We start from the raw sequence: 57,671 nt of genomic DNA, 5'->3' as shown, positions 1-57,671 counted from the left end.
CCCGGTCGACCGAGACGCCGTTGCCCTCGGCGTCACGGATCGTGCAGTCGTCGAGCGAGAACGTGGCCAGGTCGTCGGCTTGGACGCCGGTGCCCTTGACCGCGCTGATCTCGGTCCGCGACAACGACCCGGCGCTGCCCTGACCGCCGACCGAGATGCCCGCCCAGCCGACCCGTTCGATCCGCGAGTCGGCGATGATCGGCGCGGCGCCGCCCGCGACGCAGATCCCGCCGCCGCCCACGTCGTGGATGTGCAGGCCGGTCAGATGCGGCGAGGCCTGGTCGCCGACGAACACCGCGGGTTCCGCGTCCGAGCCGTCCTGGATCTCGCAATCCTGGACGCTGCCGGTGGTGCCGGGTCCGGTGAAGCGCAGTCCGTGCCCGGAGGCGTCACGCACCCGGGCCCGGCGCAGGATCGGTGCGCTGCCCTCGCGCACGTCGAAACCCTCACGCCCGGTGTCGCCGATCTCGCAGTCCTCGAACGTGCCGCGCGAGCGTCCGGTCACCCCGATGCCCACGCCCTTCGGGTTGCCCACCCGGCAGCGCCGCACCATCGGGTCGGCGCCCGCGCGCAGTTCGACCGCGACCACCGAGGCGGCCCGGACCACACACTCCTCCAGTATCGGCGCGCAGCCCTCGATCACGATGGCCGGCGACAACACGCCCGCGCCGCCGTCGACGACCAGGCCGTGTACCGCCGCGTCGGCGGTGATGGTGAGCGCGACGCCGTCGGCGGCGCTCAGGATCACCGTCCCCGGCCCGTCCGCGCCGACCACCGTCACCGGCACGGAGATCGCCACATCCTCGCGGTACGTCCCCGCCGCGACCAGGATCGAGTCGCCCGCCGCCGCCGCGCCCACCGCGGCCCCGATCGAGGCGTATTCGCCCGCGCGGCGTCGCCAACGAGTGCCCTGCACCACCTGAAGAACCCGACCCGTCATGGCGCCCCTGCCACCAGCCCCTCGGTCCGCACCCAGCACCCTCGCGAGTCCACCGTAAGGCGTCGCGGGCGGCCCCATGACCGGGTCTGCCCCCGGGGGCGATCGGCCGCGTCGTCGGCGAACCCCTGCACCGTACAGTTCAACGACCAGGGGTCACGGACCGGCGACGGTTAACGTCCCGCAGTGCCCTGATTCGTGCCCGCACCCGTACCGCCGGTCGACCCGCTTCGGCCGATTCCGGTCGAACCCGCGCCGGAGCGACCGGTTCCGGTCGAACCCGCGCCGCTCGTCCCGGATCCCGCGCCGTTCCCGCCGGAGGCGTCGGCGCCCCCCGTGCCGTCGGTCGGGCGGGCCGTCCCGGTCGGCGTGGGCACCGGCGCCCCGTCGCGCAGCGCGGTGAACAGTTGCGCCGCGTCGGGCTGCCTGAGCGCCACCCGGTTCGGGTCGGGGGTGTAGGCGGTCAGCGGCGTGGTGACGAAGTCGATCTTCTCCAGCGGGATCCCGCGCAGGCCGTTGGCGAAGTCGTACAGGCCGGCCAGGGTGTTGATCCCGGAGTCGGTGGTGATCGCCTTGGTCGCGGCGTCCATCACGCTGTACGCCTTCGCCGGGTTGGTCAGCAGGTTCTCCCCCTGCACCTTCTTGATCAGCGCCTTGAGGAATTCCTGCTGCCGTTCGATGCGCTGTATGTCGCTGCCGTCGCCCAGGCTCTTGCGCACCCGGACGAAGCCGAGCGCCTGCTCGCCGTTCAGGGTGATGTCGCCGGCGGGCAGTTGCAGGTGCGCGGCCCTGTCGTCGATCGGCTGGGCGATGTGCATCGGCACACCGCCGAGCGCGTCCACGACCTTCTTGAAGCCGATGAAGTCGATGGTGATCTGGTGGTCGATCCGGGCGCCGGTCAACCGCTCCACGGTGGCCGCCACACACGGCACGCCGCCGACCTCCATCGCGCTGTTGAACTGGCCGAAGTAGGCCCGCTGGGTGCCGCCGGAGGTGGTCCGGCACGACGGCACATCGACCATCAGGTCACGCGGGAAGCTGACCGCGGTCGCGCTCTTTCGACCCTGGGGTACGTGCAGCAGGATCGTGGTGTCCGAGCGCTGACTGCCGCCGTCGTCGCGGCCGTACTCGGAGTTGTCGCCGGCCCGCGAGTCGGACCCCACCAACAGCACGTTCAGCGCGCCCGTGGGCGCCGGGCGATCGGTCAGCTGGTCGGCGAAGTCCTGGGTGCGGATGTTGCCGTTCAGGCGGTCGTACAGCCACCAGCCGAAACCGCCCGCGGCGAGCAGGACGGCGACGAGGCCGCCGCCGATCCACGCGAGGATGCGCCGCCGGCGGCGCCGGCGGTCGTGGGCGCGCCGTTCTATGCGGCTGGGGCCCTCCGACCCGGGCTCCTCGGCCGACGCCCCCGGAACGGCCGCGGCCCCCGGGGACGTCTCATCCCTGTCCTGCACGTCGTCGTCGCCTTCGTCGGGCCCCCGCGCTCGATGTGCGCCCGGCTCACGGCCCGAAGTGCGCGCACAATTACGCAATCATACGTTGTTCCGATCGTTACACGCCGAATAGCGGTAAATGGTTCCCGTCTCGGTCGAAACCGAATCATGGATCGGGCAGATCGGTACATTCAGCCGGCGTCGAAGCCTCGATCAGGCCGGCCCCGGGCCCGCGCCGGCGCCCGTCGCCTTGGCCGCGCCGCGCTCGCCCAGGACGCCGAGCGCCACGTCGACGATGCGGCCCAGGCGGTCCAGTTCGGTGCGGTGGAACGCGGGGCCCTCGTGCCGAACCACGTACATCGTCAGCCAGGACGCCCCGATCGGCGCCGCCGCGCCGTGGCCGGTGGCCTCGCCCTCGTAGGCGAAGCCCAGCGGCCGCATCGGGGTGAGCGCGGGGAATACCGGCGTCTGCGGGGCCCGCCAGCTCGCGTACACCCGCTGTCGACCACGCCCGCCGCGCGTGGCCACCGCCCAGTCGGCGTGGAAGAGCGTCGGCGCCGCGTCGATCAACGTGGCCACCGCCCGGCCCGGGTCGCGCGCCACCTGGCCCAGCACGTCCAGCTCGGGCGCGGAACCCGGCACCTCACCGGCCGCCCAGCACCCCTCGACCCGGACGCCGGCCGACCGCTCCAGGGCGGCGACCAGGCCGGCCACGTCCCGCTCGCCCTCCCAGGAGACGGTGAACTCGTCCATCGCCCGGCCGCCGAGCTGTTCGAGCACGGTCATCTGCATCACATCGGCCCCCGCCGCGCCGAGCAGCTGCGTGACCCGCGCGAGCGACCCCGGTCGATCGGGCAGCGACACCCTCAGTCGGTACAACACGCGACACCTCCTCCATCGACCTGTCTTGAATCCTGAGCCTTTCCCGTTTCGAGCATGTTGCGTACATATGACGACACCACATGATCAAGCGCCGTCGGCCCCCGAACGCACGAGCGGGGCGCCATCGGATGCCCGACGACGCCCCGCTCGTGGTGTGCCTACTTCTTCGTTTCGGATGTGTCGGATGTATCGGATGTATCGGCGGCATCCGGCGCATCGGCGACATCGACCGGGTCGGAGTCGTCGGCCGGCTCGACATCCTTCGCCTTCGCCTTCGCCTTCGCCTTCCCCTTCGGCTTGCCCGCCGGCGGTACGGCCGGGCGCGGCGGCACGCTCACGTGGGTCGGCTCGTCGTCGGGCGCCACGCTCGTCACCCGGGTCGCCGGGTCCTCCGGCGCCTCGTCCCGGTCGGGAACGGCGGCGACCTCGGGCTCCGCGGCCGGCTCCGGCTCCTTGTCCAGGCCGACCCGCGCCGTCGGCGCGGCCGACACCGCCGCGTTCTGCTCGGTGTCGGGGGTGAGTCCGGCGACCGGGGCGAACGCGGTGACCTCCTCGTCCGGCCCGACCGGCGGCGACACCGGATCCGCGGCGCCGACCGACACCACCTCCGTGGGCGCCGCCGAAGCACCCACCGCAGCACCCGCCGGAGCACCCGCCGCCTCCGCCGACCGGGCCGCCGCCTTCCGCGACTCCCGGGGCGGCTTCGGCGGCTTCGGCTGCTTGACCCGCGCGGGTTTGGCCGGCTTCGGCTCCTTCGCCGGTTTCCCCGCCTCGACCGAGCTGTTCCCCACCGGGGTGGCGAACACCGGCGCCGGGCCGGTGGCCTTGGGCCCGTACGTCCACCACATCAGCCCGCGTCGGGCGTTCTCGGTGTCCGGGTGCTGCTCGCCGAGCACCCGTGAGCAGTCCGCGACCAACTGGGTGAGCAGCGTGCGCGCGCCCAGCGGATCACCGGACTCGCCGGTCCAGTGCGCGTGGTTGTGCCGGATCACCAACGTGTCGTGGTGGTCCGGGCCGAGCACGCGCGTGGCGTCCTCCACCAGCCGCATCATCGCGTCCCGGGCCACCGAGACGTCGCCCGCCTCGCCCGCCCACATCGCGCGGTCGTGCCGGGCGGTCAGCGCCGCCGGGTCGTCCGGCTCGTGCACCTCGCCGCGCTCGTCCGCGATGGCCGCCATCAACCGCGCCGCCTGGATCGTCTCGCCCGAACGGCCCACCCAGTGCGCGTGCTGGTGTCGGATGGTCAGCGTGTCGGGGTGCACCGGCCCCAGCGCGTCGGTCGCCTCCTCGACGATCGGTCGCAACATCCGGGCCGCGCCCGCGGCGTCACCCGCCTCGCCGATCCAACGAGCCCACCCGGCACGCACGTTCAACGTCTCGGGGTCGTCCTGACCGAGCACCAGGACACAGTCGGCGGCGACGTCGCGCGCCAGCGACTCGGCGGTGACCGCGTTGCCGGACAGACCCAGGCAGTAGGCGTGGTTGTGCCGGGCCAGGAGCGTGTCGGGATGTTGCGGGCCGAGCACGCGCGCGTAGTCGCCCGCCAGCTCACCGAACATCCGGGCGGCCTCCGCGGGCCGGCCCTCGTCGCCGACGACCCGGGCCCACGCGGCGCGCGCGTCGAGCGAACCGGGGTGATCGGGCCCGAGTTCCCGCATCCGGGTCTCGGCCTCGGCCCTCAGTTTCTGTATCTCCTGCTCGTTCATCGCCGCTGATTCTCCCTCCTCCACCACAGGTGGCAAACCCGCGGTACCCCCTGATTGTGGGCGACGTGTCCGGAGCGGGCGTGGTTGCGCTCCCCCGGGTACAACCGTACGGGGGAGCGGGTCGGCCCCATGGGAATCCCGGTGATCACAACTCCACGGACGGTTTCAGCTCGGCCATGGTCCACATCCGCTTGTGCCGGACCACGAAAACGGTCGCGATCAGCGCCACCACGAGGTACGCGCCGAGCACCGCGAAGGCGACCCCCAAACGCGCGCCCTGACCACCCGTGAGGGTGATGCGCAACCCGTTCACCAGGTAGGTCATCGGTAACACCGGATGCAGCGCCTGGAACGGCTCGGGGGTGGTGGTGACCGGATACAGGCCGCCGCACGAGGTGAGCTGGAGCATCAGCAGGACCAGGATCAGCACGTCGCCCACCGCGCCGAGCGCGGCCCGCAGGAACTGCGCGATGGCCACGAAGGTCACCGCCGCCAACGCGATCAGCAGCAGACTCAGACCCGGATCGTCGGCGTCCAGGCTCAGCCCCAGCTGGACCACCGCGTACAGGACGAACGCGCCCAGTACGCCGAGCGCGGCGGCGGGCAGCCACCCCGCGATCGCCACCTTGACCGCGCCGGCCCGCCCGGCGAGCGCGCGCGGGTTGTACGGCCGCAGCAGCAGGTAGCCGACCAGGCCGAACACCCACAGCGCGATCCCGAAGAAGAACGGCGCGAGCCCGCGCCCGTACAGCACCGCCGGATGCAGGTTGTGCACCTCGATCACCACCGGCGCGCCGAGCACCCGCGCGTCCGCCCCGGCGGCCTGCGCCGGCGGCGGCGCCGGTACCGCCGCGTCCAGTTTCGCCAGCCCGTCGGCCAGTTGCGCGGCACCCTGGGCGGTCTGCTCAGGGGGCACGCCGCCCGCGTTCGCCGCGAGTTGCCGCGCGCCGTCGGCCGACTGGGCCAATTGCGCCTTGAGCGTGCCGGTCTCCCCGTACAACTGCTGCACCAGCGTGCTCTGCGTGGTCGCCGAGATCTGCTGCTGGAGCTGCGTCTTGGCGACCTCGGCCATCTTGCCGATGATGAAGCCGTTGGCGTCGTCGAGTGTCATCAGCAGCTTGGCCTGACGCGGCTCGGCGGACGCGGTGGTGGCCAACGTGGCGCTGAAGTCGGGCGGCACGGTGACCACGAAGTGGTAGTCGCCGTCGTCCAGGCCGTCGCCGGCGGCCTTGGCGTCGGTGACCGTCCACTTGAAGTTGCGGTCGTGGCGGATCACCTCGGTCAGCCGACCCCCCGCGTCGATGTGTTGCCCGCGCGCGTCCACCGGCCGGTCCTCGTTCACGAACGCGACCGGCACCTGGTGCAGTCGGCCGTACGGATCCCAGTTGGACCACAGGTACAGGGCCCCGTACAGGGTCGGCACCAGCATCAGCATGACCGGGACCAGCCGGGGCAACGGGCCCCGGAAGCGCCGCAGTTCGAACCAGGCCAGGCGCAGCACACCCATCAGGCGGCACCGCCTCTCGGGTACAGGTGGTGTCCGGGCAGATCGACCACCACGTCGGCGCCGCGCGGCGCGGCGGTCGCGGTGGCCACCACGGTGGTGCCGGTGTCCGCCAGGTCGCGCAACGCCCGCCAGGCACGGGAGAGATCGGCGCCCGCGATACCGCTGTCCACGTCGTCGACCAGGACCGCGCCGGGTCGGTCGGCGGCGGCCAGCGCGACCGCGAAAAGCAGGTGTTCGACCGCGGACAGGTGCTCGACCAGGACGTGGCCCGGCGGGTCGATGCGCAGCAGGTCGTACATCCGCGCGAGCGCGGTCCCGCTGGGCCGGCCGCCCTCGACGGCCTGTCGTTCGGCGACCGTCTCGGCGACGAACAGGTGCGGTTCCAGGTCCAGGCCCGGGCGGGCCCGGGCCAGCGCGGTGTGGGCGCGGGCGTCGGCGGCACGACCGCTGCCGGCCACGGTCACGGTGCCGGCCACAGTCCGGAATCGGCCGCCGAGCGCGAGAAGCAACGAGGTCCGGCCGGCGCCGGCGGGTCCGACGAGCACGGTCAGGCCGGCCGCGGGCGCGGTCACGCGCACGTCGCGAAAGATGACGCCGTCCGGGCCCTCCGCCGCCAGGCCGACCGCACTGATCTCCACCCCGGAGGTGGCTGTGGACACGGATTTCCCTCCGTCGGTGGCACGTCCACCGAGGAGTAACCGGTACACGATTCGCCAAACGGGCGAAATGGATGACGCACCCGTCGGGTCGAGCCGACCGGTCCATCCGACGCGGCGTCAGCCGTGCTGCTCCGGCAGCGGCTCGGCCAGCCGGTCCAGGTCGAACTCGCCGTCGCGCACGCCCAGTACGAACGCGGTCCACTCGCCCTCGGTGAACCGCAGGATCGGCCCCTCCGGGTGGATCGAGTTGCGCATCGCCATGCCCCCGCCGGGCAGTTCGGCGGTCTCCACGATCCCCTCGCCGGTGGTGTCCTCGCCGTAGCCGATCCACGTGACACCACTGATGTCCATGGCGTACAGCGCGGCCTTCTCGTCGTCGAGCTGTTGCCGCGAAGGCTGCCCCGACTCGCCGGTGCTCATGATCGAAACCCTCCCGATGACGCGTACGTAACCCTCAGGTGACCGCACGCTACGCCGCGCGCGCCGCCGCACACAACGCGAACGCCGACATCGGGCGCGATCCGGCGGCAATCACCCGAAAACGCACAAGGCCCCGAGACACTCGCGCGTCTCGGGGCCTTCTCGGGGTGAGTGACGGGACTTGAACCCGCGACTTCCTGGACCACAACCAGGTGCTCTACCAGCTGAGCTACACCCACCATCGCCGTGGCGTTTCCGTCCCGGCGAGGAAAAGTGTACAGGCTCGGGGAGGCTGCTCGCCGCAGGGTTTCCGGGTGGTGGTTTCAAGGGGCGCGGGTGGTGGTTTCAAGGGGTGCGCGCGGTGGTTTCACGGGACGCGCGAGCCTGACGCGAAGCGCGCGCGAGCGGGCGCGAGCCCGATCTCAGGCGCGTCCGGCCGGCTTGTGGCCGTACCGGGCGGCGATCGCCTTGGCGGTGTCGCTGTCCGGTCCCGGCTCCGGGACGAAGATCGCCTCGCGGTAGTAGCGCAGTTCCTCGATGCTCTCGTGGATGTCGGCCAGCGCGCGGTGGTTGCCGGCCTTCGGGGGGCTCTGGAAGTAGACCCGCGGATACCAGCGGCGGGCCAACTCCTTGATCGAGGAGACGTCGATCACCCGGTAGTGCAGGTAGGCGTCGAGGTCGAGCATGTCCCGCGCCAAAAAGCCCCGGTCGGTGCCGATCGAGTTCCCGCACAGCGGTGCCTTGCGCCCGTCGGGCACGTGCGCCTTGATGTAGCGCAGCACCTCGGCCTCGGCCTCGGCCAGGCTCACGCCCGCCTCCAGCTCGTCCAGCAGACCTGAAGCGGTGTGCATTTTGCGCACCACATCGGGCATGCCGGCCAGCGCCTCGGCGGGCGGGCGGATCACGACATCGACCCCGTCGCCCAGAATGTTGAGCTCGGAGTCGGTGACGAGAGCCGCCACCTCCACCAACGCGTCCCGGGACAGGTCGAGTCCCGTCATCTCACAGTCGATCCAGACCAAGCGGTCGTTCATGGGGTCACCCTACGGCCCGTGCACATACCTCCTCGTCCCCGGTCTCCTCCGGGCCGCGGGTGCGGAACGTCTCGCGGTACGAGGCCGGCGGCACGCCCAGTTGTTTGCGGAAGTGCCCGCGCAGCGCCACCGGCGAGCGGAATCCACAACGCCGGGCGATCTCCTCGACCTGGAGATCGGTGGTCTCCAGGAGCCGTTGCGCCTGAAGCACCCGCTGGGTCAGCAGCCACTGCAACGGGGCGCTGCCGGTGAGCGTGCGAAAACGCCGGTCGAAGGTGCGCCGACTCATGTACGCGCGGGTCGCCAGCTGCTCGATGTCGAAGCGCTCGGCGAGGTTCTCCAGCGCCCACGAGATCACCGTGGCCAGCGGGTCGCCGCTGATCTCCTCGGGCAGGGTCAGGTCCATGTACTGGGCCTGGCCGCCGATCCGATGCGCGGGCACGACCAGGCGCCGGGCGAGCGCGTTGGCCGCGTCCGGACCGTGGTCGAGCCGGACCAGGTGCAGGCACAGGTCGATCCCGGCCGCGGTGCCGGCGCTGGTGAGGATGTCGCCGTCGTCCACGTACAACTCGCGCGGGTCCACCCGGACCTTCGGATAGCGCTTGGCCAGGGCGGGCGCGTACATCCAGTGCGTGGTCGCCGGGCGGTCGTCGAGCAGACCGGCCGCGGCCAGCACGAAGGCGCCGCCGCACAGGCCGACGATCCGGGCCCCCTCGCGGTGCGCCCGACGCAGCGCCTCCAGGACGGGCGGCGGCGGCATCCGCGACGGCGAGTGCCACGCGGGCACGATCACCGTGCCGGCCCGGGCCAGCGCGTCGAGGCCGTACGGCGCTATCAGTTCGACGCCGCCGGTGGTGCGGAGCGGTCCGGGCTCGGCCGCACATACCAGTAATCGGTAGTTCGGCACGCCGGCGTCGCGTCGATCGACCCCGAACACCGATATCGGGATCGAACTCTCCAGGATCGGCGAGTTGGCGAACAGCAGCACCGCGATGGTGTCCGGCCGCCGCCGGCCGAGCAGCGGGCGCTCCCGCCCCGGGGCCAGGACACCCTCGCCGTCCGGGTCGTACTCGCCGTCGAGGTCGATGTCGTCGGCGTACTCGCCGTCGTCGTCGACCGAGTCGTGTTCGGGCGGAGCCTCGGAGAGCACGGTGGAGGCCGCGACGATCACCGCCGCGTCCTCGTCGCCGCCCGAACCGACGTCGATCGCGCCCGTCGCGCCCGTCGCGTCGATCGCGCCGGACTCGGCCGGGTGATCGGCATCGACCACGCGTGCTCGGCCCCGTCGCCGGTCCTTGCGGCTGTCGATCCTGCTCATGGCCCCGATCGCCCCCTTCACCCCTCTGTGACCTGCACGGCCCCGGTCGTGCCGGCGGTCCGGATCGCGCAGGCTGTCCCGCCCCAGTAGTTCACAGGCGTCACTCGCGTAACCCAAGATCGGAACTTACTCTCTCTTACCTTGTCTATGCATGGTGTTCTCTACGTGACGTTATGTAGATATGCGTGTTTGTGACGGTGGTCACATCGCGGAACTTATCGACAATTGCGCGGGCTGTCAGGCCCCGGGGCGCCGTCGGGCGGCGTGCAGCAGGTGCAGGGCGCCTTCCGGCAGCTCCCGACCGCGCGGCCACACCGCGCGCAGGACACGATCCAGGGCGGGCAGATCGGCCACCGGGACGGCCACCAGACGCCCCTCGACCAGGTCCTCGCGCACCGCCAGATCGGACAACACGGCGGGCGCGGATCCGGCGATCGCGGCCGAGCGCAGCGGCGCCGTCGCGCCCAACTCCAGGGCGGGCACGGCCACTCCGTCGTAGGCCGCCAGCGCCCGCTCCAGCGTCTCCCGGGTGCCCGAGCCCGCCTCGCGCAGCAGCAGCGGCGTGTTCGCCAACTCGGCCGCCGCGATCGGGCGCCGCCGCCGGGCCCACGGGTGGGTCGGGGCGACCACCACCACGAGCCGGTCCCGGCCCACCGCCGCCGACTGCAGGTCGCGCGGGACCCAGGGCCCCTCGACGAAGCCGATGTCGGCCTCGCCCGCCCGCAGCGCCTCGATCACGTGCAGGCTGTTGGTCACCTGGAGGCCGACGTGCAGCCCGGGCACCGCCTCGCGCAGCGCGGTCAGCCAGCCGGGCACCAGGTGCTCGGCCACGGTCAGGCTCGCCGCCACCCGCAGCCGGTCCTCCTGCCGGGCCTTGAGCGCGGCGGCGCCCTCCACCAGCGCGTGCGCCTGGTCCAGCACCCCGCGCGCCCAGTCGGTGATCACCAGGCCCGCCGCGGTGGGCACCGAGCCGGTGGTGCTGCGCTCCAGGAGCCGTACGCCGAGCCGCCGCTCCAGGGTGCGCATCCGCGCGCTGGCCGACGGCTGGCTGATCCCGAACCGGCGGGCCGCGGCACCCAGACTGCCGTTCTCGGTCACCGCCACGAGCAGCTCCAGCGTGTACAGATCCGGCAACCGATCCGCCGGGCGCGCGTTCGAGGTCATAGCCAAACCCTATGACCTGCCAGGCAATCGCCCGCTACCCGCGCGGGGACGGCGGGCCGAGGGTGGAGAACATGACCCTGACGACCGCGCCGCGCGTCCACCACCGGCAGTCCCCGGCTCCCGCCGGGACGGCGAGGGCCCGACTGTGGCCGGGGCTGCTCGCGGCGACGCTCGCGGTGGCCGCGAGTTGGGGGGCGCACCGGATCTGGCCGCACGTACCGATGCTCACGGTCGCGGTGGCGCTGGGGGTGCTCGCCGCCAACGTGCGGGTGCTGCCCGTCGCCACCGCGCCGGGGCTCGGCTTCGCGGGGCGGCGGCTGATGCGCGCCGGCGTGGTGCTGCTCGGTCTCAAGCTCGCGCTCGGCGACATCGTCGGACTCGGGCTGCCGACCGTGGCGATGGTGATCGTGGTGGTGATGCTCACCTTCTTCGCCACCCAGTGGCTCGGCCGGCGCATGGGGCTGCCCGGTGATCAGCCGCTGCTGATCGCGACCGGCTTCTCCATCTGCGGCGCCTCCGCCGTCGCCGCGATGAACGGGGTCAGCGACAGCGACGAGGAGGACGTGGTCACCTCGGTCGCGCTGGTCACCCTGTGCGGGAGCCTGGCGATCGGTGTGCTGCCGCTGCTGCGGGCGCCGCTCGGCCTGGACCCGACCCACTACGGCGGCTGGGTCGGCGCGAGCGTGCACGACGTCGGCCAGGTGGTCGCGGCGGGCGGGGTGGCCGGGCCGGTCGCGCTGCACACCGCGGTCGTGGTCAAGCTGATGCGGGTGCTGCTGCTCGCGCCGATCGTGGCGGGCACCGCGTACACGCTGCGCCGTCGGGCCGCGCGGGCCGACGACACCGGGCGGGCCGGGTCCCGGCGGCCGCCGCTGATCCCGCTGTTCGTGCTCGGCTTCCTGGCCATGGTGGCCGTCCGCAGCACCGGTCTGCTGTCCGCCGGCGTGCTGGAGGCGGCCGGCACCGTGCAGGATCTGCTGCTCGCCGCCGCGCTGTTCGGGCTGGGGAGCATGGTCCGGCTCGGTCGGCTGGTCCGCACCGGATGGCGCGCGCTGCTGCTCGGCTTCGCCTCCTGGGTGCTGATCGCCGGCGCGGCCTACGGCGGGGTGCTGCTCACGATGTGAGCCCGCACGGGGGCCGACGTCGGCCGGGGCGGGAGAAGCGTCGAACCCGCCGACGGCCCGGCGCGTGTCGGGCCGTCGGACAGGTTCGACGTCGGCGCCGCGGCGCGGGTGGGCGTGCGGGTGGGTCGGCGTCCGACCAGCGGATCGCCGCCCGTGACTACGCGGTAGCCCGGACGCACGGTGTCGCCCTGACCAACGCTCGGGCGGGGTCCGGGGTAACGCCCGTTCCCCCTGCGGCGTCGGTCCGCACCCCCCGAACGGTCCCCCCGGGGCCGGCTCGAAGCAGCCCGCCGCGGCCCGTGCGGCGCCCTTGCGATGGGGTCCGAGACGGCCGCGCCCGGAAGGCAATCACCCACACGGCCGCCCGGGTCTCCCCATTCACGGCCTTGTCCGGCTAATGTGCGTGTCTCGCCGAGGCTTTGCCCGGGGGATCCATCCCCGCGCGTGGTCCGGCGGACCGCACCATGCCCAGACCGGTACACGGCCCAGTGTCTTTTTTGTCCGGGAGAACCCCGACCGACACTGTCGAATGTGCGGGTCGGCGCAGTAATCTGGTACAGAAAGCCCCGAGGCGCCCCTCCACAGCAAAGACGCCCGATTCCCATGGCTGCTTTCGAGTTCAGTGACTTCCCGGACGGCACCCCGTTGCTCCGTCCCGATTCCCCCCATCAGCGCGATCCCGCGTTCCAGCATCCCGTCGTGGTCGGTTTCGACGGGTCCGAGTCCAGCGAGCGAGCCCTCGCGTACGCGTCGGGCATGGCGCGCAGACTCGGCGGCGGGCTGGTGATCGTGCACGTGGCCAACCGGATTCCGGCCACCGTGTGGGCCGGCTGCGAGCCGCCGGTCTTCATCGACGTGCCGGACAGTCGTTCCGAGGCCCTGGGCCTGGAACTGGCCTGCGCGGACCACCTCAGTGACGTGCCGTGGATCCTGGTCGAGCGCGGGGGTGACATCTGCCACGAGATCGAGGACGTCGCGCGCGAATTCACCGCCGACGCGATCGTGGTCGGCGGATCCACCGGGTTGGCCAGTCGCATCTTCGGATCGGTCGCGTGCCGTCTGGTCAAACACGCCAAACGCCCGGTCGTGGTCATTCCCTGAGCCCCGCGCCCCCGCTTTCCCCGCTTCGGGATCCGCCGGGCCCGTGTTCGCGGACCATGCTCCGGGAGCGTTCCCGCGCCCATTGCGATCACCGCGTGATCGAACCTCGAACGTATCTGCATTACGTTGGCCGCGAACACGGGGCACGAGGATCGCGAGGCACGAGGTTGGCGGATTATCGGATCGAAGACCTCGCCCGCGAGGGGGGCACCACCGTACGCAACGTACGGGCATACCAGGATCGCGGACTGTTGCCGCGGCCCAGGCGCCAGGGTCGGGTGTCGCTGTACGAGGACGCCCATCTGGGCCGGCTGCGCCTGATCGGCCAACTCCTGGAGCGCGGCTACAGCCTGGTCAGCATCAAGGAGCTGCTCGACGCATGGGACGGCGGACGCAGCCTCGGCGGCGTGCTCGGCCTGGTCGCCGAGGCGAGCGGTCCGTGGAGCGAGGAGACCCCGGAGCGGATGACCCGCGCCGAGTTGATCGCGATGTTCGGCGGACTGTCCGATCCGGTCGCGCTCGCGGGGGCGGTGCGCCTGGGTCTGCTGGAGCCCGAGGACGACTCGCTGACCGTGTTCCGGGTGCCCAGTCCGCGCGAGCTGGCGGTCGGCGCCGAGCTGCACGCGGCCGGCGTCCCGGTGGGCGCGGTCACCGAGCAGCTGCGGATGTTGCGCGCGGCGATGGAGCACGTGGCCGAGGGCTTCGGGCGGTTGATGGAGACGCACCTGCTGCCCGCCGACGGCGACGCGGACGAGACGGCGGAGATGATCCGTCGGATGCGTCCGCTGGCGCTGCGCGCGGTGGAGGCCGAACTCGCCCGGGCGATGCGCCGTACGGCCGCCCGCCGGCTCGGCGAGGAGCTGGGGAAGGTGCTGCGCGAGGAGCCCGAGCGCACCCGGACCGAGCCGGTGCCAGCGGACGCCGCGGAGCCGGCCCTGGACCGGCACGCGTTCATGTCCGACGCGTGGATCGCGGCGGTGTCCCGACTGAGCCGGTTGATCACCCCGGATCCGGAGAAGCGCACGCCGCATCCGGCGATCGTGGACATCGTGGTCAGCGACGTCCCGGGCCGCGAGGACCCGGCAGAACTGCATCTGGACGTCTTCCAGGGCCGCGTCCTGGTCCGCCCGGGCCTGCTGCCGGGACCGGACCTGATCGTGCACATGGACTACGACACCGCCCGCCGGGTGATCCTGCTCAACGATCGGCACGCACCGCGCGAGGCGCTGGCCGCCGGCCGGATGACCGCCCGGGGCGACCTGTTCGGGCTCACCGTCTTCCGCGAGGCGCTGGCGGGGTTGTCCAACTGGGACCTGGGCGCGGTGTTGCGCGAGCTGACCGCGGGCGAGGACGCGCCGGACAAGGCATAGGGGTGGTCCGGGTCAGGCGGCCCGGATGCGGTGCAGCAGGTGCTCCACGTAGTCGCCGAACAGCGCCGCCATGTCCACGTGTTCGGGGTCGAGCAGCCATTGCAGCTGGAGCCCGTCCATCATCGCGAAGACCTGCGCGGCCACCGCGGCCGGGTCCACGTCCGCGCGCAGTTCGCCCGAGGCCACACCCGCCTCCAGGGACGCGGTGACGCTCGCCCGCAGGAGCGCGTAGCGGTCCCGGGCCCACCCGTGCGCGGGGTGGTCGGTGGTGACCGCCTCGCCGGTGAGCACGGTGAAGAGCTGGACCAGGCCGGGGATGGCCTGGTTGTGCCCGGCGAGTTCGGTGAACTTGGCCAGCACCGCCGCGCCGCCGGGCGGGAGTTCGGCCAGGTCCAGGTGTGCCATGTCCATGCGGTCGCGCAGGTCGAGCACCGCGACGAGCAGTTCCTGCTTGCTGCGGAAGTGGTGCAGCAGCCCGGCCTGGGTGAGTTCGGCGCGCTCGGCGATGCGCGCGAGCGAGGTGCCCCGGTAGCCGTTCTCGGCGAATTCCTGAAGCGCGATGTTGAGGATGCGCGTACGCCGCGCGTCCCCCGACGCGTACCCCCGCCCACGCGGTCTGGCCCGCCCGGCCCGGGTCGGCGGGGTGTCGGAGAGATCGTCGGGTCGTACGTCCATGGCCCCATCCTGCCGTGTCCCGACGGAGGGCCGTCGAGGTGTAGATCACGTCGAGGTAACAAAACTACCGACAACAAAGTTTTCCGATTACGGTACGAGGAGGCCCCCACCGACCCGTCCGGCGCGATCCGGATCGATCGGAAACGCGAGCGGAAGGCAGACGACGATGTCCGACCCCACCCCCACCGAAGCCACGGACGACGAGCTGCGCGAGCTGGTGACCCGCCTCACCCTCGAGGAGAAGTTGTCCCTGATCGTCGGCGAGGACTTCTGGTCCCTCCCCGAGATCCCGCGCATCGGCCTGCGCAAGCTGCGCGTCTCCGACGGCCCGGTCGGCGTCCGCGGCGTCACCTGGGACGAGCGCGACACCTCGCTGCTGTTCCCCAGCCCCACCGCGCTCGCCGCCGCGTGGGACCCGGACGTCACCCGCCGGGCCGGTTTCGTGATGGGCGCGCAGACCCGCGACAAGGACATCCACGTCCTGCTCGCGCCGACCGTGAATTTGCACCGCAGCCCGCTCGGCGGCCGGCACTTCGAGTGCTACTCCGAGGACCCGCTGCTCACCGCGCGGATCGCGACCGCCTTCATCGAGGGTGTGCAGTCCGCCGGGGTCGGGGCCACGATCAAGCACTTCGTCGGCAACGAGACCGAGAACGAGCGCATGTCCTACGACTCGCGGATCGACGAGCGCTCGCTGCGCGAGGTCTACCTGCTGCCGTTCGAGGAGGCCGTGCGCACCGGCCGGGTGTGGCTGGTGATGAGCGCGTACAACCGGGTCAACGGCGAGACGATGACCGAGAACTCGCGCCTGGTGAACGACGTCCTCAAGGACGAGTGGGGCTTCGACGGCGTGGTGGTCTCGGACTGGATGGCGGTGCGCTCGACCGAGGCCGCGGCCGCCGGCGGCACCGACGTCGCGATGCCCGGCCCGTCCGAGGTGTGGGGCGAACCGCTGCTCGCCGCCGTGCGCGAGGGTCGGGTCGCCGAGTCGCTGATCGACGAGCGGGTGGTCCGGGTCCTGCGCCTGGCCGCCCGCGTCGGGGTGCTCGGCGACCGCACCCCGGCCGCGACCACCACCCCCGACGACGCGACCGCCACGCTGCGCGAGATCGCCGCCCGGGCCATGGTGCTGCTCGCCAACGACGGCACCCTGCCGCTCGACCCGAGCGCGCTCTCGCGCGTCGCGCTGATCGGCCCGAACGCCCTGCGCCTGTCCGCCCAGGGCGGCGGCAGCGCGCATGTGAACCCCGCGCACGTGGTCTCGATCCCCGAGGGCCTGCGCGCCGCGTTCGGCGACGGCGTCGAACTGACGCTCACCGAGGGCGCGTTCACCCACCGCGCGCTGGCCGACCTGTCCCTGGACACGGCCGTCGACCCGGAGACCGGCGAGCCGGGCCTGCGCGCGGAGTTCCTGGACGCCGACGGCAACCTGCTCTCGTCCGAACACCGCCTGGGCTCCAGCCTGATGTTCTGGCCGGACAACATCCCGGCCGGAGCGGTCGTGATCCGGCTGCGGGTGAACGTGACCCCGACCGTGTCCGGCACGAACATCCTGGACGTCCGCGGCGCGGGCCGGTTCGAAGTGGACATCGACGGCACGACCCGCACGATCGACATGACCGCCCCCGAGGGCACCGACGTGATCGAGACGATCATGCGCCCGGAGGCCACCCGCATCGAGATCGAGGCGACGGCCGGCACGGAGGTGGCGATCCGGGTCGACTTCGGCCGGGGCGAGCGGTTCTTCATGGCCGCGCTCGGCCTGGGCTGGGCGAACCCGCGCCGCTCCGAGGAGGACGAACTGACCGCCGCGGTCGAGGCCGCCCGGGCGGCGGACGTGGCCGTGGTGGTGGTCGGCACCACCGACGACATCGAGTCGGAGGGCTTCGACCGCGCGGACCTGGCCCTTCCCGGGCGCTCCGACGAACTGGTGCGCCGGGTCGCCGCGGCCAACCCGAGGACCGTCGTGGTGGTCAACGCGGGCTCCCCGGTGCTGATGCCCTGGCGCGACGAGGTCGCCGCCGTGGTGTGGGCCTGGCTGCCCGGCCAGGAGGGCGGCGCGGCCCTCGGCGACGTGCTGACCGGCGCGGCCGAGCCGGGCGGGCGGCTGCCCACGACCTACCCGGCCGCCGACACCGACGTCCCGGTGTACTCCACCGCCCGGATCGACGGCGAGCACCATTACGCGGAGCGGTCCAGCAACATCGGCTACCGCGCCTGGGCCCTGGGCGAGGCCGCCCCCGCCTACCCGTTCGGCCACGGCCTGGGCTACACGAGCTGGGCCTACGAGGCGGTCGCGGCCAAGGGCGACGCGGCCGGCGTCACCGTCGAGGTCACCGTCGCCAACACCGGCGAGCGTGCCGGCCGCGAGGTGGTGCAGGTGTACCTGGAGACCGCCGACGGCACGCTGTGGGGGCGCCCGGAGCCGATCCGCCTGGTCGGCTTCGCCGCCCTGGACGTCGAGCCCGGCGCGCGGACGACCACCACGATCGACATCGACGCCCGCACCCTGGCCCGCTGGAACGAGGCGCAGGCGGCCTGGGCCACCGCCCCCGGCACCTACACCCTGCGCGTCGGCCGCTCCCTCGGCGACCTGCGCCTGAGCACCGACATCGGCCTCTGACCCCGCGCACGGCGGTGTCCCGAGCCGACCAACGGATCGGATCGGGACACCGCCGGCGCCGCGCGGTCGGGGCCGGGGCCCGCCTCAGCAGCGCTGGCCGAAGGTCGGGTTGATGAACGCGAGCGCGCCGGCCTCGTTGCCACAGAGCCCGCTCACCGTCTCGATCGTGTCGGCCCGAACCGTGTGCGTCTCGGCATCCGCCGGCACGGCCACCGCCACGGTCGCGCCGACGACGGGGGCCGCGATGACGGCCGTGCTGACCAGAAGGCCGCGAACGATGCGCTGCATGGGGCGGTTTCCTTGTCTCCAGGTCCGGTGTCCGTCGAACGCCGACGAGCCGTGCCTGCCCAACGCCGCACCTCGCCCGAAGGACACGGCGACTGGGCCGAACGACTGGCGGGCCGACCCCCCGCGGTCGCACATCCCCCCTGTGGGGTACCGAACTTCGCCAAAATTCGGCCGCACGGCCGCCACCGTCATAGCGTGTCGCGGATGCAGCTTCGCATCGGAACCCGGTCCTCCCCCATGGCCCTCGCGCAGGCCCGTCTCGTCGCCGCCCTGCTGTCCGGACAACCGCACGAACCCACGATCGTCCCGTTGTCCACCAGCGGCGACCGCTGGGGCGGCAGCCTGGCGCGACTCGGCGGCAAGGGCGCGTTCGTCAAGGAACTCGACCGCGCGCAGCTCGACGGGGAGGTGGACCTGGTCGTGCACTGCCTCAAGGACATCCCGGGCGACGTGCCGCTGCCCGACGGGCTCACCATCGCCGCCTATCTGCCCCGCGACGACGTACACGACTGTGTGGTCGGCGCGCGCCTGGCCGACCTGCCGTCCGGCGCCCGGGTGGGCACCAGCTCGGTGCGCCGCGCGGCGCAGCTGCGGCGCCGGCACCCGGGGCTGACCCCGGTGCCGATCCGCGGCTCGGCCAACAGTCGGCTGGCCAAGCTGGACGCGGGCGAGTTCGACGCGCTGATCCTGGCCGTCGCGGGCCTGGAGCGGATCGGCGAACAGCGGCGCGTGGCCCAGATCCTGACCACCGCTCAGATGTTGCCGGCGATCGGCGCGGGGGTGCTGGCGCTGCAGTGCCGGGTCGACGACGCGGCGACCCTGGCCGCCGCGCGGGCCCTGGACGACGCGTGCACCCGGGCCTGTGTCACCGCCGAGCGGGCCCTGCTGCGCGAGCTGCGCGGCCACTGCCACAGCCCGATCGCGGCCCACTGCACCGACTCCGACACCGGCCTGACCCTGCACGCCGCGGTGTATTCCACCGACGGCGCGGACCTTCTGGAGACCACCGACCACGGCTCCGAGCCGGACAAGCTCGGCGTCGCGGTCGCCGGCGAACTGCTCGCGATGGGCGCCCGCACCCTCATCGACGAGATCCCGCACTGACGAAAGCGTCACCGCCGCTCGTCGGGGCGGCGGTGACGGGCCGGGCTCACCCCGTGCCCAGGCACTTCTGCACGGTGCTCTGCAACTCGTCGGGCAGCTTGTTGGTGCGCGCGTACTCCTGGTCGAACGCGTTCATCTGCGCCTGGCTGTACTTGCCCTGCAGCTCGGTCAGCGTGCACTGGCAGTAGTGGGTGTTGTTGTTCGACGTGCTGAGGCAACCGTTGAGGAAGCTCGTCGAATACGACGACGACCAGTCGCCGCCGCCCGCGGAGGTGCCCGCGGACGTCGGGGTGCCCGGCGAGCTGGTGCGCGGACGCGTCGTGGTGGGTCGGCCGGCGGTGGGCGTCGGCGAGGTGTCGTCCGTGGCGCGCGCGGTGGAGCTCTCCTCCCCCGACGGGCTCGGGCCGCTCGCGCTCTGCGTCTTGTTCACCCCCAGGCCGCCGAACCCGTCGTCCCCGCTCGCGCAGGCGCCGACGGCGCACGTCAGCATCACCACGAGCAGCCCGACCTTCACAGTGCGCATACATTCCCCCCCAAAAACGATGTGATCGTGACTCTCCTCCCCTCGCTCGGCCGCCAACAAGGGGTTCTTTCCGGCCATTGCATAACGGTTTCGTCTTCGGATCGCCACGGCGCACGCCGGCGTCGGCCCGGTTTACCGCTCGGCAAACTCTGACAAACCGGTCATCAACGTGCCGATCGTCACATTCCATGGCGTTTATCGGTCGAGTCTGTCCACTATGGACGGGTTGCCTCCCATCGAACGGAGTTGCCTCCCCGTCGGACGGCAGAAAGGAACGGCACACCATGAGCCTGACGCCCGAGCACGTGGCCGCGCTGCGCGGTCTCGCCGCCGATGTCTCGGCCCTCGGCGCCGAGGGTGCCCAGCGGCACCCCGCGTTCGCCGGTTCCGCCGGTTCGATCGCCGACCGCGCGGACGCGCTGTCCGCGCAGGCACCGCCGTTCCACAAGGTGGCGCTGCGCCGGATCGGCGACGCGCTCCGGGCCTGCGCCGAGTCCCGCGAGGCGGGCGATCCGGAGCGGGTCGCCACCACCCAGCGCACCGCCGCGCACCTGGCCGACCGGCTCGTCATCGCCCTGGACCGCTACGCCTCGGCCTCGCCGACCGCGACGCCGGCCACCTGCACCCGCTGCAACGAGCCGTACATCGCCCAGCTGATCCCCACCCAGCGGCGCTACCTCTCCCGGATCGACGCCCCCGTGTCGGGGCAGGTGTTCAACGCGTCGGGCACCACGTACATCGTCGAGCGCCACGTGTTGTGCGCGTTCGGGGGTGCGACCGACCCGGCCGGCCTGCCCGGCTTCGAGAACCCGGCCGACCTCGACAACGCCTGAGCGCGGGGCCGGGCCCCGCGCGTGACGCGCTAGCGATCCTTCTTCAGCCGTCGCAGGTATTCACGTGTCCAGCCGGTGACCTTGGCCACCTCGGACTGCTTGACCCCCGCGCCTATCGCCCGGATCGCCGCCCGCTTGAGTTCTTGACGCGCCTCTTCGTGCGCCTTCTCGGTCCTTCGGTAGGCCTTCGCGGCCCTGACCAGGCCCTCTTCGGCGGCTTCGGGGTCCGCGCCGTCGACATCCTTGTGATCCACACCGTCAGGATGCCATATATGCGGCCACCCCCGTAGGCCAACACAGTTGACATTCACGGATCCAAGAAGGAAACTGGAGACCGAACCCAAGGTGAACGGAAGGTTAACTTCACCAGTCACGGAGGACGCACCATGCTGAAGACCCTCACCGCCCCCGCCATGTGCACCCGTTGTGGCGAGCCGTATGTCGCGGCGCTCAGCCCGCGCTCGCTCGTCACCCTGCAGACTCCGGTGTTCCGCACCCCGGAGATCGTCGGCGGCCGGTTGATGACGATCGACGACACCGTCTGCCTCGTCGAGCGCCACGCGCCCTGCACGGGTCTCGGCAACTACCGCTGATCCTCGGCGGCTGCCAGCACGGCCGCCAGCATCCCCAGCGTCGACCAGTCGACGCGCCCGTCACGCAGCAATTCGCCGTACGTCGTGATCTCGACCTCGGTGCGCTCCCCGTCCCCGGCCACCCCATGTGGACCGGGGACGTCGCGTAGCCGGGCCAGTTCGGCCTCGGTCAACTCGGCCGACCACACGTGCGCGTGATGCGCGGCCAGTGTCGCGGCGAGTTGCCGCGAGCCGTGCGGGCGCAGCCGCTCGGGCGCCAGTACCAGACCGGTTTCCTGGCCGACCTCGGCGCAACCGTCCTCGGCCGTGTACCCGCTGCCGCCGGGCACCTCGTGGACGAAACCGTCCTCGGTGCGCGCCGCCGAGCGGAACTCGCGCACCAGCACCACGGTGCTCGCCGCGACCGGCTCGGCCCGCCGGTACAGCACCACCGCCGCCACGTCCGGGCGACCCAGCACGACCTCGTTGTCCTTGACCCGGCCCGCCTCGGCGGCGATCGCGACCCGCACGTGCGCCGCCCACAACCACGCCTGTCCGCCGTGCCGCCACACCCACACGATCCGGCCGCCGAGCAGCGTGTTGCCGGCCGCCCGCTGGGCCGCGTACCAGTCGGCGAAGGCCCGGGTCCGCCACACGTTCAACGGGATGTCCCGTTCGCCGTCCGCGCGCGCCGCGCCGGTGCCGAGCGCGTCGAGCACGGTGTCGATCGTCGCGGCCAGGGTGTCCCGTACCGGCACGTCGTGGCCGAGCGCGTAGGCCCGCTGATAGCGCACCTGCGGCGCGTCGGGCGGGGTGCCCAGGACCGCGCGGCCCGAGTCCTTGAGCCAGCCCCACTCGTCGTTGGTGGTCAGCCCCGGCAGGTCGCGCGGATCGCGCGGGATCCAGAACAGCACCCGGTCGCTGCGGTCGAGGTTGCGCAACTCCCAGTCCCGCTGCACCCGGTGCGCAGGCCACGAGTGGCCGTCCGCGGGTTCGGGCACGAACACCACCAGCCGGCCCGGCCCGCGCCACCGCTCGCGGATCAGCTTCAACGCGGCCGGGCGCCAGGAGGCGACGTGCGCGGCGCGCGGCGTGGGTCCGGCCAAAAAAACGCTCGCGTCCCACGCCCGTGGCGCCTCGTCGGGCGAGTTCACGACAACGATCTCGGTCATGCCGCCGACGGTAGTGGTCCATACGATCGAACGCGGGCCCGTTCGCGCACCACGCCGACCGGCGACGTCCCCGCGGAACCCGGCGGGCCCCGGAGCCCGTCCCCGAGGCGATGTCGCATACGGTTCCCCCCACGGACGCCGCTACGAAAGAATCACATCCACAGGGCGCGTACGGGGAGGCGTTTGCGGTGGCTCGGTTGTGGCTCGGCAGCCGGTATCGGCTGGACGAAAAGCTCGGCTCGGGCGGCAACGCAACCGTATGGCGGGCCTGGGATCGCAAGATGCAGCGCTTCGTCGCGGTCAAGGTGCTCAAGGAGTCCTTCGGGGGATCCAACAGCATGGACCGCTTCGGCCAGGAGGCACTGATCCTCGGCCGGCTCTCCTCGCCCAACATCATCGTGGTGCACGACCGCGGCCTCAAGCAGGTGATCCGGCACCCCGGCGAACCGAACCGCACCCACCCGAGGAAGCCGCCCCCCGCCGGCCCGGAGAACTCCGCGCCGACGATCGCGCAGCGGCCGGGCGACGTCGCGACGCGGGTGTTCGACCACGACGCCGAGACGCTGCACGACGCGCAGGTGACCTCCGCGCTCGGCGCCGGATCCGCCGACATGCGGGAGACCGACGGCAAGGTCATGTACCTGGCGATGGAGCTGATCACCGGCCGCACCCTGGCCCAACTGGTCGCGGACGGCGCGTGGTTGCCGATCGGCCACGTGATCGGCTGGGCGATCCAGCTGTGCGACGCGCTCGACGTCGCCCACTCGGGCGACGTATTGCACCGCGACATCAAGCCCGCGAACGTCATGGTCACCTCGCGCGGGGTGGTCAAGGTGCTCGACTTCGGCATAGCGCGCTACATGCAGAAGGAGTCCTCGCGCGCGGGCATCACCCTGCCCGGCAGCATGATCGGCACTCCGGCGTACATGGCGCCCGAGCAGATCCGCGGCGAGACGGTCGACGGCCGCACCGACCTGTACGGCGTGGGCTGTGTGCTGCACGAAATGCTCACCGGCGCGCCGCCGTTCGGTCTGGACCACCCGCACTCGACGATGCACGCCCACCTGGAGAAGCCGCCCGAGTCGGTGCGCAACTCCCGGTTGGAGGTGCCCGAGGATCTGGCCGCCCTGGTCCTGGAGCTGCTCAGCAAACGACCGGAGAATCGGCCGCCGAACGCGGCGGAGGTCCGGGATCGACTGGACGACCTGTCCGTCAAGCCGCCGCGCAACCTCGTGCCGCAGCCGTGGGGGGTGCCGGCGCCGGAGACGGTCGCGACGATCGACCCGCAGCCGACCGTGGACCAGCCGGTGCGGCTGGTGCCGCCGCCGACGACCGGGCCGCGGCCGGTGCGGGCGAACGATTCGATCCAGGCGCTGCGGGACGAGATCGGGCGGCAGGTCCGGGCGTTCGGCCACGACCACCCGGAGACCCTGCGGATGCGCGAGCAGTTGGCGGACCGGCTCGGCCGGGACGGCGATCCTACGGCGGCGATGCGGCTGCTGCGCGAGGTGATCTCGGACAGCGGCCCGCTGCGCGGCGCGCTCGACCCGCGCACGCTGCGGGCGCGGCGGCGGCGGGCGCACTGGACCGCGGCGGCGGGGCGGCCGGCGGAGGCGGCCAAGCTGCTCCGGAACCTGCTGCCGGACCAGGTGCGGGTGATGGGCACCGACCACATCGAGACCCTGCAGATCCGGCACGAACGGGCCCGCCGCGAGGGCGAGGCGGGCAACTTCATGACCGCGGTGCATCAGCTGCGCACGCTGATCTCCGACGTGATCCGGGTGCTGGGCGCCGAGCACCAGCTGGTGATCGAGCTGTGGGACGAACTCACCTTCTGGGAACACCGGCTCGACGGCCACGGCGACCAGGGCGCGGCCCTGGCCCGCGACGGCTCCTGACCGGACGGCGGAGGCCGGGGCGCGGCTCCTCCCCCGCCGCCGGTGGCCCGGCGCGCGCCATCCCGGGTCGCCCGCGGCCGTCGTCCGTCACAGCGCCAGCATGTCCCGCAGCTCGCGCTTCAGCACCTTCCCGACCGCGTTGCGCGGCAGCGCCCGTTCGGTGAAGCGGACCAGCGTGGGCACCTTGAACGCGGCGAGCCGGCGCGCCACGTGTCCGCGCAGTTCGGCCGCGCTCGCCGCGCCGGGCACGTGCAGCCTCACCACCGCCGCGACCTCCTCGCCCAGGTCGTGGTGCGGCACCCCGACCACGGCCACCTCGGAGATCGCCGGGTGCTCGAACAGGATCGCCTCGACCTCGGCCGAGTACACGTTCTCGCCGCCTCGGATGATCACGTCCTTGAGCCGGTCGACCACGTACAGCCGCCCGTCGGTGTCGACGTAGCCGAGGTCACCGGTGCGGAACCAGCCGTCGGGGAACGCCTCCTCGCTCTCCCGGGGCCGATTCCAATAACCCCGGACCACGTGCGGGCCGCGCACCCGGATCTCGCCCGTGCACCCGATCGGCAGTTCCTCTCCGGTCAGCGGGTCGGCCACCCGCAGATCCGCGACCGGCACCGGATGCCCGACGCTGTCCGGGTGTTCGTAGTAGTCGTCGCCCGAGTTGACCACCACCACGCAGGTCGTCTCGGTCATCCCGTAGGCGTTCAGCGGCACGATCGTATTGCCGGACATGCCGCCCACCAGGGCGACCAGGTCCGGCGGCACCGGCGAGCCGCCCATGCCCAGGCTGGTGAGGCTGGACAGGTCGCGCCCGGCGCGCAGCGGCGACTCGACCAGGCGGCGCAGCAGCGTGGGCACCATGTTGGCGGTGGACAGCCGCTCGGTCTCGATCAGTTCGAGCGCGGTGGCGGTGTCCCAGTGGTGCATCAGGCACAACTTGGCACCCTGGGCGGCGCCGATGTACAGGCCGGACAGGCCGGCGATGTGGAAGAACGGGTAGACCTGCAGGCTGCCCGGCGCGGGCGGGCCGGTCGGGGATCCGTCGGGCACGGCCGGGCCCTTGGCCAGCTCGGCCGTGGGCAGGCCGGCGCGGGCCAGTGCGACGGCCCTGGTCAGCTCCATCGTGTGCAGGTTGGTGGTGTGGTTGTGGTGGGTGGCGACCGCGCCCTTGGGGCGTCCGGTGGTGCCGGAGGTGTAGATGACGGTCGCGTCGTCGAACGGCTCCGGGCCGCCGTCCGGCAGCGTGCACTCGCCGGTGAACCCGCGCAGCAGCGCCGTCAGGTCCGCCTCGCCGGCCGCCGGCGGCCGGTCGAGACCGGCCACCAGGGTGGGCGGCGCGCCGCTGATCCGCCCCCGGATCAGCTCGGCCCGCTCGTCGTCGCAGATCAGCACCGTGGTGCCGGAGTCCTCCAGGGCGAAGCGGAGTTCGTCGACGGTCCACCACGCGTTCAGCGGTACCGCGATCGCGCCGAGCACCTGGATCGCCCAGAACGCGAGTGGCCATTCGATCCGGTTGCGCATCGCGACGGCCACCCGGTCGCCGCGCCGCACGCCGTACTCGTCGGCCAGATGTCGGGCCAGGTGGGCGACGAGGCGGTGTTGTTCGGCGTAGGAGATCCGCTCGCCCTGGTAGACCAGCGCGTCCCGGTCGCCGTGGCCGATCAGGCCCTCGAAGACCGCGCGCAGCGTCGGCGGGGCCTTGCTCAGCACCCGCCAGGGAATGCCGTCGTGGACGACCTCTTCGATCGCGTAGGCCGATTCGGGTCCGGTCAGTTCGGCCAGGGCCTGTGTCCGATCCAGCATCCGGTGGGTCCACCTCCTGCACACTGCGAGCGACTGGTACCGGGGGTTGGGAGCGCATCAACGCTAATGCGGAGATCGCATCGCGGGAACCCTGGCAATCGACATGATCACCGGGCAGGGTGGCCGCGACGGGTACCGGTGTCGTGGCGGGCGCGTGTTCATCCGACCGGGGAGCTTGTGTGGAATATCGACAGATCTCGACCTCGCTGGAACACGACGTGCTGACTGTGACGCTGGATCGGCCGGAGCGGCTGAACGCGTACACCTTCCGGATGCGGGAGGAGATCGAACACGTGTTGGACGTCGCGGACGCGGACGACCGGGTCCGGGTCGTGGTGTTCACCGGGAGCGGGCGGGCGTTTTGCGCGGGGGCCGATCTGGCGGCGGGCGGCGACACGTTCGATCCGGGGGCCGGCGACCCCGAGGCGTTCCGGGACGACGGCGGTCGGCTGGTGTTGCGCCTGTACCACTCGAAGAAGCCGCTGATCGCGGCGATCAACGGTCCGGCGGTGGGCGTGGGGGCGACCATGACGCTGCCGATGGACATCCGGGTCGCCTCCACCGAGGCCCGCTTCGGCTTCGTCTTCGCCCGGCGCGGGATCACCCCCGACGGCTGCTCCACGTGGTTCCTGCCCCGGGTCGTGGGCCTGGACCGGGCCCTCGAATGGTGCTTCACGGGCCGCGTCTTCGACGCGGCGGAGGCCCGGGAGTCCGGCCTGGTCCGCGAACTCGTCGCCCCGGACGAGCTGCTCCCCCGCGCCCACGAGCTGGCCCGCTCGATCGCCGACCACACCCCGCCGGTCGCGATCGCGCTGACCCGGCATCTCCTGTGGACGATGCAGTCCGTCCCCGACCCGGAGACCGCCCACCGGCACGAGTCCCGGGCGCTGCACTGGACCGGCGGCTCCCCCGACGCCCGCGAGGCCGTCGCCGCCTTCCTGGAGAAGCGGCCCCCGAACTTCGCGATGCGGGTCGGCGCGGACCTTCCCGAGCCGCCACCTCTCGGGTGAGGTCGGCCGCATCGGGCCCGGCTCGACGCGGTGGACCGGCGCCCCCACCGGCGGCCGTTCCCCCGACCGGCGCAGCTTGTTGTGTTTTGCAACCGTTTCCGGCACGCTTGGCGCACATTCAGGGTGCGCGGTGATGAGGAGCAAGGCGATGTCGGACAGCGTTGAGCGGCGAGTGGTCCGTGAGGTCGGTGCCGCCACCCGGTTGATTCGGCTGTTGATGGCTCCTCCGCTCCAAGCCGCGGGGATCACCCAGGCGGAGTTCCACCTGCTCGCTCTCCTGGAGGAGCGCGGCACCTCGACCGGCAAGGAACTCGCCTGCCTGCTGAGCCTGGACAAGACCACGATCAGTCGGCAGTTGACCTCCCTGGAGGAGGCCCTGCTGATCGCCAGGGCCACCGACCCGACCAATCGCCGATCGCACCTGATCACCGTCACCGAGGCCGGTCGGTTGCGGCTCGCCGACGCGCGCCGGCGCAGCCTCGCGGTGATGGCGGAACGGTTCGCCTCCTGGCCCAAGGAGGAACTGGGCGCGCTCGCGGACCACTTGGCCCGCTTCAACGACGTCCTGCGCGGCGACGTGGCGGAGGCCGGCGCCGAGCCCGAACGCAACCGGTCGAGCCAGGGCCCGTCCGACGGATCGGACCGACCCTAGGGTCGGTCCGCCACCCTCGGGTGTACGCGCGGCCTCGCCCGGTAGACGTCGTAGACGCCCTGCACCCGGCGCAGTGCCCGGAGCAGCTTCGGGAGCGTGGCCAGGTCGGCCAGGCGGATCGTGTAGGTCTGTCGGACGCGCATCTGCTGCGGCGGCGCGATCGAGGCCGAGGTGATGTCGGCGCCCTCCGCGTCGATCGCGGCGGTGACGTCGGCGAGGAGGCGGGGGCGGTCCAGGGCCTCCAGTTGCAGGGTGACCCGGTAGCCCTGGTCGGCCTGGTGCGGCAGCCAGGAGGCGGCGACGACGTCGCGGCCGGCGCGGCGCATCTGCTGGACGTTGGTGCAGTCGGACCGGTGTACCGCGACCGTGCCGCCGCGGATCACGAAGCCCGCCAGCTCGTCCGGCGGCACCGGGGTGCAGCAGCGGGCCAGGCGGACCGGTGCTCCGGGCGAGCCCGGCACGCTGACCACGGCCTCGCCGGGGTCGGAGGGCGCGCGTCGGGTCCGGGCGGGGGCCTGGGCGGCGGCCTCGTCAAGCGCGCCGATCGGCTCCGGGCGGCTCGCCGGGAGGGTCGGCGCGGCCTCGCCCGCGGCGGCCAGGTTGCCGAGCGGCGGGGCGAGCAGCGGATCCATCCGCCCCTCGATGCCGTTCGGATACTTGGCCAGCCAGGCCTCGATCGCCACCCGGGCCAGCGGGCTGCGGACGAACGAGAGCCATTCTTTCGACGGTGCCGCCGCACCGGGCGGAGCGGTGATGATGGACACCGTCTCGCCGTCCGCCAGCACCGAACTCAGCGCCACCAGGCGGCCGTTGATCTGCGCGCCGATACATCGGTGGCCGGTCTGCTCGTCGATCGCGTAGGCCGCGTCCACACACGTGGAGCCCGCCGGCAGGGTGAGCGGGCGTCCCCCGGGGGTGAAGACCAGGAGCTCGCGGTCCGCCGACAGGTCGGCGGTCAGCGAGCTCCAGAAGACGTGCGCGTCGGGGATGCCGCCCTGCCAGGCGAGCAACCGGTGCAGCCACGCGAGCTGCTCGGGGGCGTCCGGCCCGGCCTCCGCTTTGCCGGTGTGCGCCACGACGCCGAACTCGGCCAGGCGATGCATACGACGGGTGCGGATCAGTACCTCGACCTTGTCGCCCTCGGGCAGCGTGATCGCGGTGTGCAGCGATTGGTACAGGTTGAACTTGGGGGTCGCGATGTAGTCCTTGAACTCGCCCGCGATCGGCGACCAGCAGGTGTGCAGTACGCCGAGCGCGCCGTAACAGTCGGTGTCGGCGTCGACCACGATCATCAGCCGGGAGAGGTCGAACGGGCTCAGATCCTCGCGTCCGCGCCGCTTCTGTACGCGGCGCACGGATACGTGGTGCCGCGCGCGCGGCGATACCTCCGCCTCGATCCCGGCCTCGCGCAGCGCGCGTTTGACCGTCGTGCACAGTTTCGACACGGCCTCGTCGGTGACCGCCTGGCTGGCGCTGACCGTGCGGGCCGTGGCGGCGTGCTCCTCGGGTCGGAGCGTGGCGAAGACGATGTCCTCCAGCTCCGACTTGAGCACGTGGATGCCCAACCGCTCGGCGAGCGGGATGAACACCTCCTGTGTGGCCTCGGCGGTGCGGATCTGGCTGGCCCGGCGGCGATATCGGATCGTGCGCATGTTGTGCAGCCGGTCGGCCAGCTTGATCACGGTCACCCGCAGGTCCCGGCCGGTGGCCACGATGATCTTGCGCATCGTCTCGGCCTCGGCCCGGTCGCCCAGGTCGACCCGTTCCAGCTTGGTCACCCCGTCGACCAGGTGTGTGACGTCGTCGCCGAACGCCGCGCGCACCTCTTCGAGGGTCAGGTCGGTGTCCTCGACCGTGTCGTGCAGCAGCGCGGCCACCAGCGTGGTGGTGTCGGCGCCCAGCTCGGCCAGGATCGTGGCCACCGCGAGGGGGTGCGTGATGTACGGCTCGCCGCTCTTGCGCATCTGCCCGCGATGGGACAACTCGGCGACCGCGTACGCCTCCTGAATGGCCGTCACATCGGCCTTCGGGTGGTGCACCCGATGCACCTGGAGCAGCGGTTCGACCGCGTCCGGAGTGCGTCGACGGCTTCCGGTGAGGAACGTGACCGCGGCCAGACCCAGTCGTTGGATGGGTTGTTGGACAGGCCGGCGGGACAGTCGTCCGACGCGGTCGGACATGCTCCGGCTCGGAACGTCACCCTCGGCCCGCGGCGCACCCTTGGGCACACCGGCCCCGGCCGGCGGGTCGAGTCCCCCGATCGTCATGCGGCACCTCCGGCAGCTACCCCCGGAGTCGCCCCCGGTGATTCATGCTACCGACAACAACACGGACGGTGTCCGCGTGATGTCGCCCGTCACACACGATCACCCGCACGGGTCAGATGTGCCCGTCGCGGATGATGGTGAAGAGTCCAGCCTAACCCCTCGGGATCTTGTCCGAGCGCACACCCGCCGGGCCGGTGGAGCGCGCCCGCCGCGGGACGGGCGCGCGAGTGGTGGTGACGGGGCGTCAGTTGTCTTCCGCGCGCTCCCAGTACGTGCCGGCCAGCATCGCCTCGATCAACCCCCGGTGCAGCACCGTCTCGTCGAGGTCGGCCGGCTGCTCGCGCTCGCCGAAGTGCCACTGGCGGTGCGCGATGCGGGCCATCACCGCGCCGTGCCGCACCGCCGCGTACATCTCGAAGTAGCGCATGTCACGCGGCGTGTGGCCGGTCAGCTTCTCGTACCGCGCGCACACGTCCTCGGTGCGCATGAAGTCGGGCAGGCCGGGCAGTCCGTAGCGGGTGGCGATGTCCTGGAAGAACGCGTGGATGAAGATCATCCAGGCCAGGTCCAGCTCGCGCGGACCGACCGCGGCCATCTCCCAGTCCAGGACCGCGGTCGGCACGAAGTCCACGTACAGGATGTTGCCGATCCGGGCGTCGCCCCAGCTGATCACGTCCGGGCCGACCTCGGCCGGGAAGTTGTCCTCCAGCCATTGGAAGGCTCGATCCAGGAGCGGCACCCGCTGCCCCTCGATGCCCCACTCGTAGAACGCGCGCAGGTCGTCCAGGTGCCGGCGCAGCGCGATCTCGCCGGCGCCGTCGTACTGGAGGAACGCGATCTCCTCGGGCGTGGTCTCGATCCCGTGTATCGCGGCCACCACGGCCACCGACTCCTCCTGGAGCCGGCGGCGCTGCTCGGGCGTGGCCGCGAGCATCCAGCCGTCGATCGTGTACGGCATCACGTCGGGCGGCGCGGCGCCCTCGGCCCGGCGCATCACGAAGAACGGGGCGCCGAGCGGCCCCTCGTCCGGCTCGTTCCAGAGCAGCGCGGGCACCGGGATCGAGCAGCGTTCGGCGACCAGCGTCATCACCGCGAACTGCTTGTCCATGTCGTAGCTGGGGAAGACCGGCTTGGCGTCCATCGCCGGCCGCATCCGCACCACGCAGCGTTCGGTGCGGCGCTCGCCGTCCTCGGTCCACGTCGCGTCGAACAGCAGCGTCTCGCTCGACATCCCGTTGCCCGACGGGGCGCGCAGTTCGGAGACCTCCGGTTCGGCCCCCTCCGGCAGTCGCCCGGCCAGCCAGACCAGCAGTTGATCGTGCACCGTCGCCAGGTCCCGCGTGCTGGTCTGCGGACGGGTGACCTCGTCGGAGTCGGCCACGACAACCTCCGGTATCCACGTCGCGAGCTGCGACCGGCGGTGCCGAACGTCCCTGCCGACGCCCGGTCCCCGCCCTGTCGGCGGCGTCCGCCCGACAGAAAAGTGAAACACGTTCTATCATGTGTGACACGTGTCATCAATGGCCGCGCGTGCCGATCCGGCGCGTCAGAGGGCGGCCCCGAGCCCGTGGCGCGGCGGGCACCGGCCCCCGTCCGCGAGCGCCGGCCGGGCTCCGCCGACGCGGTGCCGTACCGCACCGGAGCGTGTTGCAAACTGGGTGGATGTCGTCAACCCCCGCCAAGGTCCGCCTGCGTCCGCGCTGGTGGACCGAGTTGCTGCTGATCGCGGTGCTGTACGAGGTGTACTCGCTGAGCCGGCTCGTGGTCCGCGGCGACGCCGAGGCCGCGGTGCGCAACGCCGAGCGAATACTGCATGTGGAGTCGCTGAGCCACCTGGACCCCGAGCGCATGCTCAACCAGGTCGTCTCCAACCACGTGTTCATCGGCGTGGTCTGCGACTACGCGTACGCCACGCTGCACTACGTGGTGACGCCGCTGGTCCTGGTCTGGTTGTGGCGCGCGCGCCCCGAGCGGTACCGGGGCGCGCGCACCACGCTGGCCGTGGCGACGGTGGTGTCGCTGGCCGGTTTCATGCTCTTCCCGACCGCGCCGCCGCGAATGATCGAGGGCTTCACCGACACCATGGCGCACTTCGCGTCCTGGGGCTGGTGGGGCGGCGGGGCCAGTGCGCCGCGCGGCATGGAGCACATGACCAACGAGTACGCGGCAATGCCGTCGCTGCACGTGGGCTGGGCGGCGTGGTGCGGGTGGCAGGTGTGGCGGCACGGGCGCGGCCGGGTGGTGCGCGGGCTGGCGGTGCTCTACCCCTTGTTCGTGATCGTGGTGGTGCTCGGCACCGGGAACCACTACCTCGCCGACGTGGTCGCGGGCCTGGGCGTGATGGGTCTGGGCGCGCTGGCCTCGCCGTGGGTGGTGCGCGGGCTCGACCGGTTGCGGGGTGGGGTGGCGATGCGCCAGGCCGGGTCGAATTCCGCTGTCGCGGCGATCGATTCCGGCCACAAAGACGCCGCCTGACGCCATCGTCAGGTAACGGACAAAACGATTTCGGTCGAGATCTGCCGGATCCGACCTCGGAACGACGCCGGGCCTGCGGACAGGCGGTACCTTCTGGATGGCCCCACGCCCGAGCACACGGCAAGGATTCCGCCATCGGGCGCACGCCGATCGGACAAGTCGCCACAGCGGCGGACGAATCCGATCGGGCTCGGCCTGACAGGCCCATTTCTCGCCTGGCGGACGACGGGGTTCGACGCACGGGCACAGGACACGGGGCCGGCAGGCGACGACAGCGGGAGCGGTAATGCGGATCAGCGCCGTGGTGTTCGACGTGGGCGAGACCCTGGTCGACGAATCGCGCGAATACGGCACGTGGGCCGACTGGCTCGGGGTGCCCCGACATACCTTCGCGGCCACCTTCGGGGTGGTGATCGCGCAGGGCCTCGACTATCGCGAGGTGTTCCAGCGCTTTCGGCCCGGCTTCGACCTGACCGTCGAGCGGGCCGCGCGCGCCGAGGCGGGCTTTCCCGAGTGGTTCGGCGAGGAGGACCTCTACAACGACACCCGCCCCTGCCTCAAGGCGCTGCGCGACCAGCGCCTGTGGCTGGGCGTGGTCGGCAACCAGACGGTGAACGCCGGCATCATCCTGCGCGGCCTGGAACTGGGCGTGGACCTGCTCGCCACCTCCGACGACTGGGGCATCGGCAAACCCGAGCCGGCCTTCTTCGAACGCCTGGTCGCCGAGTGCCCGTGCCCGGCCGAGGAGATCCTGTACGTCGGCGACCGCCTGGACAACGACGTACGCCCGGCCCACCGGGCGGGCCTGCGCACCGCCCACATCCGCCGGGGCCCCTGGGGCTACCTGATCGCCGACGACCCGGAACTGGTCGCGGTAGCCGACTTGCGCCTGCAATCCCTCGACGAACTCCCCACAGCCATAGCCCGAATCAACAACACAACAGAGCAATAACCCGAGCACGGGGAGCGACCGCCGGGAGTGGTTGAACACCTTGGGGTCCACGCCGCCCGCAGGGCCGACCTGAACCTCTGGCGATCGGCTGCTCCGCGAGTTCGCGAGCATTCGGGGCGATGCGGCGCACGCCCGGCTGGGCCTAGGCGCGGGCGCCGTGGACCGATCCACGACCGCGTGGCGATCATCATTTGCGGCGGCTCGCTGGTCCTCAGCCCCGACGGAACATCAGCCGACCCTCCCGGCCTGCGCGGAATCCGATTCCACAGCGGGTCGCACGAAGGGACTTGCATGCCATCTCCGCCGTGCTGCGGCCCCGTCCACGAGATCACACGGCCCCGGGTGGCACCGACAGGCGAAAACGACCAGGGGCGCTCTTCCGGTGGGAAGAACACCTTTGCCACATAACCACCTTGCGGTGCGCCGCCAGGGACTCGAACCCGGACCCACTGATTAAAAGCGGCCTGCGTAAGCCAGGTTCGCCAAGGCTCTGGGGCGATTCGACACGACTCATCCGGCCCCGGGGATCCACCTGCACCCAGCGACGCGAACGTTGTCGGACCACTCCCGAATGATGGCTCCAGCACGCTCCCAGCCCGACCGCCAAGGCTGGCGGCTGTTCCCTGAGGGAGGCAGTGGCGACGCGGTCGTCATGTTTTCGGCTTCCCGAGTCAGCAGTGAGCGCGCCGAAGAACGGTGCATTTTCATGACCTGGATATCTTTGGTCACGTCACTGAGAAGGGGGCTTCTCAGGCCAAGTTTGCTCTTGGAGTTGACGTGTGTGCGGGGGGGGCCGCTAGCCTTCTCATAGTTGGTGGCCATCTAGATGGCCCAGATACAGCTATGCCCTCGAGTCCGCCTGATTTGCGCGGGCGGATTCGAGGGCCACAGCCAGGCACCGCCAAGGGCTGTATGCGAAGCAGTGACAGTGATCCAAGGCTTACTCGATAGACCCTAGCACGGGGGGGTCACAGGTGAAACGGACGTGTGATGGCGCGGGGTGCACGCGAGACGAGCGAGGCCGATCGGGTTGTTGAGGCCATATCTCCGGAAAGGTTCAAGCCCTTCCTGCACAAGTGTGGCGGCGACTACACCCGCGCACTGCGACTGTATGCCTGGGACGCTGAGGTGGCGCGAGCGCTGCACAGCCCACTGCGTGATCTCGAAGTGAGCTTGCGCAACCTGGTGCATCGCCAGCTCGTGGGGCGCCACGGCCAGGAGGCTTGGTGGGACGTGTCAAAGGCCCGGCCAAACTACAAGGGGCTGGACATGTTGGATCGGGCGCAGCAGATCCTGGAGAGCAGGCACCCCAGCCGTTCCTTTGGCCCGTGCGACATCGTGGCACAGCTGCCATTCGGTTTCTGGGTGAGCCTGTTCGGCTCGGCTGGCGACTACGAATTGCGCTACTGGAAGTCCTCGCTTCGCTACCTGTTCAGCCAGCCCCACGGTGGCCGGGGCGCCCTGTACAGGCAGCTTCAGTACATGCTTACGCTGCGTAATCGCATCGCCCATCACGAACGCATCTTCCAGCGCCATCTCGAGCAGGACCTGGAGACGGTGCTGACCCTGTTGGGTCATGTCTCTCCGGATATGGCGGCCAGGCACGCGGAGTACGGACAGGTTTCCGAGGTGCTGGCCCGAAAGGCAGGGGTTCTCTCTGGAAAGGAACCCATTCGGTTGTAGAGCGACGGAAGGTCGAACGCATGCGGGAACGGGAGACGGAATGACGACGCAGGCGCCCGCGAAGATTCTGGTCTCGCTTGGAGAGATCAAGGAACTGGCCGCGGTCGGACGGCCGACGGTCAGCAACTGGCGCCGCCGGTTCGGGAAGGAAGCGCTCGACGCTGTGGATGACCGGCGCCTCCCCTTCCCTGATCCGGCGGGTGGCACTGTCAGTAAGCCACTGTTCGACGCTGCGCAAGTGGCGATGTGGCTCGATCACCGCATCATCCCGGATCTGTCCGCCGACGATGACGCCGCTGTGGTGACGTACGGCGACCGATTCCGCCGTGGGCTCCGGTTGCGCGGCCTGGTGGCATTGCGCCATGTAGTGGGTTCCGCAGAGCGACTCATGGTCGATGCGCTTGCTGTGTGCGCCATGTTGGGGGAAGGCAGCAACTGGCGTCCCGAGTTGCTACCAGCGGGGCTTCTGGAGGACGCGGCGCACGCTGATCCTCAAGTGGAGAGCGCCGTTCGGGACTTGGCTGACGAACTCGGCTCCTCTGGGGCGGCGGCGGACACCGTGCTACACCTCGCCGAGCGCCTGGAATCTGACCTTGTCATGGATTTCACGCCCCCAGCCATTACCCGACTGATCGGCGAACTCGCCGGCCCGGTGGAAGCGGGTCCCGGCCAGCCAACCATCATCAATCTCTGTGCGGGCATCGGTGAGGTCTTGTTTGCTCTGAATAGCATCAGTTCGAGAGGCGAAATCGTCGCCGTCGAACCCGATCCGTTGCGCCGCAAGATCCTGCTGTACCGGCTCTTCGCCCACTTCTGCTCGCCGGTAGACATCTGCGAACACTCTGCAGAACTGGACTCCCTGCGTCCCTGGGAGCAGCAGGAGACCCAGCCCGAAGAGTCGCCGCCGTGGGGATTCCCCCGCGCCGATCTTGTCGTAGCGGATCCGCCTTACGCATCCAGTGAGCGTGAGCGCGACGAAGGCGGTCCGCTCGCTTGGGCTCTCGAGGCTGCACATCGCCTGGAACCCGGCGGCCGCGGATTCGTTGTCGTGCCTTCATGGACCCTTACCCGTCCGCGCGTCACGGCGGCAACGCCAACGGTGCGAATTCGCGAGGAACTGCTGCGTCGGGGTGTGGTGAGCGCCATTGTGCAGCTGCCGCGCCGGATCCATAGGTTCCGAACGGGTGCCGAGCACGCGTTGCTAGTCCTGCGCAATGACGCTGAGCCTGTGGGTGGTAGCACTGTGCTGCTTGTTGACGCTGATCGCATCGCCCGTCGTGTCGGCTCCGAGTGGCAGATGTACGTTGCCGAACTGCTGCGGAACGGTCACGCACCTGTAGCGGAAGAGGCTGGCTCTTTTCCCGTGATGGCCACTGGGCCGCGAGCCGAAGCTCTTCTCGACGGCCGCTCGGTGCTGCCAGTGCACCGCCTCGCCTCGGTGGAGGAGGGGCTTGACCACTTCGCGGCGACGCTGGACGCCCGGCGCGCCGCATCGGTCGCGCTGCCGCAGCTGAAGGAGTGGATAGGGCACCTTGGCGTCGGCAAGCGGAGCGAGCCGGTCCTTCATCGCAAGATTGATGAGCACATCAGAGCTGGGCAGCTGCGTCTGCTGTCTGGGCTCCGCATTCGCGAGGCGGACATCGGTGATGCCGGGCTGATAGTCGTCGGCCGGGAGGAGATGCTTGGTGCCCTGCCGCTCGGGCAGCGCCGGATTGCTCCGGAGGACCTCGCGCACTATCCGCAGGCGATGATCACCGAACGTGGTGATGTCTTCCTGCATACCGAACACGGCGTGCGTACGAGGGTGGACGACGCTGGCGGCTGTGTCCTGCTGGCTCCGGTGCGGGGGGTCAGGATTCCCGCCTACCGGGAGTACCTGGCGGGCCCCAAAGCTAAGCGCCTCGTGCGTTCGGACAGCCTGTGGATGCGTCCGCAACCACTGGCACATCTCCTTGCCGCTCCACGCAACCAACAGCGAGGAAGCGGATCGCTGGTGCGCAGGGTGAGCGTCCGGGAAATGGACCTCCCCCTGCTACGGCCCGAAGAGATCGAGGAACTGGAGGTTATTCTCCACGAGACCGACCGCCATCGAGAGGAAGTGCGAAGGCAGTTGGATGCCCTGGACGCCCTCGCTCGCCGAGTGGCGGCGGGTGTCGCGGACGGGGAGTTGGCGCTGCGCCGCAAACCCCACGGCACTTAGAGACCTCTCGCAGAACACGCGAGATCCTGCACGACGCGCAAACGAGAGAAGTGAGGCACCGTGCCGCCACGGAAGAAGAAGCAGGCCGAGCCCGAGGACATGAAAACGATCCTCTGGGCCTCGGCGGACAAGCTCCGAGGCAGTCTTGACGCTGCCGCATACAAGCACTTCGTGCTCGGTCTTGTGTTCCTCAAGTACGTCTCCGCAGCCATGGCCGAGAAGCGCGCCCAGCTGGAGACCGAGTTGAGGGAGGAAGGCGGCTGGAGCGAAGCCGACATGCTTACGACGCTGGAAGAGCGCCGTGAGTACACCGGTGCCGGGATCTTCTACGTGCCGCCGACTGCGCGATGGGAGACTATTCTGGAGCGGGCTGTGGGTACGGTTGACGGTGCGAGCCTAGGCGAGACGATCGACGCGGCGATGCGCGCGGTCGAAAGCTATAACCCCGCCCTGAACCGGACCCTGCCGAAGATCTACGCCAGCGGACGCGTGGATGGCGAGCGCCTTGCCGGACTGGTCAAACTGATGGACCGGCTCGTTTTCCAGGAGCAGCTCGGCGACGACGGTCGCCGCAAGGGCGCGCGGGACATCATGGGCGAGGTGTACGAGTACTTCCTCGGGGAGTTCGCCCTCCAAGAGGGCCGCAAGGGTGGGGAGTACTTCACTCCGGAGAGCGTTGTGCAGCTGCTCGTGGAGGTCCTTGAGCCCAGGCAAGGCGAGCGTGTCTATGACCCGGCGTGCGGGTCCGGCGGCATGTTCGTCCAAGCGGAGAAGTTCATCGAATCGCATGGTGGAAATCCACTGAATGTTTCTGTCTATGGACAGGAACTCAACCAGACGACTTGGCAGTTGGCTCATATGAACCTCGCCATTCACGGCGTCGAGGCCAATCTGGGTGAGGAACCCGCCGACACCTTCCGTAACGATCAGCATCCGGGGCTGAAGGCGGATGTCGTAATGGCCAATCCGCCGTTCAATGTCTCCGACTGGGGCGGCGAACTCCTCGGAATGGATCGCCGCTGGACGTACGGGACTCCGCCTGTCGGCAACGCCAACTACGCCTGGCTTCAGCACATGATCAGCAAGCTCGCCCCGGGCGGACGTGCCGGTGTCGTCCTTGCTAACGGCTCAATGAGCAGCAAGCAGTCGGGTGAAGGTGAGATCCGCAGAGCAATGGTTCAAGATGACATCGTAGCCTGCATGATTGCGCTCCCCGGACAACTTTTCCGATCTACGCAGATTCCGGCCTGCCTTTGGTTCCTCGCCGAAGGCAAAGGTCGCCACTCAAGTTGGGCGCCGGATCGCAAGGGTGAAGTGCTCTTTATCGATGCCCGCGATTTCGGCGCAATGGAGAACCGCACACTTCGCAAGCTGACTTCGGTCGAGATCGTCGACCGCATCGGTGACACGATTCGCGCGTGGCGGGGTGTGGCGGGGTACGGGCCGTACGAGGATGCGCCAGGCTTCGCTGTAAGTGCGTCGCTGGACAGCATTGCCGAGCACGACTTCGCGCTTACGCCGGGGCGGTATGTGGGGACAGCGGAGGCCGAGGTTGACCCCGACGCCGAGCCCGTGGAGGCAAAAATTGCCCGCCTGACGGCCCTACTGCGAGAGCAGTTTGATGAGTCGGAGCGCCTAGCGAAGCTTGTGGGCGAGCAACTGGGGAGGCTGTGATGGAAGACTGGCCCAAGTCCCGCTTCGATGAACTGGCTTCCTTGACTCGATGGGCTTTTTCTATTGGCCCATTTGGCTCAAAGGTAACTACGCGAGACTATCGATCGGAAGGTGTTCCTTTTGTTCGTGGCGTGAACCTTGCTCGCGGGATCTTTCTCGATGAAGATTTTGTTTTCATTTCCCCCTCGCTGGCTAATGAAGTCGAGTCCGCCGTTGTTTTCCCGGGAGATCTGGTATTCACCCGCAAGGGCACCGTTGGTCAGGTTTCAATGATTCCGCGCTCTGCGCGGTATGAGCGGTACGTGATCTCCGGAAGTCAGGTTAAAGCGACGCTGGATGAGTCGCGCGCCGTTCCCGAGTTCTATTACTACTGGTTTACCTCGCCGCAGGGACAGCGTAGCATTTTGGAGCACGCTGTAACGACAGGCGTGCCCAGCTTGGCCAATTCTTTGGCCAGTATCCGCAGCCTCATTGTCCCGAGGCCCACGCTTTGCGAGCAAAAGGCCATTGTCGAAGTTCTCAGTGCTCTCGACGACAAGATCACGCTAAACAATCGGATGGCCGAAACCACCCGGAAGATGTGTCGGGCTGTGATGGTAGATCTTTGGGCCAGGGGGAAGGTGACGTCGCTGGTACGAAGTGAGCCGTTTGCGGACGATGGCTGGCGGCGGACAACGCTCGGCGCCTTGTGCGCGAGCGGTGGGGGCTCCGTCCAAACGGGGCCATTCGGCAGCCAACTTCATGCATCTGACTACGTGGATACCGGCATTCCAAGCGTGATGCCTCAGAATATTGGCGACAACCTCATTTCTGAGGACGGGATTGCCCGGATCACAGATGAGGATGCTCAGAGGCTATCAAAATATCTGCTGGCAGAAGGCGACATCGTATACTCACGTCGAGGTGATGTGAAGCGCAGAGCGCTCGTGCGGAAGAACGAATCGGGCTGGCTTTGTGGAACCGGATGTCTACGTGTCCGGGTTGGCACGTCCACAGATCCGCTCTTTTTTAGCTATTATCTTGGCGAGCCAGAAATTCAGAACTGGATCGGACAACGCGCCGTCGGTGCGACGATGCCAAATCTAAATACAGCGATTTTGGGGCAAGTCCCCGTAATCCTTCCGCCCGACAACGAGATGGTACGGATGGGCAAGCGACTGTCGGGGCTCGACGCGCTAGCTGCGCACACTCAGTACGAGAACCGCACTCTCGGCGACCTTCGAGACAGCCTCCTTCCGCGACTTCTCTCCGGCAAGGTGCGCGTCAACGATGCCTTCCGCGCAGTCGAGGATGCCGTATGACCACGGAATCCGGGCACCCTGGCCCTCCTGTGCCACGCGACCTCTTCGGCGAGCCACCCCTAGATCTGCTGACCGAACAGGAGTTGGAGCTGTACGTCCTCGAGCTGCTCGGGGAGTACGGATGGGAACACGTGGCGGGGCGTGAGTTGGGGCCTGCCCATGGGGTTCGGCGGGACTGGAAGGACATGGTTCTGCGGCCACGCCTGCTCAGGGCGATTCGGGCCCGTTCCGAGTACCGTGAGCTGCCCGAGCACGTTGCCGAGGATGCCGTTACCGAGTTGCTGCGCTGGCAGACGCGCAACGACCTTCGGGAGAATCATCGCTTCTACGAACGGCTGACAACCAACCCGGTCAGCATTCCCTACGACGACCCGACGACCGGCGAGGAGCGGCACGCACGGATCCGTCCCATCGACTTCCTGGATCCACACGGAAACGACCTCGTCGCTGCCTCACAGGTCCGGGTCCAAAGCGCCAAGAACCGTGTCTTCGTGTTCGACATCGTGCTGTACGTCAACGGCCTCCCGCTTGCCGTCCTCGAGCTGAAGAAGGCCGACAGCAACGACAGCGCTCGTACCGCCTTCGACCAGATCCAGGGCTACCGGCGGGAGCTGAGGGAGACCGGCGCCTTCCACACGATGCTGCTTGCACTCGCCTCAGACGGCATAACCGCTCGCGTTGGCACCCCATTCACGTCCTGGCAGCACATGGCCCCCTGGCATGTCGATGACCATGGTGTATTGCTCCGCAAGGATGAGCGCCAGGATGGTAGGGCACTGGAGCGCATGCTGTACGGCGCGTTCGAGCCCGCTCGCTTCCTCGATCTGATAGCCAACTTCCTGTCGTACTCGGCGGGGAAGACCGGCTCCGTCGACACGGTGAAGCTCGCCAAGGCCCACCAGTACCTGGCGGTCAACGCAGCTGTAAGAGCCACCGAATCAGCGGTCGCAACCGACGGCAGAGCGGGTGTCGTCTGGCACACTCAGGGCGCCGGCAAGAGTGAGGAGATGCTCTTCTATGTCGGTAAGGCGGCGCGTACCCCGGAGCTATCCAACCCGACGTTCGTGCTGCTCACGGACCGGATCGACCTTGATAGCCAGCTGTACGCGACGTTCGCCTCGAGTCGCACCCTCGAGAAGATCACGGGCCCGCCGGAGAAGGTCCCGGACGCAGGACAGTTGCGCCGGCTGCTGGACAGCCCAGCGAGCAATGGTGGAGTCGTGTTCACGACGCTCCAGAAGTTCCGCCTCAGTGAGGAGGAACGGAAGGCGGGCGTGCGTCATCCGCTGATTTCTCCGCGACGTGACGTGATCGTCGTGGTCGACGAGGCTCACCGCAGTCACTACGACTTCATCGACGGCTTTGCCCGCAACCTCCGTGATGCCCTACCCAACGCGACATTCATTGCCTTCACTGGAACGCCCATCAACAAGACATTGGGCGTCTTCGGCGCGAACATCCATACATACGACCTGACGCAGGCCGTTGACGACGGCGCCACCGTGCCCGTCTTTTACGAACCGCACCTTGTCCGCGTGGACCTGCCCCCGGGCGCCGACCTGGAAGACCTGGACGCCCGCGCTGAAGGGCTAGTAGAGGGCCTGTCAGAGGAGGAGAAGCGCAAGGCCCGCCAACAGTTCGGCAGGCTTGAGGACCTGATCGGTGCCCCCCAGCGAATCGACGAGGTTGCCGGCGCGCTGCTTGAGCACTGGGAGGCGCGGAGCCGGGAAATGACCAAACTGACTGGCCACTGTGGCAAAGGCATGGTCGTCTGTGCGTCCCGTGCAGTTGCCGCCCGACTTTTCGAGGCGGTGATCCGGCGACGTCCTGCGTGGGCCGGAGACCGTGACCCCGACAGTGGACTGCTAACTGATGACACCGGGCGTATCCGGGTCGTCTTCACCGGCAATGCAGCCAGGGACACCGCCGAGGTTGCTGACTACGTGCGCACACCAGCACAGCTCAAGAAGATCCAGGAAAGGGTGGTGGACGAAAGTGACCCCCTTGAATTGATCATTGTCCAGTCGCTCTGGCTCACCGGGTTCGACGCCCCTCCACTTCATACCCTGTACCTCGACAGGCGGATGCATGGCGCTGCCCTGATGCAGGCCATCGCGCGCGTCAACCGCACTTGGCCCGGCAAGCCGTCTGGTCTGGTCGTGGACTTCCGAGGAGTGGTTCAAGAGATCAAAGAGGCCCTGGCCGAGTACTCCAAGCCGGACCGCGAGCATCCTATGCTTGGCGCAGACCTGTACGAGGCCGTCAAACTCGTGCGCGAAAACCACCAGCGCGTCGACGAATTGCTCCATGGCTGCCCATGGCGGCGTATCCGCGACATGGGCGGGCCTACCTCCTACCGCGAGGCGCTAACCGGGGTACTGGAGTTCCTGATCACGCCCGAACCGAGCCTCCCACCGGGGCAGGCCACGCGCAGCCAACGGTTCATGTTCTACGCGGGGCGCCTGGCAGAGGCATTCTCGCTTTGCCCCACGGACGAGCGGGTGCAGGACCTGCTGCCCGACCTCCGCTTCATCGAGACTGTGCGCACTTCCCGCAGGAAGTACGCAATGGACGAAAAGGCAGAGCAGGGACTCGCTACGGCGGCTGATGTCCGCCTGCTGATCGCTCAGCTCAATGCGTCGGTCGTCACGACCGACGGTGTGGTGGACATCTATGATGCGGCCGGACTGACTAAGCCTGACCTGTCGCATCTGGACGACCGGATGCTTCGCGACCTCCAGAACAGCAAGCATCCAAATCTCGCGATTGAAGCGCTGCGACGTGCTTTGTTGAAGGAGGTCAAGGACGTCCACGGTGGAAACCTCACCCGCCAGGAGACTTTCACCAAAAAAATGCAGGCTGCCATGAACCGTTACACCAACGGAATACTCACGGCAGCCGAGTTCATGAAATTCCTTGTTGAACTAGCGAAAGAAGTATCCGCTGACCGCGGCCGGGCGAAACACCTGGGTATCACGGAGAAGGAACTCGCCTTTTACGACGCCCTGGCGGCCGACCCGTCGGCCGCCGAACAGATGGAGGACGCACTGCTGGCGAAGATCGCACACGAGCTGTACGAGCAGATCCGCAAGGACGTCACGGTTGACTGGAAGGTTAAGGAGCAAGCACGTGACCGGATCATGGCTCGGGTGCTCAGGCTCCTGCGCAAGTACGGCTATCCGCCAGACAGGCAGCCAGCGGCGATCGAGCGTGTGCTGAAGCAGGCAGAGGACATGGCCGACACGCTTGCCTGACTGGGCCCCAAGAGCGAGAGGCCTGATTGCCGCCGGACCTCTGGTGCGGCGTCAGTTGGCCTTCGCGTTGGTCAGATGGGACCTCGTCCGAGCGGGAGGAACTTGCCCGGCTGCGGCGGGAGAACCTCCGCCCGCGGCAGAACTGGAGGTTCTCAAGCGGGCCACGGCTTTCTTCGCGCAGGAGACCCCGATGACGGTCCACCCGTTCATCGAGGCGGAGAACAGCGCAGGTCACAGCGTCAAACGCGCCTGTGAACTCCTCCAGCTCTCCCGAGTCGCCTACTACCACCGCCGCACCCTTGCCGCACCATCCGCGACGCGGAGCTCACCGAGCAGATCACCCCAGTCCACGCCTCTTCGCGCGGCAGCTACGGCGCGCCGCGCTTCCATGCGGTCCTGGTCGGCGCCCGGGTCGGCGCCGCCGCGTCGCCCGATTGATGCGCCAGGCCGGACTGGGGGCCGACATCGCAGATGCGGGCGGTGCATCACCGTCCCGGAGCCGAACACCGCCCTGAGCATGTGGTGGGCCGATGTCGAGGGGGTCGGCGCGTCGGTCGCCGGGCCGACAGCAGGCGCGGCGCGGGGGGTCGGGGCTGACGTCCCATTGCCGTACTGCCGCTGGCGTGACGGGCGGGGACCGGGGCGCTGTCGGCCGTAAAGGCGAGGCGGCCGATGTCGTCGCCGGCATGCTAACCGGGCGTACGGACGAGCTGACTTCTCTATCTGCGAGCGGGCGTTTGGGGCCGTTGACGATCGGTGCGGACGTGGGTTCACAGTCTGTGGACGCCGCGGGGCCATCGCATGTGCGGCTGGGGCGGCCGATGGACTTCAGCACACGACTCGGCCCCGATGCCGAGCCAGGCTGGGAACTGGTCGCGGACCTCGACAGGTCTGGTCGTGCGTACGTCCGGAAGGACGGCGTCCTGGTGGGTCGGGTCGAGCGCTACGACGACTCGACCGGCGGGCACGCGGCTGGCGCGGCGTCCGAATAGCCCGGAGTGGGGGCCGACGCGGGTTGGATCGGACCAGGACCTGGCCGCGGCGACGGTCGTTCCTGCCTCATGCGTGTGCGGAGCGGCGAAGCGCCCGGCTGGCATCGGGGCGATGGAGGGCGCCGGGTTGAGCGCTCAAGGGAGGGCGCGCGGCGCTCACATCACGCTCCCACCACAAGGTCAAAAACGCCTTGGGCGTTCTCGATTCATCGAGAACGCCCTCATCGTGTACCGCTTGCCTGTGCGCCGCCAGGGACTCGAACCCCGGACCCGCTGATTAAGAGTCAGCTGCTCTAACCAACTGAGCTAGCGGCGCTTGCGTTGCGTGGGAAACATTAGCAGGGGTCGGCGGTGATCGAAAATCGACACCCGGAGACCGGGCTCGACCGTGTCCGGGGGCGCGCGGGGAGCGTATCGAGGGCGCACAAGGCCCCTCGAAGGACTTCTTTGAGGACACGGGGAGGACGCCGCTTTCCGGACATCCGCAAAGAGGTCCCCCGGCCCCTCTCACGGCGGGTACCGTCGGCATCACAGCCTGCACAGCACACCGCACGCGTTAACCGGGAGGGCCGATGGCCATGCGGCAGGGGGCCGGTCCTTCGTCCGGGAATGTCCGGCTCAAGGCCCTGCGGCACTCGCATGGCTGGGTTTCCCAGCAACAATTGGCCGACGCGTTCGAGAAGAAGGCGCTCGAATGCGGCCTCCGCCTCGGGGTCAGTGTGCGGCAGGTGCGCCGGTGGGAAAGCGCCGAGCCGCCCTGGCCGACCCCCGATTATCAGCAGGTCCTGCAGGCTTTGTTCGAGCGGCCGCTGACCGATCTCGGGTTCACCCCGCCGTGGCAGGCGGAGCTGACGGCGGAGTACGGCGAGGGCTATGCCGACGGCTACCCCGAGTCGCAGCCCGTGCTCGAGCAACCGGCGCCGCCGGGCCTGCCCGCGCCCGCCCGCGAAGCCGGGTGGGCCGCGGAGCTTTCGGAGCCGACCGGCTACGGCGAGGCCCGGGTGCGTCGACAACCGCCCCCACCCGGCGGCAGCCCGCTCGGGGGGGCGATGGCGCTGCCCGCCCGCACCGCGCCCCCGTCGCCACCCGGCCGCACACCGCCCCCGCCCGGCCGCCACGTGCCGCCGCCGCGATCCGGCCCGGTGCCGCCGCCGGGGCCGGTACCGCCCCCCGGCCTCGCGCCCCCACCCGGCCCGGTGCCTCCGCCCGGCCTCGCGCCGCCACCCGGCCCGGTGCCCCAGCCCGGCCTCGGGCCCATCCCGGCCCAGGCGCCGCCGTTCGGGGACGGCCCCACCGTGGTCGACGGCCGGCGGCTGGAGGGCGACCGGCCCCGCGACCTGCCGGTCCGGCCACCGCTGCGCGTGATCGGCCCCCGCTCCGTCGAGCCGCCGAGCCGGTCCCTGGAGATCGCCACCCCCGCCGTGCTGCGCCAACTCCTGCGCGACACCCCCGACCCGGGCCCGCTGGCCGTGCCGATGCACTCGCGGGCCGGCCAGCTGACCGTGGTCGGCGCCGACCAGTACGCGATGCTCACCCGGACCTACCGGCAGATGTACTGGGTCGCCCCCGCCGCCATCGCCTACCCCTCGGTGATCGCCCACGTGCGCCTGGGCACCCAGCTACTCGCCGCCCCCGGCCCGGCCCGGGCCCGGCGGATCCTGGGCGCCTCGCTCGCCGAGACCGCGATGCTGGCCGGCCGGATGGCCTTCTTCGACCTGGACCGCCCGCACGACGCGCAGGACCACTACCTGGTCGCCTACCGGGCCGCCAACGAGGCGGACGACACCCTCCTCGCCGCCGCCGTACTCGCGCACACCGCCTTCATCCCCGCCTTCGACGCCGCCCCCACGGCCGCGGCGGACATCCTCGACTTCGCCCGCAAGACGGCTACGCGCGATGCGCCGACGGTGATGCGCGCCTGGTTCGACGCGGTGCAGTCCGAGTTCGAGTCGCTGCGCGGCACCCCCGAGCGCGGGCTGCACCTGCTCGACCGGGCCGAGGACCTGCTGTGCCACCCCGACAACACCCCCACCCCGCCCTGGCTCGACTTCTTCGACGCCTCCCGGCTGTGGGGCTTTCGCGGCAAGGCCGAACTCACCGCGCGCCGCATGGACCAGGCCCAGGGCTCGCTCAACGACGCATTGCAGAACCTGCCGCCCAACGGCGACAAGCAGCGCGCGGTGATGTACGCCGACCTCGCCGAGGCGGCCTTCCAGGCGGGCGAGGTGGACGAGGCGTGCGGCCGGCTGTTCCAGTCCATCGACATGTTGCGGATGCACTGGTATTCGATGGGCATGGACCGGGTCCGGGAAACCCGCAAACAGCTGGAGCCGTACAAGAGTTCGGTCGCGGTGCGGCAACTCGACGAGGCGCTGGCGTCGTTCTCCGAACTCGCGCCCACCGACGAGACCGGCTTCGTGGCCCTGCCCTCGGCCGAGGAACAGCGCGACGAGCGGCGCGGTCGTCGGCGCGGCGATCCGCGCTGAGTTCCGCCTGTCGGTCACATGGTCCACACTGACCCGGGACCGGACGGTTCGACGACGAAAGCCGTACACGAGACATGCGCACGACGGGTACGACCGGCGCTATCGCCGGCAGGCTGGAGCAGTTGCGCGGCGAACTGCCCACCCGCAATCACAACGCCCGCACGGTGGCCGCCCTCGCGGCCAACCCGGGATGCGCCCGCCGCGGCGTGTTGGACGCGGCCGGCATCGAGAAGACCGTACTGGCCGAACGCCTCGGCTTCCCCGCCCGCTACGGCCGCTCCCCGTTCGCCATCGGGCGCGGCAACGTGTTCGAGGCCCGGGTCAAGGCCGACGACGGGCGGGAGTTGCGCCGCCTCCTCGCCGAGGTCCTGGGCGCCGACCCCGACGACGGCGCGCTGGTCGACGTGGACGGTCCCACGGGTCCCGCCGGCCCCACGGGTTCCACCGGCCGACCCGGCCGACCCGGCCGTGAGGAACGGGTCGCCCGCACCCGCGAGGCGCTCCTGCGCGCGGCGAGCGGCGACCCGGACGCCTGCGCGATCCTGGACCACCCGCTGCTCCCCCTCGACGTGGCCGGCCGGCGCGCCTACCTGGAACCCGACGCGATGGCCTGCCGGGTGGCCGGCCGACTGCACGTGGTGGAGATCAAGTCCTTCGCGATCATCGACGGCTCCGCCGACCCGGGCAAGCTGGCCTCCGCCACCCGACAGGCGGCGGTATACGTACACGCCCTGCGCGGGCTCGCCGAGGAACTGGGCCTGGACCCCGAGTCGGTGTCCACCGACATCGTGCTGGTGTGCGCCCAGGACTTCGCCAACCGCCCGATCGCCGTGGTGCTCGACGTACGTCGCGAACTGGCCACCACCCGGCGGAGGTTGGCCCGGCTGTCCGGGGTCGAGGAACTGTTCGCCGAACTCCCCGAGGGGCTGACCTTCGACGTCGCCGAGGAGCGGGTCGGCGCGGCCGTCGCCCGAGTGCCCGCCGCCTACCTGCCCGACTGCCTGTCCGCCTGCGAACTCGCCCTGTTCTGCCGGGACGAGGCCCGAGGCTGCGGCACCGGCGGCGGCGTGGGCACGCTGGGCACCTCGGTACGCGGCGCGCTCGGCGGCATCGACGACATCGGCACCGCGCTGGCGCTCGCCGACGGCACCCGCGCTCCCGAGCCCGGCCAGGAGGACGTGGCCCGGCTGCTCCGCCGCGCCCAGGCGCTGCGGCACGAGGCGCTGGGCGGTGTCGGGTGAGCACGATCGCCGCGCTGGGCCGGTTGCGCGCCGCGGCGACCGGGCACGCGCAGCCGGCGGCGACGGTGCGCCATCGGCACCTGTCCGCGCGTCCGGTGGTACTGGTGCCGTATGTGCTCGCGGGCGAGGCGTTCGCGCCGCTCGCCGCACTGGTCGGCACCGACCGCGACCGGCCGCGCCTGCTCGCCGTACCGCAACCGCGCGACCGCGACCGCCGGTTCGCGCACGCGGCCGAGCTGGCCGGGCAACTGCTGCCCTACCTGAGCGCGTTCGCCGCCGAGACGGAGACCATCGAGCGCCGCGGCGACGATCCCTACGAGCGCAGCCTGGACGCGCCGCAGGTGCTGGTACCCACCACGGGCGGGATCGAGTACCTGCGCCTGCTCGGCCGCTCCACCCGATTCCGGCGCACCGACGGCGAGTTCGCGGTGCCGGCCGGGGTGCCGCTGCTCGGCCGGTGGAGTACCTGGCTCGCGGATCGGGCCGGTGTGCCCGGATCGAGCGTGCTGCTCGCGATGACCGACCTGCTCACCCAGGCGTGGGCGACCGGGCAGAGCGCGATGGAGGACGGCGACCTGGCCTCGCTGCTGGCCTGGATCGACCCGCCCGCCGGTCGGCGCGGGGACGAGGCCGCGCGGGAGGCGGAGGGTGGTCCGACGGCGGGCCCGGCGACCGATCCGGCGTTCGACGAACGGCTCGTGCCGCTGATCACCGCGTTCGACGAGGCGGTGGCCGCCCAGCGGGAGTCGGACGAGGACGAGGACGCTCGCGAGCGCGAGCGGCGGGCCGAGCAGGCGATCCGGGACGCGCTGTCCGCCGAGTTGATGCCCACCTGGGACCGTATGTGGCGCGGCGTGGACCTGCTCGCCGCTCTGCCGGCGGGTGCCTCGGTGGCCGGGCGCTGGGAGGCCGACCGGGCCTCGTACAGCTTCTTCGCCACCGACCTGGCCGACCCCGAGTCGCGTCCGCAGCCCAGGGTGCCCGGCGCGATCTCGGCCGCCGCGCAACTCGCGGGCCGGGAACGGGCCCAGGCCCGGCTCGACGCCGAACAGGTGCGCGACGACCCGCTGTTGATGGCCGCCGTGCGGTTGGCGGGCGAGGCCTTCCGGGGCGAGCTGATCGCGGTGGACGCGGAGCGCATGGTCACCGAACCGGGCAAGAAGACCGCCCGTCCCCGGCCGCTGCTCGTCTTTCGCACCGAGGACGAGCCGCTGTTCGGGCCCGGTATCGAACTCGCCTGCGTGGAGCGCCCCGACGCGAAGGCCCGGGTGCTGGCCAACGAACCCGGCCGGATGGAACTGGAGTTGTTCGGCGGCATGGGCGGCGGCAAGGCGCCCAAGCCGGGCAGCGTGCCCGAGCGGGGCGAGGTGTTGTGCTGGACCTCGCTGATCGCCGAGTTCCGGCGCAGCCCCGAATGGCCCGCCGTCGAGGACACCCCCTGGACGCACGGCGGCCCGCCGCCCGAGCCGGAATCGGAGCCGGGCTCGGAGACCGCGACCGGATCCGAGCCGGACGACGACGCGTTGGAGGAGTGGTCGTGACGACCGCGCACACCCGAGCCCCGCAGGGCGACCCGGCCGCGCTCGCCGCCGCCGCGACCGCCGCGGTGCTCGCCGACCTCGGCTCGGGGACGCATCGCGGCGTCGTGGTCGACTCGCCGCCCGGCGCGGGCAAGTCCACCCTGGTGGTGCGCGCCGCCGGCGAACTGGCCACCTCCGGCGAGCGGTTGATGATCGTCGCGCAGACCAACAACCAGGTCGACGACCTGCTGGTCCGGCTCGCCGAGGAGCACCCGCGGCTGGCCGTGGGCCGGTTGTCCGCCACCGGCTACCGGCTGCCGCCCGCCCTGGTGGGCACCTCGGTGTCCAACGCGGAGAAGGCCGAGGCGCTGGACGCCTGCGCGGTGGTGGTTGCCACGGCCGCCAAGTGGGCGCTGGTCCAGGACCGGCGCTGGCCCTGGGCGATCGTGGACGAGGCGTACCAGATGCGCTCCGACGCGCTGCTCCTGGTGGCGCGGCTGTTCGACCGGGCGCTGTTCGTGGGCGATCCCGGCCAACTCGACCCGTTCGCCACCGTGGACACCTCGCGCTGGCACAGCCTGAGCTACGACCCGTCGCAGAGCGCGGTGGTGGTGCTCCGCCGGCACAACCCGGACCTGCCGGTGCACCGGCTGCCGGTGTCCTGGCGACTGCCCGCGAGCGCGGCGCCGCTGGTGTCGGACGCGTTCTATCCGTTCACCCCGTTCCGCTCCGGGACCGGTCCCGGCGAGCGTTCGTTGCGCTTCGAGGCGGCGCGGGAGCACGACGCGTACGACACCGTGGTCGACGTCGCGGCCGGGTCCGGGTGGGGGCTGCTGGAGTTGCCCGCGCGGTTCACCGGGGCGGCGGACGAGGAGGCGGTGCGGGCGGTGGCCACGCTGGCCGCGCGGCTGCTCGCGCGCGGCGGGACGGCGGTCGGCGAGCGTACCCCCGACGGGGTGCCGCTGGACGCGTCCCGGATCGCGATCGGGGTCAGCCATCGTGAGCAGCGGGCCCGGGTCGAGTCGGCGCTGCGCGACCTCGGCGCGACGGAGATCGTGGTGGACACCGCGAACCGGCTCCAGGGCCGCGAGTTCGACGTGACCGTGGTGCTGCATCCGCTCTCCGGGCGGCGCGACGCGACCGAGTTCCACCTGGAGACGGGTCGGCTGTGCGTACTGGCCTCCCGGCATCGGCACGCGTGCCTGGTGGTCGCTCGGGCGGGGATCCCCGAACTGCTCGACGCGCACCCGACCGCGAACCCGGTGCACCTCGGCGTGCCGGTGTCGTTCCCGGACGGGTGGGAGGCCAACCAGGCGGTGCTGGCCGAACTCGGCAGGCATCGGGTGCCGCTGACGCCCTGAGCACGGGTACGGCTCTCGCGACGTGCGGGTCCGCACCGCCCGCGCGAGCGCCGGCCGCCCCCTCCGGCCGGCGTCCCCGACCGTGCGCTACTCGCCGCGCTCCAGCAGCAGCCGTCGGCCGTGCTCGATCATCTTCGCCGTGTATTCCTCGCCCCACCCCGCGCGCGCCGCGACCTGAGCCGTCGTCAGATGGTCGAACCGATTCGGGTCCGCCATCCGCGCCGCGGCCATCGCCTGGTAGTCCGCCGCCCGGTCGGCCGCCGCCCGGAACGCCTCGGCCAGGTCGGTCGAACGGGTCAGCACCTCCTGGGGATCGGTCAGATCGTCCAGGTCGAAGAAGCGTTCGTCGGGCGGCTCGGGGACCGAGGGCTCGAACAACAGCGGCACAGGCCGCATGCGGGGCTTGCGCGACTCGGACGGCATGCGCGGATTCCTTCCGACAGGGCAGACGTGCTGACGACGAAAACGGACGGGGGGAAGCAGCGGGAAACAGCCGATTCGAGAAGATCGGCAAGGTCCCGTGCCCTAGCCATTGTCGCCAACCGGGCGCCATGCGAAAGACCCTTGCCCGAAAGAGGGACGCCTGTCCGGGCGGCGCCCGGATAAACCCCGAATCGGGCGGCGCCGGCGCCCGATTTCGGGGCTTGGTCCGGCTTCGACCGGGGTTGGCTCCGGCCTGTGTCCGGCCGCGGAGCGGCTTCGGCGCGGCGTGGGCGCGGGTTCGGAGCGGCTTCGGTCCCGCCTCGGACCGCCCCGGGCCGGACCCGATCCGGGACCACGCACGGACGCGCCCCCCGGCCGAGGGGCCGAGGGGCGCGTCGCGTCTTGCAGATACCGGTCGGGTCGAGCAGGTATTGGGGGAGCCGCTCGTGATGTCAGGTCTCCGACCGGTACGTCCTGGGCGACCTCAGATCGCCTGCTGGTGGCGCTCTGCGAGCGCGCGGGCCGCCTCGGCGATCGCCGCGCGCACGTGCCGCAGCGTGGTCAGGCGGTTGTCGGGCGTGGGCGGCACCAGCCAGACCAGCGGGCCGTCGTTCTGCTCCGGCGGCGGCGGGAAGGTGATCCACGCCCCGCGTCCGTGGTGGCGCGGGCCGAGCCGGCGCTCGCGCGGACGCATCGGCATCACGGCGGTCGGCGGTACGAGGAATCCGATCCGGCGGTAGCGGCGGTCGAAGATGACCGGTCCGACCGGCACGCGGTGTGCGTGCAGGGTCTCCAGGGCCGCCCGACCGAGCCGGTCCTCCACCTCGATCACGTCGAACGTCTCGCCGGCGGCGACCAGGCGAGGTGCGTACGGGTTCCGAAGCGCGTCCTGCGGCAGCGCTGCCAGCGTCGTCCGGTTCACGTCGGCGTCCATCGGTGAGGCGGTCCTCTCGTTTCGTCATGGAAGTCATGGAAACGGATTCGTCCCCGGGGGCCGGGAGGTCCTCGAAGCGTCCTCTGTGTCCTGCACGTGCCAAAGGCGTCCGAGTCGTGCGTCGTCCGCCCTGCCCTTAGATGCAACCAGGCCGGCACACGGTGTGACGAGGCCCGCGGTGGGACTCCTGAAGGACGCGCTGAGGACTCTTGCCGCCCTAACGGGCTAGAGGCATGACGCCGCAGGTGGGACCGGGTCACGATCGAGATCCAGCACGGATCTTTCGGACCCGGTGTATCACGTGAGCGGGTCCTCCCAGTCATGTCCGTCAACCGACGCGTATGGAGGACGCGGTGCAACGACGTACCTTTCTGGCCGGCGCCGCCGTCGCCGGCCTCACGGCGAAGACATCCGCCGCGTACGCCTCCTCGGCGCCGGCACCCGCCCTCCCCGACCCCGCCGCCTATGTGGCCACCACCGCCCGCCTGCGGTCCCGCTACTGGATCGAGGAACCGGGGCGGCTGCTCCCGGTGGTGGCCGAACACGCCCGCCACGGCGCCCGACTGTTGGCCGAGGGACCCGAGGGGGCGCACTACTCCGCGATCGCGGAGACCGCGCTGCTCGCGTCCCGGATCGCCTTCTTCGACCTGAGCCTGCGCGGGCCGCACGTGCGGCGCTGGCAGGACCTCGCGTTGGAGGCGGCCGACCGGGGCCGGGACGGCTCGCTGGCCGCCGCCGTGCTCGGGCACATGGCCTTCGCCCCGGCCTGGACCGGGCGCGGCACCGAGGCCCGGGACACGCTGGCCGCGGCGCGGGAGCGGACCACGAGCGGCGACGCGGGTCCGACGCTGCGGGCCTGGTTGGACGCGATCGCGGCGGAGGCGGAGGTGCGGCTGGGTACGCCCGACGCGGCCTTTCCGCTGCTGGACCGGGCCGCCGACACGTTCGCGCCGCCGGACACGCCCGGGTCGTGGACGGCGGACGGCCCGCCGGCCTGGCTGGACTGGTTCTCGGCGGCCCGCCTGGAGGGTTTCCGGGGCGCCGCGGAGGTGGCCGCCGGGCGCTCGGCGGAGGCGCGGGCGACGCTGGAGCGCACCCTGGCGGGGCTGCCGGCGCACAGCCACAAGCAGCGTGCGATGACGTTGGCCGAACTGGCCGCGACGGCGGTCGGCGCCCAAGAGCCGCAGGACGCGTGTCGGCTGCTGGAGGAGGCGCTCGACCTGGTCGGCGTGCAGGGGTACGCGACGGCGGTGGACCGGGTCCGCACGGTACGGGCATCACTGGCCCCCTGGTCCCGCGAACCCTTCGTCCGCGACATCGACGACCGCCTGCGCACAGGCGGCGGATCGCAGTCGGGATAGGCCCGCGGCGCCCTCGGCCGGGATGCTTGGGCGCGGCGCCGGCCGGGCCCGCGTTGTGCTTCGCGGCGGCCGGTCACGCGTGGCCTACGCTCGTCGTGTGGATTGTGTTGCTTCGTTGGAGCGGTGGCTTGCCGGGTTGTCGGTCGAGCGGTTGACGGCTCTGTTGGAGGAGCGGGCGTTGCCCCGCTCGGCCGGATACACGCGGGTTGCCGGCTTCCGCGAGTTGGCGCGGTTCCTGGTGGCGGACGAGTCCGTGATGGTGGGGCTGTCGCGGGTGACCGCCGGTGACGTCGCGCTGTTGGCGGCGGTGGCGTTGCGGGCGCTGGAGGAGTACGGCCCGGTACCGGACGCGCACCCGCCCGTGTCCACGTGGTCGACGGCGGCGGTGCCCCCATCGGTCGAGCCGTACGACCGCCTGGTGTCCGAACCCGAGTTGCTGGACCGACTGACAACTGCCGGGATACCGCGAGAGCGCGTGGCCGAGACCGTGGACGGGTTGCGCGAGCGGGCGCTGTTGTTGCCCGCACCGGGCGGCCGGCTGGCGGTGCCGTCGCTGGTGCACACGCTCGCGGCGGACCTGGCCGGATTCGGGGCGCCCGCCGAACGGCTGTTGACCACCGCGTTCAACGCGTCCGAGGTCAAGCGCGTCGCCTCGGGGCTCGGTCTCGGCGACGTGCGGACCCGCGCGGACGCGCAGCGTGGGATAGTGGCGGTGCTCTCCGATCCCGAACGGGTACGCGCCATGGTCGCCGACGCGCCGCGGGACGCGTTGGACCTGTTGGAGCACCTGGTACCGGGCCCGCCGCTGTTGCGCACGCACTGTTTCGTGGCGATCGGTGGCCGCTACTACGGTGCCGGCACCAAGTACACGTTCCGCGAAGGCGGTTCCGGCGATCCGGGTACCGACTGGCTGGCGGCGCGGGGCATGGTCGTCCCCGTCGATCAGGACCTGGTCGAGATGCCGTACGAGGTGGCGCGCGCCCTGCGCGTCGACGACGCGGCCCTGCCGATCGCGTTGACTCCCGAGCCGTTGACCCGCACCACACCGCTCCCGCGCGGCACCGACGAACACGGCGCCGGGGCGGCCGCTGCCGCCGCCTGGCGCGCGGAGTTGGTCCTGCGGGAGTTGGCCGCCCACCCGGTCGCCGTTCGCAAGGCCGGCGGCATCGCGGTGCGCGACACCCGTCGGCTGGCCAAGGCCGCCGGCGCGAGCGAGGAACACACCCGCCTATGGCTCGACTTGGCGGTGAACGCCGGCCTTGCGGGGCCGCACGTGGACGCGCCGGAGTCCAAGCAGGGCGGACCGCAGGGCAAACGGCAGGGCAGGCGCGCGGCCTCGACGCCACCCGCGGCGGCGCGACTGCTGCCCACGGAGCGCTACGACGACTGGGTGGCCGCCTCGCCCGCGGGCAAGTTGTTGCCGCTGATCGCCACGTGGGCGGTGGTGCCGGAGGTGTTCACCTGTTGGCCCGAGGACGCGGGCGAGACGCCCGTGGCCCTGGTCAGTCCGCAGGACGGTGTCGCGGTGCCGCTGCGCCATGGCGTGTTGTGCGCCCTCGCGACTCTCCCGGAAGGGCGTGGTCTCGCGCCGGGGCCCGAGGCGAGGGCCGAACTCTTCGAGCGTGCCGCGTGGTTCCAACCCATCCTCGACACCTCCCTCCTGGGCGACGTCTCCGCCACATCCGAGGAGCACGCGCAGTTCGACGGGCGACTGGCCGCGACACTGGCCGAGGCGGAACTGCTCGGGCTGGTGGCCAGCGGCGCGCTCACCGGGATCGGCCGCGCGGTCGGCGCGTTCCTCGACGCGCGCGCCGCCGACCACTTCCCCGCCGTCCCCGGCGCCGACGCCGATCCCGAGGCATCCGGACCCGACGGCCTCGGCATCGACGTCACCCGACGCCCCGCGCTCGCGCGCGCCGTCGCCGCGTTGCGCGACACGTTGCGTACGACGCTGCCCGCGCCGAGTACCACCGCCCGGTTCCAATCCGACCTGACCGCCACCGTGACCGGCGCGCCGGCCCCCGAACTCGCCGAACTGCTGTCCGCCGTCGGCGACATCGAATCCGAGGGGCACGCCGTGGTCTGGCGGATCGGCCCGGCGTCCCTGCGGCGCGCCTACGACGCGGGCCACAGCGCGGACGAAGTCGCCGAACGCCTGGCCGCGGCCTCCGCGAACGGGCTGCCGCTGCCCCAGGCACTGGCGTACACGATCAAGGACACCGCGCGAACCCACGGGCGGCTGCGGGTGGTTCGCTCGGCCTGCTGCATCCGCTGCGACGACCCTGCACTGATCGCCGAGGTCGCCGGCACCCGCGCCCTGGCCAAACTGGGCCTGCGCCGCATCGCCCCGACCGTGCTGATCTCCACCGCGCCACCCGAGGAGACGTTGATCGCGCTGCGCGGTGCGGGTTACGCGCCGGCCCTGGAGGCCGCGACGGGCACCACCGTCCTGGAGCGTGCGCCCGCGCAACGCGCCCCGAACCACCTCCTCGCGGTGGACCAGCCCCTGGCGCGCTACGGCGTACCCACCCAGGGAATGCCGGTCGACGCCCGCGAACTCGCGGAGCGCCTGACCGCGGAAGGGTGAGGTCGGCCCCGCGGGCGGGGTGGACCCCGGGGTGGTTGGGTCCATAGCCTGGGGCGGTTGGTTGATGATCTTCGATCGCGTTGCGGGACAAGGGGATTCGATTCGATGACCGCTCTGGACGTGCCCGACATACTTTCGCCCGAGTTCGCGGCCGATCCGTATCCCCTCTACCGGAGCATGCGGGACGAACACCCGCTGCTGTGGCACGAAGGAATGCAGAGTTGGGTCATCTCGCGCTACGCGGACCTCGAACGGGCTTTCAAGGAACCGGTGTTCACCACCGACAACTACGACTGGCAGCTGGAGCCCGTGCACGGGCGGACCATCCTGCAGATGAGCGGGCGCGAACACGCGGTGCGGCGCGCGCTGGTGGCACCGGCGTTTCGCGGCAGCACCCTTCAGGAAACGTTCATGCCGGTGATCGAGCGCAACGCCCGACAGCTGGTGGACACCTTCCGCACGCGTGGATCGGTGGACCTGGTGCCGGAGTTCGCCCAGCGCTTCCCGGTCAACGTGATCGCCGACATGCTCGGCCTCGACCAGGCCGACCACGAGCGGTTCCAGGGCTGGTACACCTCGGTCATCGCGTTCCTGGGCAACCTGAGCCAGGACCCCGGTGTGGCCGCCGCCGGGCTGCGCACCCGGGACGAGTTCGCCGCGTACATGTTGCCGCTGATCGCCGAGCGGCGCGCGAACCCCGGTGAGGATCTGCTGTCCACGCTGTGCCTGGCCGAGATCGACGGCACCCGGATGAGCGACGAGGACATCAAGGCCTTCTGCAGCCTGCTGCTCGCCGCCGGCGGCGAGACGACGGACAAGGCGATCGCGAGCCTGTTCAAGAACCTGCTCGAACACCCCGACCAACTCGCCGCGGTGCGCGCGGACCGCTCGCTGATCCCGCGCGCGTTCGCCGAGACGCTGCGCTACTCGCCGCCGGTGCACATGATCATGCGCCAACCCGCCGAGGACGTCGAACTCGCCGGCGGCGTGGTGCCCGCGGGCAGCACGCTCACCTGCCTGATCGGCGCCGCGAATCGGGACGACCGGCGCTACGCGCACCCCGACCGGTTCGACATCTTCCGCGAGGACCTGACCGCCAAGACCGCGTTCTCCGCGGCGGCCGACCATCTGTCCTTCGCGCTCGGCCGGCAC

General features: G+C 70.9%; 45 protein-coding genes and 2 tRNA genes (2 of these 47 running past the window's edge). 25 read left to right on the top strand and 22 right to left on the bottom strand.

The window, feature by feature from the left end:
• The 11 genes from ACFRCG_RS05290 to ACFRCG_RS05240 form a co-directional block, all read right to left on the bottom strand.
• Positions 1-940: the 5' end (the start) of a right-handed parallel beta-helix repeat-containing protein gene (locus ACFRCG_RS05290; protein WP_380028982.1), read on the bottom strand. The gene continues 1,709 nt to the left of window position 1, outside the view; the window shows 940 of its 2,649 coding nt (coding positions 1-940); it begins with the start codon at positions 938-940; its stop codon lies off the left edge, out of view.
• 170 nt (positions 941-1,110) lie between these two features.
• Complete coding sequence (locus tag ACFRCG_RS05285) at positions 1,111-2,391, bottom strand: LCP family protein (protein WP_380028980.1); 1,281 nt, start codon at positions 2,389-2,391, stop codon at positions 1,111-1,113.
• Positions 2,392-2,583: 192 nt separating this feature from the next.
• Positions 2,584-3,252: an ACT domain-containing protein gene (locus tag ACFRCG_RS05280; protein ID WP_380028977.1), complete on the bottom strand. Its 669-nt coding sequence runs from the start codon at positions 3,250-3,252 to the stop codon at positions 2,584-2,586.
• A 158-nt stretch (positions 3,253-3,410) separates the two neighbouring features.
• Positions 3,411-4,958, bottom strand: coding sequence for a hypothetical protein (locus tag ACFRCG_RS05275; RefSeq protein WP_380028976.1), 1,548 nt, complete (start codon positions 4,956-4,958; stop codon positions 3,411-3,413).
• Positions 4,959-5,103: 145 nt separating this feature from the next.
• The gene (locus tag ACFRCG_RS05270; protein ID WP_380028974.1) at positions 5,104-6,465 is read right to left on the bottom strand and encodes a YhgE/Pip domain-containing protein; all 1,362 of its coding nucleotides are present in this window, start codon (positions 6,463-6,465) and stop codon (positions 5,104-5,106) included.
• Positions 6,465-7,124: an ATP-binding cassette domain-containing protein gene (locus tag ACFRCG_RS05265; RefSeq protein WP_380028972.1), complete on the bottom strand. Its 660-nt coding sequence runs from the start codon at positions 7,122-7,124 to the stop codon at positions 6,465-6,467. The genes ACFRCG_RS05270 and ACFRCG_RS05265 overlap by 1 nt, the downstream gene beginning before the upstream one ends.
• 117 nt (positions 7,125-7,241) lie before the next feature.
• Positions 7,242-7,544 carry a DUF397 domain-containing protein gene (locus ACFRCG_RS05260; protein WP_380028970.1) on the bottom strand — a complete coding sequence of 101 codons (303 nt, stop codon included), beginning with the start codon at positions 7,542-7,544 and terminating at the stop codon, positions 7,242-7,244.
• Positions 7,545-7,710: 166 nt separating this feature from the next.
• A tRNA-His gene (locus tag ACFRCG_RS05255) sits at positions 7,711-7,783 on the bottom strand.
• A gap of 183 nt (positions 7,784-7,966) precedes the next feature.
• Positions 7,967-8,578, bottom strand: a complete 612-nt coding sequence (gene orn, locus ACFRCG_RS05250) for an oligoribonuclease (RefSeq protein WP_380028968.1) — start codon at positions 8,576-8,578, stop codon at positions 7,967-7,969.
• 4 nt (positions 8,579-8,582) lie between these two features.
• On the bottom strand, positions 8,583-9,896 hold the full coding sequence (locus tag ACFRCG_RS05245) for a GlxA family transcriptional regulator (protein WP_380002846.1): 1,314 nt from the start codon (positions 9,894-9,896) through the stop codon (positions 8,583-8,585).
• A 237-nt stretch (positions 9,897-10,133) separates the two neighbouring features.
• Entirely contained in the window at positions 10,134-11,060 is a 927-nt protein-coding gene (locus ACFRCG_RS05240) for a LysR substrate-binding domain-containing protein (protein WP_380028966.1), read from the bottom strand.
• 11 nt (positions 11,061-11,071) lie between these two features.
• Between ACFRCG_RS05240 and ACFRCG_RS05235 the strand changes: the two genes are divergently transcribed.
• The 3 genes from ACFRCG_RS05235 to ACFRCG_RS05225 all read left to right on the top strand — a co-directional run bounded on the left by ACFRCG_RS05235 (position 11,072) and on the right by ACFRCG_RS05225 (position 14,655).
• Positions 11,072-12,184, top strand: coding sequence for a YeiH family protein (locus ACFRCG_RS05235; protein ID WP_380028964.1), 1,113 nt, complete (start codon positions 11,072-11,074; stop codon positions 12,182-12,184).
• 603 nt (positions 12,185-12,787) lie between these two features.
• Entirely contained in the window at positions 12,788-13,285 is a 498-nt protein-coding gene (locus ACFRCG_RS05230) for a universal stress protein (protein WP_126642565.1), read from the top strand.
• Between the two features lie 167 nt (positions 13,286-13,452).
• Positions 13,453-14,655, top strand: coding sequence for a MerR family transcriptional regulator (locus ACFRCG_RS05225; RefSeq protein ID WP_380002843.1), 1,203 nt, complete (start codon positions 13,453-13,455; stop codon positions 14,653-14,655).
• Positions 14,656-14,667: 12 nt separating this feature from the next.
• On the opposite strand, the gene ACFRCG_RS05220 is transcribed toward ACFRCG_RS05225, so the two are convergent.
• Positions 14,668-15,330 (bottom strand): TetR/AcrR family transcriptional regulator, encoded by a 663-nt coding sequence (locus ACFRCG_RS05220; protein WP_380028962.1) that lies wholly within the window; start codon positions 15,328-15,330, stop codon positions 14,668-14,670.
• A 166-nt stretch (positions 15,331-15,496) separates the two neighbouring features.
• Here ACFRCG_RS05220 and ACFRCG_RS05215 point away from each other — a divergent pair, with 166 nt between their 5' ends.
• Positions 15,497-17,953 carry a beta-glucosidase gene (locus ACFRCG_RS05215; protein ID WP_380028960.1) on the top strand — a complete coding sequence of 819 codons (2,457 nt, stop codon included), beginning with the start codon at positions 15,497-15,499 and terminating at the stop codon, positions 17,951-17,953.
• A gap of 84 nt (positions 17,954-18,037) precedes the next feature.
• On the opposite strand, the gene ACFRCG_RS05210 is transcribed toward ACFRCG_RS05215, so the two are convergent.
• On the bottom strand, positions 18,038-18,241 hold the full coding sequence (locus ACFRCG_RS05210) for a hypothetical protein (protein ID WP_380028958.1): 204 nt from the start codon (positions 18,239-18,241) through the stop codon (positions 18,038-18,040).
• A 204-nt stretch (positions 18,242-18,445) separates the two neighbouring features.
• Here ACFRCG_RS05210 and hemC point away from each other — a divergent pair, with 204 nt between their 5' ends.
• Complete coding sequence (gene hemC / locus ACFRCG_RS05205) at positions 18,446-19,345, top strand: hydroxymethylbilane synthase (protein ID WP_380028956.1); 900 nt, start codon at positions 18,446-18,448, stop codon at positions 19,343-19,345.
• A gap of 46 nt (positions 19,346-19,391) precedes the next feature.
• On the opposite strand, the gene ACFRCG_RS05200 is transcribed toward hemC, so the two are convergent.
• Complete coding sequence (locus tag ACFRCG_RS05200; protein ID WP_380028954.1) at positions 19,392-19,868, bottom strand: hypothetical protein; 477 nt, start codon at positions 19,866-19,868, stop codon at positions 19,392-19,394.
• A 284-nt stretch (positions 19,869-20,152) separates the two neighbouring features.
• Here ACFRCG_RS05200 and ACFRCG_RS05195 point away from each other — a divergent pair, with 284 nt between their 5' ends.
• Positions 20,153-20,701, top strand: coding sequence for a hypothetical protein (locus tag ACFRCG_RS05195; protein ID WP_380028952.1), 549 nt, complete (start codon positions 20,153-20,155; stop codon positions 20,699-20,701).
• A gap of 29 nt (positions 20,702-20,730) precedes the next feature.
• Here ACFRCG_RS05195 and ACFRCG_RS05190 read toward each other — a convergent pair whose 3' ends face one another.
• Positions 20,731-20,955 (bottom strand): hypothetical protein, encoded by a 225-nt coding sequence (locus ACFRCG_RS05190; protein WP_380002835.1) that lies wholly within the window; start codon positions 20,953-20,955, stop codon positions 20,731-20,733.
• A 132-nt stretch (positions 20,956-21,087) separates the two neighbouring features.
• On the opposite strand from ACFRCG_RS05190, the gene ACFRCG_RS05185 reads away from it, so the two are divergent.
• Positions 21,088-21,294 (top strand): hypothetical protein, encoded by a 207-nt coding sequence (locus tag ACFRCG_RS05185; protein ID WP_126642557.1) that lies wholly within the window; start codon positions 21,088-21,090, stop codon positions 21,292-21,294.
• On the opposite strand, the gene ACFRCG_RS05180 is transcribed toward ACFRCG_RS05185, so the two are convergent.
• Entirely contained in the window at positions 21,285-22,445 is a 1,161-nt protein-coding gene (locus ACFRCG_RS05180) for a nucleoside 2-deoxyribosyltransferase domain-containing protein (protein WP_380028950.1), read from the bottom strand. The genes ACFRCG_RS05185 and ACFRCG_RS05180 overlap by 10 nt on opposite strands.
• 188 nt (positions 22,446-22,633) lie before the next feature.
• Here ACFRCG_RS05180 and ACFRCG_RS05175 point away from each other — a divergent pair, with 188 nt between their 5' ends.
• The gene (locus ACFRCG_RS05175) at positions 22,634-24,343 is read left to right on the top strand and encodes a protein kinase (protein WP_380028948.1); all 1,710 of its coding nucleotides are present in this window, start codon (positions 22,634-22,636) and stop codon (positions 24,341-24,343) included.
• 87 nt (positions 24,344-24,430) lie between these two features.
• On the opposite strand, the gene ACFRCG_RS05170 is transcribed toward ACFRCG_RS05175, so the two are convergent.
• Positions 24,431-26,146, bottom strand: a complete 1,716-nt coding sequence (locus ACFRCG_RS05170; RefSeq protein WP_380028946.1) for a class I adenylate-forming enzyme family protein — start codon at positions 26,144-26,146, stop codon at positions 24,431-24,433.
• Between the two features lie 179 nt (positions 26,147-26,325).
• Between ACFRCG_RS05170 and ACFRCG_RS05165 the strand changes: the two genes are divergently transcribed.
• Together ACFRCG_RS05165 and ACFRCG_RS05160 are read left to right on the top strand one after the other, a co-directional pair.
• Positions 26,326-27,156: an enoyl-CoA hydratase-related protein gene (locus ACFRCG_RS05165; protein WP_380028943.1), complete on the top strand. Its 831-nt coding sequence runs from the start codon at positions 26,326-26,328 to the stop codon at positions 27,154-27,156.
• A 148-nt stretch (positions 27,157-27,304) separates the two neighbouring features.
• The gene (locus ACFRCG_RS05160; RefSeq protein ID WP_380028941.1) at positions 27,305-27,808 is read left to right on the top strand and encodes a MarR family winged helix-turn-helix transcriptional regulator; all 504 of its coding nucleotides are present in this window, start codon (positions 27,305-27,307) and stop codon (positions 27,806-27,808) included.
• Here the strand turns inward: ACFRCG_RS05160 and ACFRCG_RS05155 are convergent.
• Both ACFRCG_RS05155 and ACFRCG_RS05150 read right to left on the bottom strand, forming a co-directional pair.
• Positions 27,805-30,075 carry a RelA/SpoT family protein gene (locus ACFRCG_RS05155; RefSeq protein WP_380028939.1) on the bottom strand — a complete coding sequence of 757 codons (2,271 nt, stop codon included), beginning with the start codon at positions 30,073-30,075 and terminating at the stop codon, positions 27,805-27,807. The genes ACFRCG_RS05160 and ACFRCG_RS05155 overlap by 4 nt on opposite strands.
• Before the next feature lie 244 nt (positions 30,076-30,319).
• The gene (locus ACFRCG_RS05150) at positions 30,320-31,456 is read right to left on the bottom strand and encodes a phosphotransferase family protein (protein ID WP_380028937.1); all 1,137 of its coding nucleotides are present in this window, start codon (positions 31,454-31,456) and stop codon (positions 30,320-30,322) included.
• A gap of 281 nt (positions 31,457-31,737) precedes the next feature.
• Between ACFRCG_RS05150 and ACFRCG_RS05145 the strand changes: the two genes are divergently transcribed.
• The 8 genes from ACFRCG_RS05145 (at position 31,738) to ACFRCG_RS05110 (ending at position 44,606) form a co-directional block, all read left to right on the top strand.
• Positions 31,738-32,550 carry a phosphatase PAP2 family protein gene (locus tag ACFRCG_RS05145; protein WP_380028935.1) on the top strand — a complete coding sequence of 271 codons (813 nt, stop codon included), beginning with the start codon at positions 31,738-31,740 and terminating at the stop codon, positions 32,548-32,550.
• Positions 32,551-32,836: 286 nt separating this feature from the next.
• The gene (locus tag ACFRCG_RS05140; RefSeq protein ID WP_380028934.1) at positions 32,837-33,502 is read left to right on the top strand and encodes an HAD family hydrolase; all 666 of its coding nucleotides are present in this window, start codon (positions 32,837-32,839) and stop codon (positions 33,500-33,502) included.
• Positions 33,503-34,492: 990 nt separating this feature from the next.
• On the top strand, positions 34,493-35,185 hold the full coding sequence (locus ACFRCG_RS05135) for an Abi family protein (RefSeq protein ID WP_380028932.1): 693 nt from the start codon (positions 34,493-34,495) through the stop codon (positions 35,183-35,185).
• Between the two features lie 40 nt (positions 35,186-35,225).
• Positions 35,226-37,385, top strand: a complete 2,160-nt coding sequence (locus tag ACFRCG_RS05130; RefSeq protein ID WP_380028930.1) for an N-6 DNA methylase — start codon at positions 35,226-35,228, stop codon at positions 37,383-37,385.
• A 60-nt stretch (positions 37,386-37,445) separates the two neighbouring features.
• Positions 37,446-39,059 carry a type I restriction-modification system subunit M gene (locus ACFRCG_RS05125; RefSeq protein ID WP_380028928.1) on the top strand — a complete coding sequence of 538 codons (1,614 nt, stop codon included), beginning with the start codon at positions 37,446-37,448 and terminating at the stop codon, positions 39,057-39,059.
• Positions 39,059-40,360 carry a restriction endonuclease subunit S gene (locus tag ACFRCG_RS05120; RefSeq protein WP_380028926.1) on the top strand — a complete coding sequence of 434 codons (1,302 nt, stop codon included), beginning with the start codon at positions 39,059-39,061 and terminating at the stop codon, positions 40,358-40,360. Before ACFRCG_RS05125 ends, ACFRCG_RS05120 begins: the two co-directional genes overlap by 1 nt.
• The gene (locus ACFRCG_RS05115) at positions 40,357-43,614 is read left to right on the top strand and encodes a type I restriction endonuclease subunit R (protein ID WP_380028923.1); all 3,258 of its coding nucleotides are present in this window, start codon (positions 40,357-40,359) and stop codon (positions 43,612-43,614) included. The genes ACFRCG_RS05120 and ACFRCG_RS05115 overlap by 4 nt, the downstream gene beginning before the upstream one ends.
• 821 nt (positions 43,615-44,435) lie before the next feature.
• The gene (locus ACFRCG_RS05110; protein ID WP_380028921.1) at positions 44,436-44,606 is read left to right on the top strand and encodes a hypothetical protein; all 171 of its coding nucleotides are present in this window, start codon (positions 44,436-44,438) and stop codon (positions 44,604-44,606) included.
• Between the two features lie 242 nt (positions 44,607-44,848).
• On the opposite strand, the gene ACFRCG_RS05105 is transcribed toward ACFRCG_RS05110, so the two are convergent.
• Positions 44,849-44,922 (bottom strand) — tRNA-Lys (locus ACFRCG_RS05105).
• A 256-nt stretch (positions 44,923-45,178) separates the two neighbouring features.
• Between ACFRCG_RS05105 and ACFRCG_RS05100 the strand changes: the two genes are divergently transcribed.
• The 4 genes from ACFRCG_RS05100 (at position 45,179) to ACFRCG_RS05085 (ending at position 51,214) form a co-directional block, all read left to right on the top strand.
• On the top strand, positions 45,179-47,092 hold the full coding sequence (locus ACFRCG_RS05100; RefSeq protein ID WP_380028919.1) for a hypothetical protein: 1,914 nt from the start codon (positions 45,179-45,181) through the stop codon (positions 47,090-47,092).
• Positions 47,093-47,166: 74 nt separating this feature from the next.
• On the top strand, positions 47,167-48,333 hold the full coding sequence (locus ACFRCG_RS05095) for a hypothetical protein (RefSeq protein ID WP_380028918.1): 1,167 nt from the start codon (positions 47,167-47,169) through the stop codon (positions 48,331-48,333).
• Positions 48,330-49,874, top strand: coding sequence for a hypothetical protein (locus tag ACFRCG_RS05090; protein WP_380028916.1), 1,545 nt, complete (start codon positions 48,330-48,332; stop codon positions 49,872-49,874). The genes ACFRCG_RS05095 and ACFRCG_RS05090 overlap by 4 nt, the downstream gene beginning before the upstream one ends.
• Complete coding sequence (locus tag ACFRCG_RS05085) at positions 49,865-51,214, top strand: helicase (protein ID WP_380028914.1); 1,350 nt, start codon at positions 49,865-49,867, stop codon at positions 51,212-51,214. The genes ACFRCG_RS05090 and ACFRCG_RS05085 overlap by 10 nt, the downstream gene beginning before the upstream one ends.
• An 87-nt stretch (positions 51,215-51,301) precedes the next feature.
• Here the strand turns inward: ACFRCG_RS05085 and ACFRCG_RS05080 are convergent, their stop codons facing one another.
• Positions 51,302-51,637: a hypothetical protein gene (locus tag ACFRCG_RS05080; RefSeq protein WP_380028913.1), complete on the bottom strand. Its 336-nt coding sequence runs from the start codon at positions 51,635-51,637 to the stop codon at positions 51,302-51,304.
• A 484-nt stretch (positions 51,638-52,121) separates the two neighbouring features.
• Complete coding sequence (locus ACFRCG_RS05075; RefSeq protein ID WP_380002809.1) at positions 52,122-52,571, bottom strand: hypothetical protein; 450 nt, start codon at positions 52,569-52,571, stop codon at positions 52,122-52,124.
• 353 nt (positions 52,572-52,924) lie between these two features.
• Here ACFRCG_RS05075 and ACFRCG_RS05070 point away from each other — a divergent pair, with 353 nt between their 5' ends.
• From ACFRCG_RS05070 to ACFRCG_RS05060, 3 genes are all read left to right on the top strand, one after another.
• Positions 52,925-53,932, top strand: coding sequence for a transcriptional regulator (locus tag ACFRCG_RS05070; RefSeq protein ID WP_380028911.1), 1,008 nt, complete (start codon positions 52,925-52,927; stop codon positions 53,930-53,932).
• 97 nt (positions 53,933-54,029) lie between these two features.
• Positions 54,030-56,519 (top strand): helicase-associated domain-containing protein, encoded by a 2,490-nt coding sequence (locus tag ACFRCG_RS05065; protein ID WP_380028909.1) that lies wholly within the window; start codon positions 54,030-54,032, stop codon positions 56,517-56,519.
• A 105-nt stretch (positions 56,520-56,624) separates the two neighbouring features.
• Positions 56,625-57,671 carry the 5' portion of a cytochrome P450 gene (locus tag ACFRCG_RS05060; RefSeq protein ID WP_380028906.1) on the top strand. 168 nt of this gene lie beyond the right edge of the window, so the window shows 1,047 of its 1,215 coding nt (coding positions 1-1,047); it begins with the start codon at positions 56,625-56,627; its stop codon lies off the right edge, out of view.

This window comes from Embleya sp. NPDC056575 (genome assembly GCF_042793325.1).
GTDB lineage: Bacteria > Actinomycetota > Actinomycetes > Streptomycetales > Streptomycetaceae > Embleya.
Note: the sequence above shows the minus strand (reverse complement) of the source record. Positions and strands in the feature narration are given on the sequence as shown.

Excerpts from the sequence above, each read along its gene's own strand:
- ACFRCG_RS05275 (WP_380028976.1), bottom strand. The coding sequence starts at position 4,958 with ATGAACGAGCAGGAGATACAGAAACTGAGGGCCGAGGCCGAGACCCGG.
- ACFRCG_RS05270 (WP_380028974.1), bottom strand. The coding sequence starts at position 6,465 with ATGGGTGTGCTGCGCCTGGCCTGGTTCGAACTGCGGCGCTTCCGGGGC.
- ACFRCG_RS05260 (WP_380028970.1), bottom strand. The coding sequence starts at position 7,544 with ATGAGCACCGGCGAGTCGGGGCAGCCTTCGCGGCAACAGCTCGACGAC.
- orn (WP_380028968.1), bottom strand. The coding sequence starts at position 8,578 with ATGAACGACCGCTTGGTCTGGATCGACTGTGAGATGACGGGACTCGAC.
- ACFRCG_RS05245 (WP_380002846.1), bottom strand. The coding sequence starts at position 9,896 with ATGAGCAGGATCGACAGCCGCAAGGACCGGCGACGGGGCCGAGCACGC.
- ACFRCG_RS05240 (WP_380028966.1), bottom strand. The coding sequence starts at position 11,060 with ATGACCTCGAACGCGCGCCCGGCGGATCGGTTGCCGGATCTGTACACG.
- ACFRCG_RS05235 (WP_380028964.1), top strand. The coding sequence starts at position 11,072 with ATGACCTGCCAGGCAATCGCCCGCTACCCGCGCGGGGACGGCGGGCCG.
- ACFRCG_RS05230 (WP_126642565.1), top strand. The coding sequence starts at position 12,788 with ATGGCTGCTTTCGAGTTCAGTGACTTCCCGGACGGCACCCCGTTGCTC.
- ACFRCG_RS05220 (WP_380028962.1), bottom strand. The coding sequence starts at position 15,330 with ATGGACGTACGACCCGACGATCTCTCCGACACCCCGCCGACCCGGGCC.
- ACFRCG_RS05215 (WP_380028960.1), top strand. The coding sequence starts at position 15,497 with ATGTCCGACCCCACCCCCACCGAAGCCACGGACGACGAGCTGCGCGAG.
- ACFRCG_RS05210 (WP_380028958.1), bottom strand. The coding sequence starts at position 18,241 with ATGCAGCGCATCGTTCGCGGCCTTCTGGTCAGCACGGCCGTCATCGCG.
- hemC (WP_380028956.1), top strand. The coding sequence starts at position 18,446 with ATGCAGCTTCGCATCGGAACCCGGTCCTCCCCCATGGCCCTCGCGCAG.
- ACFRCG_RS05200 (WP_380028954.1), bottom strand. The coding sequence starts at position 19,868 with ATGCGCACTGTGAAGGTCGGGCTGCTCGTGGTGATGCTGACGTGCGCC.
- ACFRCG_RS05195 (WP_380028952.1), top strand. The coding sequence starts at position 20,153 with ATGAGCCTGACGCCCGAGCACGTGGCCGCGCTGCGCGGTCTCGCCGCC.
- ACFRCG_RS05185 (WP_126642557.1), top strand. The coding sequence starts at position 21,088 with ATGCTGAAGACCCTCACCGCCCCCGCCATGTGCACCCGTTGTGGCGAG.
- ACFRCG_RS05180 (WP_380028950.1), bottom strand. The coding sequence starts at position 22,445 with ATGACCGAGATCGTTGTCGTGAACTCGCCCGACGAGGCGCCACGGGCG.
- ACFRCG_RS05170 (WP_380028946.1), bottom strand. The coding sequence starts at position 26,146 with ATGCTGGATCGGACACAGGCCCTGGCCGAACTGACCGGACCCGAATCG.
- ACFRCG_RS05160 (WP_380028941.1), top strand. The coding sequence starts at position 27,305 with ATGTCGGACAGCGTTGAGCGGCGAGTGGTCCGTGAGGTCGGTGCCGCC.
- ACFRCG_RS05155 (WP_380028939.1), bottom strand. The coding sequence starts at position 30,075 with ATGACGATCGGGGGACTCGACCCGCCGGCCGGGGCCGGTGTGCCCAAG.
- ACFRCG_RS05145 (WP_380028935.1), top strand. The coding sequence starts at position 31,738 with ATGTCGTCAACCCCCGCCAAGGTCCGCCTGCGTCCGCGCTGGTGGACC.
- ACFRCG_RS05140 (WP_380028934.1), top strand. The coding sequence starts at position 32,837 with ATGCGGATCAGCGCCGTGGTGTTCGACGTGGGCGAGACCCTGGTCGAC.
- ACFRCG_RS05135 (WP_380028932.1), top strand. The coding sequence starts at position 34,493 with ATGGCGCGGGGTGCACGCGAGACGAGCGAGGCCGATCGGGTTGTTGAG.
- ACFRCG_RS05130 (WP_380028930.1), top strand. The coding sequence starts at position 35,226 with ATGACGACGCAGGCGCCCGCGAAGATTCTGGTCTCGCTTGGAGAGATC.
- ACFRCG_RS05120 (WP_380028926.1), top strand. The coding sequence starts at position 39,059 with ATGGAAGACTGGCCCAAGTCCCGCTTCGATGAACTGGCTTCCTTGACT.
- ACFRCG_RS05115 (WP_380028923.1), top strand. The coding sequence starts at position 40,357 with ATGACCACGGAATCCGGGCACCCTGGCCCTCCTGTGCCACGCGACCTC.
- ACFRCG_RS05110 (WP_380028921.1), top strand. The coding sequence starts at position 44,436 with ATGGACTTCAGCACACGACTCGGCCCCGATGCCGAGCCAGGCTGGGAA.
- ACFRCG_RS05100 (WP_380028919.1), top strand. The coding sequence starts at position 45,179 with ATGGCCATGCGGCAGGGGGCCGGTCCTTCGTCCGGGAATGTCCGGCTC.
- ACFRCG_RS05095 (WP_380028918.1), top strand. The coding sequence starts at position 47,167 with ATGCGCACGACGGGTACGACCGGCGCTATCGCCGGCAGGCTGGAGCAG.
- ACFRCG_RS05080 (WP_380028913.1), bottom strand. The coding sequence starts at position 51,637 with ATGCCGTCCGAGTCGCGCAAGCCCCGCATGCGGCCTGTGCCGCTGTTG.
- ACFRCG_RS05075 (WP_380002809.1), bottom strand. The coding sequence starts at position 52,571 with ATGGACGCCGACGTGAACCGGACGACGCTGGCAGCGCTGCCGCAGGAC.